Here is a 55645-nt window from a genome sequence, read left to right as displayed (position 1 = left end):
CATTAATTCGCGAACATTCCGCCGACCCTGAGCGTGACATTCAGCACCTTTGCCAAATGCTGGTCAAACTATCGCAAATGGCGTCTGATCTAAGCGATCTGCGCGGGCTAGAAGTCAATCCACTGCTGCTGAATCGTGACGGTATGGTCGCCGTCGATTTCGCCCTGGATCTTGGTTCGCCATCGCGCTTTGCGATCATGCCGTACCCTGAAGAGCTGCGTGAGTGGGTGACGCTGAAAAACGGCTGGCAGGTCGAGGTCAGGCCTATTCGTGCCGAAGATGCCCATTTGATTACCACCTTTCACCGTCAGCTCTCGGAAGAGAGTATTCGTTTCCGCTATTTCCACAATAAGTCCAACCTGACCCAGCGTGACTTGTCGATTCTGTCGCATATCAATTACGACCGTCAGATGGCGTTTATTGCCGAGTATTTAGGCGACGATGGCAGCAAAGAGATGCTTGGCGTGGTCCGGGTGTGGAACGACCCAGATAATATTCGTACCGAATTCTCGGTCATTATCCGCGATGATCTGCAGGGTCTGGGTATTGGCAGCCTGCTGATGAAGAAGATGATTGATTACTGCACTAACATTGGCACCCTGGAGATGATCGGCAAAATTATGGTCGATAATCATCCTATGCGCGCGCTAATGAAGCACTTAGGCTTTAAATGCCGTTATAACATGGAAGAGCAGGTAATTGATGCCGTGTTGCGCCTCAACGAGCCCGAAAGTGAGTGGCAGCGACACCGCCTTGAGAGTATGCCGGATTAAGCCATTTAACAACGTAAAACCGTACAAGGCCTGCGTACAACACGCAGGCCTTAATTGAATTGGAAAGCTTCTTTATAGACGTTACGGCGCCATGCGGAAACGGCTCCATTCACCGCCGTCGCGACGTTCAAAGCGTAGGCGGTCGTGTAGGCGGCTAGGCTGGCCCTGCCAAAACTCAATCATTTCCGGACTGACACGATAGCCACCCCAGTGAATCGGGCGGGGAATGTCCTGTCCATCGTAGGCTTGTTCAAAGCGCTTTTGGCGCTCTTCGATCCAGTTGCGGTCAGGGATCACCACACTTTGAGTCGCAATCCAAGCGCCCAACTGGCTGCCTCGGGGGCGACTGGCAAAGTACTCATCAGACTCGTCGGCGGAGACCTGCTCAACGGGGCCTTCAATACGCACCTGTCGGGAGAGCGAGGGCCACCAGAAGGTCATGGCCGCGTAAGGCACATTGCTCAGCTCGCTGCCCTTGTGACTGTGGTAGTTAGTAAAAAAAACCATGCCGCGTTCATCGAATCCCTTGAGCAGCACCACTCGGGCGTGGGGGCGGCCTTGGCTGTCAACGCTGGCTAGCGTCATGGCGTTGCCATCTTTACCTTCTTTTTCCAGCGCAAGGGTGAACCACTCATCAAATAACACGAATGGATCGTCGGGTGTCTGGGACTCTTCTAGCCTGCCGCCTTCATAATCACGCCTAATGTCGGCTATGTTACGTGTCATCGAATGCTTCTCCCTGTAGTTTCATCCATGTTCGCTGGTCTGCCTTTAAAGCTCAAGTGACCGACATCAATGGATGTTAAACGCGTTGACGCACTGCTTTTATTTACCCAATGTTCTGGCTAACGATGGCGGCTAACTGTCTCACATTCTATGAGACAGGCTCAATTAATGCGAAGCTATCTCATCATTCCGGGCTCACCCACTGTAAGCTCATCACTGCTAATGAGGATAGGTTATGCGAGAGAAGGTAGCGATTGAGGTATGGGATATTTGGGTTCGCCTATTTCACTGGGGGTTAGTGGCGGCGGTGTTGGTCTCCTTTTATACCACCAAGACCAGCGGTGCGCCCTTTCTATTTCCGGTTGAAGTGCACGCCCAAGCGGGCTACCTGGTAATAGGTTTACTCGTCTTTCGTGGGCTGTGGGGCCTACTGGGTAGCGTGTATGCGAGATTTAAAACGTTTTTATATCCACCCGTTGAAACGGTTGCTTATTCCCAATTGCTGCTAAAGCGTCGGCCCGGCGCTTATGCCAGCCATAATCCACTAGGCGGGGGGATGGTACTACTGATGCTGCTTTCGCTTAGTTTTCAAGCAGTGAGCGGCCTGTTTTTAAGTGACGATATCTTTTTTCAGGCGCCGCTCTATGGCGTATTTGGCGATGGGGCAGGTAGCCAGCTTAGAACCCTGCATCAACTCAATAGTGATCTACTCATCATTCTAATCGGGCTGCATCTAGCTGGCTTGATCGTACATCGGCTGCTGGGTGAACCGCTAGTAACAGCAATGCTGGTAGGTACCAAGCGCTTTCGCCAGCAGCCAGTCGATGCGCGTAACGAACCGTGTAATGTTGCCACGCTGCGTTTACGTGCCATCGGCAGTTTATTTATTGCTGCTGGCGTCGTCCTATGGCTGTGGTTTTAAAGCACTTATTTTTATTGCCCCGTTTTCTGTTGACGCAACTGTCGACTGCGAAAGCGCGCATAGCCCATGCAGCCAGCAAACAGCACCAGCGCGACAACCGCCTCTAGAATTCCGCGCAGACCTTGCCCAGGGAGGGTTATTAACATCACGCCTTGGGTGAAGTAGAGCAGGCTGACAAAAGCGAGCCATGCGTGCCCGCGTGCGCGTTTACCAATGATGGAGGGTAAAAACAGCACCAGGGGAAGCACGAACGCGACCACAGGGCGCCAATTAAATTCGTCGCCTTGGAGTACAAGGCCACGGTAAACAACCAGTAGCAGCAGTATGGCAAAGCTGGCTAATACCACCTGTCGGCTTCGAAGGGTCAGTTTATCAAGCCCATGGCGTGCTTCTACATCCTCCAGCCACTGCCTCATAATGCCTCCTGACGCATAGCGTGCAGTGCCAAGGCAAGACGCGCCAATCGTTTACCCTGGGCAACACACAGTGCGCGCTCGTGCTCGTCGACCGAGCGGTCACTCCGCGTCCCTGCCAAATGGCTCGCACCATAGGGGGTGCCGCCGGTGCGTGTCTCTAGCAAGGTGGTTTCGCTATAAGGCACTCCTGCATAGACCATACCGTGATGCAGTAGCGGCACCAGCATGGTGAGCAGGGTGCTCTCCTGCCCACCGTGCAGGCTTGAAGTAGAAGTAAAAGCGCTGGCAGGCTTGTCGATTAAAGCGCCGTTCATCCACAGGCTGCTGGTAGAATCGATAAAATACTTAAGCGGTGCGGCCATGTTGCCAAACCTAGTAGGGCTGCCCAGTGCTAACGCGCTGCAGTTGCGCAGGTCGTCCAGGTCAACGTAGACCGCGCCTTCAGCAGGAATTTCTGGGTCAACGGCTTCGCAGGTTGTTGATACCGGCGCTACCGTGCGCAAACGCGCCTGAATGCCGGGCACACTTTCCACGCCGGCCGCGATCTGCTGCGCCATGGTGGCGGTCGCGCCTGAACGCGAGTAGTAGAGAACCAAAACGTAAGGGGTCATCTCACTCATCACTATTCCTGAATGGGTTCATAAAAGCTGGCTGGGCAATAGGGCACCGCGCAGCTGCCTATGGTACCAGAGCTATCGGCAAGTCCGTGTACGGTACCCACGCTTTTTGTCGCGCTGGCAGGCGTTGGTAGACCCAGGCGCGAGTGCCATCGTCGAGGGTTATCGCCACCCGCTCGTAGCGAACTCCAAGTCGCTCGTAGCGGTCAAGGCGCGCCAGCTGTTTGGCGTCCACACGTAACAATAGGCCCTCCACGTTACTCCCCGGCTGCGGTGAAAGATCGAGACCGTTGCGCTGGTACCCCTCAAGCACGGCTTCCTCAGGGTCGCCGAAGCTACCCATAACGACCAAGCGCACAACCGCATAGCGAAGCGTGCCGTAAACAAACACCTGATGGGTGCGCTGTTCGATAGCGGGGAGGTCGTCAGGGCGGTCATAAAACCAAGGGCTGAGCATGGTTAGCCAGAGCCACCCGGCTAGGGCGAAGAACCCCACAGCGCTTAACATTAACAGGCGTTTTAGCCACACCATACGTTGCCTCACTATCTTTGACTCACTATGAACGATACAAAAATGGCTGGTTAGCTTGGCGCGCCCAACAGACAATGACAAGTTCTAGGGCCTGTTGACGTTTCAGCGCGAACCGCGTTGCCCCACAAAGCGCGTCAGACAAGGCGCAAAACGCTGGGAAGGGTGGGTTCCCTTTTCAAGTTTTGCAACGCCGTATGGCGCGCTTTGTGGGGCAACCCGAAGGGATGGGCCCGTTTTTATCCGCGGCGGCGTTAGTCGTCGCTCATTTGGAACCACCAAACCTCTCTCCTCCTGCCTTGCCGCGAATAAAAACGGGCTCCAGCGCGGCCGCGAGTGAAACGTCAACAGGCCCTAGGTTATCGACTTATTGAATCTTCTTAAGCAAAGTGCCTGGATTTGCTAGGATACCGAGTAGACCTTAACGGAGGAGCCTGCAATGAATCAGCCACTTCGTGAACATACGGATTTTCGTGCTCTTGTTGGCGATGTTAAGCCACTGCCACCGAGCAACCGTGCAGACCCAGGCGCTAACCGTACGAGCCCTTCTGAATCACAGTTGGCCCGGCGAGAATGGGCAGAAGAAGAGATGGGCGCGCGCAACTTTCTATCCGACGATTTTGTCGATCTGCTGCCCCCCTTTGATCCCATGGAGTATCGCCGTGAGGGCATTCAACAAGGCGTGGTCGATAAATTAAGGCACGGTGGCTATAGCGTTCAATCGCAGTTGCATCTATTAAGGCGGCCATTAAGTGAGTGTCGCCGCATGCTATTTCCGTTTATTCAAGAAGCCTACGCCCACGATTTACGCTCCGTTATGATCGTGCATGGCCGTGGCCGCGAGATTGATAGTCCAGCGAACGTGCTGCGTTCGTACCTAGCCAAGTGGCTCAGCCAGTTCGAGGAAGTGCAGGCGTACGTATCCGCACAGCCTTCGGAAGGGGGGCTGGGGGCTACCTGGGTGATGCTACGCAAAAGTGACCGCGCTAAGACCAATAACCGCGAGCGCCAGCAAAAGCGCCGAGGGTGACGGTTTTACAATAACGCTGTTCACAAATAAAAAGGGCAGCTGACGCTGCCCTTTAACATTACTTGATGGATGGAATGTGCGTTTAATCCCTAGTGGCTAAGCGGCGTTCAAACAGCGCCTGACGCTCTTCCACATCAGGCTGGTAGCGAACGCTGATAAAGCTGAGCGCACGTAGGGCATCATCTGGATGCTGGTCATCACGCAGCGCCATCGCACTGAAACCACAGCGGCGCATGTAATCCAACTGATCAACCAAGACGTCGCCTACGGCGCGCACTTCACCACGGTAGTCGTAACGCTCGCGAAGCAGGCGAGCGATGGAGTAGCCACGGCCATCAGTGAAGGCGGGGAAATCAATGGCGACCGCCGCAGAACTACTCAGCTGCTTGGCTAATTCTGCTGTCAGCTCGGTATCGCTGGTAAGTAGCGGTGCCAGCTCATCATCATCTTGATTCGCTTGCCATAGTGCCAAAGGCACAAACGCCGGGCGTTGCTCGGGTAGCGTGTCTTCATCATAGGAGACACACCAAGCGTTCTCCGCCGCCAGCTCGCCGTTGGCAATCAGGTGATCGACATGAACCGGTGTTTGCTCAACCGCTTCAGTTTGCGTCTCAGCTGTTTTATTAGGCCCGGTTTTATTAGGCATAGACACGCTCCTTAAAGGGTTTTAGGCCAATACGGCGGTAAGTATCCAAGAAGCGTTCGTCCTCATGGCGCTGTGACACATAGACTTCCAATACTTTTTCCACTACGTCCGGCACGTCTGAGCGGAAAAAGGACGGGCCTAAAATCTTACCCAGCGAGGCATCGTCGGTGGAGTTACCGCCAATCGATATTTGGTAGAACTCTTCACCTTTTTTATCCACGCCCAGGATGCCGATATGGCCAACGTGGTGGTGGCCACAGGCGTTCATGCAGCCGGAGATATTCAGATCCAGCGGGCCAAGATCATACAGGAAGTCTAGATCTTCAAAGCGCTCCTGCAGTGCTTGGGCGATGGGAATCGATACCGCATTGGCCAGGCTGCAGTAGTCGCCGCCAGGGCAGCAGATAATATCGTTGAGCGTGCCCACAGTGGGGTTCGCCATACCCAGCGCTTCAAGCTCTTGCCAAAGTGCTTCCAGCTCGTCGACCGGAACGTCAGAAAGCACCAGGTTCTGCTCGTGGGTGACGCGCACTTCACCAAAGCTGTAGCGATCGGCTAAATCAGCCACGGCTTCCATCTGATCGGCGGTGACATCACCAGGCGCGTGCTCGCGGCGCTTCAGCGATAGCGTCACGGCTTTATACCCAGGCACCTTATGATCGGTTACGTTGTTAGTGACAAATCGTGCAAAGCTGCGATTTTCTGCACGCAGGCGGTCAAATTCTTCGTTAGCGTTTGCTGCAACCGGGCGACGATCAGGCTCGGGGAAGTGAACTTTAGCCGCATCAACCGCTGCTTGGTTAAGCGTCTGCGGGCCATCTTTTAAATGCGCCCACTCTTCATCCACCCGACGACGGAACTCTTCAATACCCAGCGCTTTGACCAGAATTTTAATCCGCGCCTTGAACTTGTTATCCCGGCGACCAAACTGGTTGTAAACCCGTACGCAGGCTTCCAGGTAGGTCAACAAATGCTGCCAGGGCAGATCTTCACGAACCACGTCCGCAATCATCGGGGTACGGCCCAGGCCGCCACCGGCCAACACTTTTATACGCAGCTCGCCGTCGGCGTTGTACCAAAAACGCAGGCCAATATCGTGAACCTGGATTGCGGCACGGTCTTGGGCCGCACCGCTGACCGCGATTTTGAACTTGCGGGGCAGATAGGCGAATTCCGGATGCAAGGTTGACCACTGGCGGATTAACTCACACCAGGGACGTGGATCTTCCACTTCATCGTTGGCGATGCCGGCAAACTGGTCGCTGGTGGTGTTACGAATGCAGTTACCACTGGTTTGAATGGCATGCATCTGCACCTTGGCGAGATCGGCCAGAATATCCGGCACGTCTTCAAGGGCAGGCCAGTTCAACTGTAGGTTTTGCCGCGTAGTAAAGTGGCCATAGCCGCGGTCGTAACGGCGAGTGATCTCAGCCAAGGCACGTAGCTGGCTGCCTGCCAGCATGCCGTAAGGAATCGCAATGCGCAGCATGGGCGCATGGCGTTGAATATAGAGGCCGTTTTGCAACCGTAACGGACGGAACTCTTCTTCTCCCAAACGCCCGGCGCGGTAGCGTTCCATTTGGTCACGGAACTGAGCGACACGCTCATCAACCAGGGTTTGGTCGTGAATATCATAACGGTACATGGGGCACGATCCTGCTAAAAGCGAAATGGTCACGTTGAGACGGACGTTAATATAGTGTCACCTTAACGCGGGCGTCATATTCTACAAAAGAATATATAATTATCTTTTTATCTCTAAAAGCTATTTAGAACACGTATCATGGGCCACTCAACGAGTTAGAAAGCGGGGGCCAGCCAGCGGCGGCGCTGCCATACCCATAAAAATCCGGCTGAGTTTATCAATCGATAAAGCAGTTGCATAAGCCAAATACCTAATAAACCCTGTTCTAAGCCAATCCCCACCCACCAGGCCAGGGGTAAAAAAAGCAGCCACTGCATCCCCAGGGTGAGCATCATAACCGTGCGCTGGGCGCCTGCGCCCATTAACGCCTGGGCAAGCACCAGGGCCGCGGCATCCAGCACAATCATAACGCCGGTTAGCTGCAGCGGAAGTTTACCCAGCTCGACGAGCTCACTGTTGGTAAAAAAGAGTACGAGCACCTGCTCGGGCACGACCAACATCGGCAGCGCCAGAACAAGCAGGAGCAACCAGGCGACCCGCAGCGCATCCAGACCCCAGCGGTGGGCCTCCTGCTGAGCATCCCGGCCTAACGCCTCACCCACCAGGCTCATCGCCGCAACGCCAACCCCCACTCCGGGCAGAATCAGCAACAGCGACAGATTAATCAACACATGACCCACCGCAACGCTGGCCGTGCCCAGCTGGCTCAATAACCCAATGAGTACCGCGTAACCCGCTGCGAACAGCAGCTGCTGCAAAGAGTGGGGGGCGGCAAGAACCAGAGTAGTACGCAGGGTGGCTAAGCTGGGTAGGTGTGTCAAAAAATGCGCGCTAGAGGGGCTTTTTATGCTTACCCAGCACCACGCAATCAAGCCTATAAACAGCGACAGTGTCGTACCGGCACCCGCGCCGCTAGACCCCATTGCAGGCAGGCCTCCCAGGCCATAAATCAAAACAGCGCTGACCGCCACGTTGAGCACATGAACCGCCACAATGATTCGTAAGTAGAGGTGCGTCTGTTGACGGCCATTCCAGTAGCCACGAAAGCAGAGCGTTAGCGCAATGGCCATCAGTGACACCACCCGCCAACGAAAATAGCTAACCGCAACGGCTTGAACGTCATCGGCTTGGCTAATCAAGCTAATCAGCAGCGGCGCTTGCCACCAGGCCCAGAGAGTCAGCGGCAGGGCAACGGCAAGCCCAATCACCAGCCCCGACCTGAGCGGGTGGGCGATCTCTGTGTGGGCGGCACCGACGCGATGAGCAGTTTGTGACTGCACGCTGGAGGAGAGTCCAAACACGACAGCACTGAGCATAAACATGGCGTAACCGCCCACTCCCACTCCAGCAAGGGCTACCTCGCCTAAATGCCCTACCAGTGCGGCATCGATCAAGTTGAGCATGCTCTGGGAGAGCATGCCCAGCATGATCGGTAAGGCAAGGCGCATAACCTTGCCGTGACGGCCAACTGACAGCATTAATCAGCTCGGGTCGTAGGAGAGTACCGGCGAGAGCCAGCGCTCCATTTCCTCAAGGGGCATCTGCTTACGTGCGGCAATGGCCTCGACCTGATCTCGGGTGATCTTACCGGTAGAGAAGTATTTCGACTGCGGATGGGCAAAGTACCAGCCGGAAACCGCCGCTGCAGGCCACATGGCGAAGTTCTCGGTCAACGCCAAGCCGGTATTTTCAGTGGCATCAAGCAACCGGAATAGCGTGGCTTTCTCGGTGTGATCCGGGCAGGCGGGGTAGCCAGGGGCAGGGCGGATACCCTGGTATTTCTCGGCGATCAAGGCATCGTTGTCCAGCGTTTCTTCCGGCACATAGCCCCAAAACTCTTTACGCACCCGTTCGTGCATGCGCTCGGCGAAGGCTTCCGCAAGGCGATCCGTCAAGGCCTGCACCATAATCGCATTGTAGTCGTCGCCAGCGGCCTCATAAGCTTTGGAGAGCTTATCGACGCCGTGGCCGGTGGTGACCGCAAAGCCACCAATCCAATCGGCTTTGCCGCTCTCTTTGGGGGCAATAAAGTCGGCCAGACTGTAGCAGATACCGTCGCGGCCTTTGGTGGTTTGCTGACGAATATGATGCAAGCGCTCGACGACTTCGCTGCGCGACTCATCCGCATAGACCTCAATAACGTCGTCATCGACGCTATTGGCGGGCCATAGGCCGATAACACCGCGGGCCTGGACGCGCTTCTCCTCAACCAACTTGCGCAACATGACTTTGGCGTCTTCAAACAGGTTGCGGGCGGCTTCTCCGACGACCTTGTCGTCGAGAATCTTGGGGTACTTGCCCGCTAGCTGCCAGCTCATAAAGAAGGGCGTCCAGTCGATGCGTTCGATCAGTTCTTCCAGGTCGTAGTCATCGAAAGTTTTTAGCCCCAACATATTGGGCTCGGCGGGGGTATGGTTGTTCCAGTCGGTGCGGAAACGCCGCTTACGCGCCTGGGTGTAGTCCAGATCCGCCGCTTTGGGGCGGCGCTTGGCGTTACGCTCGCGCACCTTTTCGTACTCTTCACGGATCTCGGCGACGTAAGGTGTTTTCAAGGCAGGCGTCAATAATTTGCCCGCTACGCCCACGGCCCGGGAGGCGTCGGTCACGTAAATCACCGGGTGCTCATACTGGGGCTCGATTTTGACGGCGGTGTGCGCTTTTGAAGTGGTGGCTCCGCCAATTAGCAGCGGTAGATCCATGCCGCGGCGCTGCATTTCTTTGGCGACGTGCACCATTTCATCCAGCGACGGGGTGATCAATCCTGATAGGCCGATAATATCAGCATTGTGATCTTTGGCCGCCTGCAAGATCTTGTCTGCGGCGACCATAACGCCCAGGTCGATCACTTCGTAGTTATTACACTGCAGCACGACACCAACGATATTTTTGCCGATATCGTGAACATCGCCTTTCACCGTGGCCATAACGATTTTGCCTTTGGCCTTGGTCTCTTCGCTCTTCTCGGCTTCGATATAGGGGATCAAGTAGGCGACGGCCTGTTTCATCACTCGCGCGGACTTAACCACCTGCGGCAAGAACATCTTGCCATCGCCAAACAGGTCGCCGACCACATTCATGCCGTCCATCAAGGGGCCTTCGATAACCTCAATGGGGCGTTCGGCCTCAGCGCGGGCCTGTTCGGTATCATCTTCGATATAAACGGTGATGCCTTTTACCAGCGCGTGTTCAATACGCTTATTGACCGGCCAGCTACGCCACTCAAGATCCTCTTTTTTCGGAGCGCCGCTACCGTCGCCTTTATACTTATCGGCAATATCCAGCAAGCGCTCGGTGCCGTCGCTGCGCCGGTTAAGCACCACATCTTCAACCGCATCGCGCAGCTCAGCCGGTAGATCGTCATAAACAGCGAGCTGGCCCGCGTTGACGATACCCATGGAAAGGCCCGCGCGGATCGCATGATAAAGGAACGCCGAGTGAATCGCTTCGCGCACCGGGTTGTTGCCCCGGAACGAGAACGAGACGTTAGAGACACCGCCCGAGATCATCGCGTGGGGCAGGTTGTCACGAATCCACTGGGTCGCTTCGATAAAGTCGACTGCGTAGTTATTGTGCTCATCAATACCGGTGGCAATGGCAAAGATATTGGGATCAAAAATGATGTCTTCGGCGGGAAAGCCGATCTCATCGACCAGCAAGCGATAGGCGCGCTGACAAATTTCGGTTTTCCGGGCGAAGGTGTCTGCCTGGCCATCTTCATCAAAAGCCATCACCACGATGGCAGCACCAAAGCGGCGGCACTTGGTTGCCTGCTCGCGAAAGGCGGCTTCGCCTTCTTTAAGCGAAATGGAGTTCACCACCGCCTTGCCCTGAACGCACTTGAGGCCCGCTTCGATGATCTCCCACTTGGAGGAGTCGATCATAATCGGCACACGGGCGATATCCGGCTCGCCGGCAATCAGGTTTAGAAAGCGCTCCATGGCTTCCTTGGACTCGAGCATGCCCTCGTCCATATTGATATCGATGACCTGAGCACCGCTTTCGACTTGCTCTAGGGCAACTTCCAGCGCGGTGGTGAAGTCCTCTTCCACAATCAGGCGCTTAAAGCGCGCCGAACCTGTGACGTTGGTGCGCTCGCCGACGTTGACGAACAGCGAGTCAGCCTCAATGTTGAACGGCTCTAGACCGGATAAACGGCAGGCGCGGCTGCGCTCAGGAATGACCCGGGGCGCCATATCACGAACAGAATCAGCAATGGCGCGAATATGCTCAGGCGTGGAGCCGCAGCAGCCGCCGATAATATTGACTAGGCCACTGGCGGCAAACTCGCTGACGATCTCCGACATCTCTTCCGGTGTTTGGTCGTACTCACCAAACTCGTTGGGCAGCCCCGCGTTGGGGTGGGCGGAGACAAAGGTATCGGCTTTGGTAGAGAGCTCTTCTAGGTAAGGACGTAGCTCCTCGGCGCCCAGGGCGCAGTTCAAACCCACCGACAGCGGCTGAGCATGGCGTACCGAGTTCCAGAAGGCCTCTGTGGTTTGACCCGAAAGCGTGCGGCCAGAGGCATCGGTAATGGTGCCAGAGATCATTACCGGTAAGCGCTCACCGCGGTCATCGAATAGCTCTTCCAGGGCATAGATCGCTGCCTTGGCGTTAAGCGTATCGAAGATGGTTTCGATCATGATTAGATCGGCACCGCCCGCAATCAGCGCCTCGGCGGCTTCATAGTAGTTCTCGCGCAGCTCATCAAAGGTAACGTTACGCTTGGCGGGATCATTCACATCCGGCGATAGCGACGCGGTGCGCGAGGTGGGGCCTAACACACCCGCCACATAGCGGGGCACGCCGGTTTCGGCGGCCACCGCATCACACACCTCACGGGCTAGGCGTGCTGATTCGCGGTTAAGCTCAACCACCAGCGATTCCATGCCGTAATCAGACTGTGACAACTGGGTGCTGTTAAAGGTGTTGGTCTCGATAATGTCGGCACCGGCTTCCAGGTAGTCACGGTGAATCCGCGTGACCACTTCGGGGCAGGTAAGCGCGAGCAGATCATTATTGCCTTTGAGATCCGAGGGCCAGTCGCTAAACCGTTCGCCGCGAAAATCTTCCTCGCTCAACTGGGCATTCTGCAGCATGGTGCCCATGCCGCCGTCCAGAATCAGGATACGTTCGGCAAGGCGTTGGGTGAGGGTTGCGATCAAAGCACTATCAGCCATGGCAGGGGGAGTTCTCCAGCGTCACAGTCGTCAAAGGGGATGTTGTTATCGTCGGAAAAGCAGCATCTGTCGTTATAAGGCGCATAATGATAACAAAAGGGAGTGCAAAAGGCGCCCCTAGAGAGCGCTATACGTTGCATAAGTAAAGACAATCAATACGCGATCTTGCGAAGCAACACCTAAATAGCCTACTAAAACAGTCGGGATTGTGTCAGCGCGCTGTTTTGCTTACCATAGACACAAATGACATGTGAAGTGGCGCCGCCACTACCACGGGAGGAAGACAGCCCTCATGACCACGACTAGCGAAGCAGATACTAAAATCGATACCCAAGGTATTGATATCACAGACAGCGCGCAGGAATACTTGGCAGAACTGCTGGAAAAGCAGAACGTCGAAGGTATTGCGGTACGCATTTTTATTACTCAGCCGGGCACACCCTACGCGGAAACGTGTCTAGCTTACTGCCGCCCAGGTGAAGAAGAGCCGACCGATGTCACGCTGGAGCTTGAGAAAATCAACGTCTTTCTCGATAAAAACAGCTTAGCGTTTTTGGAAGAAGCGGTGGTGGACTTCAACGCGGATCGCATGGGCGGTCAGCTGACCATCAAAGCGCCGAACGCCAAGATGCCTAAGGTCAATGCCGATAGCCCGCTGGAAGACCGTATCAATTACGTGCTTTACAGCGAGATCAATCCTGGGCTGGCGGCTCATGGTGGTGAAATCAAGCTGGTTGAGCTCACCGAAGAGCAGTATGCCATCTTAGCCTTTGGCGGTGGCTGCCAGGGTTGTGCAGCGGTTGATTTAACCCTGAAAGATGGCGTTGAGAAAACCCTGATGGAGCGCATTCCCGAGCTTGCGGGTATTCGCGACGTGACGGATCATACCGATACCACTAACGCCTACTATCGCTAAATAAGCGATGGTCAGACTCAAAAGCCCAGCTTGAATCGCTGGGCTTTTTTACGTCTCTTTCCCAGGCAACTTGCCTAACGACCTAGCGCTGCAATGTGGCTTACGAGAGGTTGGGGGTATAGTATTCATAGGTAATACCTTTGAATATCGAGGTGGTAACATGGCGACATCTGTAAAACTAGACGATGAGCTGAAAAGTCGGATCCAGCACTTGGCTGAAGCGCGACATCGCTCATCGCACTGGATCATGCGCGAAGCAATTCGTGATTATGTTGAGCGTGAAGAGAAGAGAGAGTCTTTCAAACAAGATGCATTAGGTGCCTGGAAAGCGTACCAGGAGAACGGATTGCATCTTACGCTGGAAGAAGCTGACGCCTGGCTGGAGAAGCTTGAAGCGGGTGAAGACGTGGATCTGCCTAAGTGCCACATCTGATTTGGTCACCGCCAGCTCTCGCAGACGTACAGAGGCTCTATCGCTTTCTCGCCATAAAAGATGTCGATGCAGCCCGCCGTGCTATCAAAACACTACGGGCAGGCGTGAAAATACTCGCACATCAGCCGGAAGCAGGGCGTCCTGTTGAAGACATGGATCCCATGTTTCGGGAATGGCTGATTAATTTCGGAACTAGCGGATATATTGCGCTATATCGTTTCGATGGCGAAACAGCCACCATCCTTGCTGTGCGACATCAAAAAGAAGCCGGATACTAAAAAGCACACCCTTTCTCACTGTTCATTTTCATTGTTCCCGCCACTGTTCCTACTACTCTGTTTTGAAAGCGCATCCGGCAGCGCCGTCAGCTGTATTTGCAGCGCCTCCATGCGGCTCCAGAGCTTCTCTTGCCACGCTTGCTGCAGTGCGGTTTCGCGCTCGGCATGCTGCTGGGCTTGGCGATCTAATGCGGCCTTCGCCTCATCTAGCTGCTGAGTTAGTGTTTTTTGCTGCTTCTCCAGCGATGTAATTTGCTGCGCCTGCTCACCAAGCTGTTGTTCGCGCTCGCTGGCTTCCATCTGTAGCTCATGCAGCGCTTGCTGTTTAGTCTTTAGCTCCTGGCTCAATGTCTCAATGCGCTGCTCAGACTGCTGCAGACGTTTTTGGAAATTCTTCTCTTCCTGGGCGCGCGCCTGCTGAGCACTATCCAGCATCGCCATCAGCCTCCCTTCGGCTGCTTCATGGCGTTGCTCTTCCTGTGCTAACCGCTGCTCCCATGCGACCTGTTGCTCGTTGAGGGCTTGGCTATGCGCATCGCGCTGTACGCCAAACTGGTTCTCTAGCTGCTGTTGCGCCTGCTTCAGTTGAGCGACTTCTTTCAGCGCTGTTTCAGCTTGTTGATGCCAGTGATGTTCGCTGGTTTGACTGGCGGCTAATTCCCGGTTTAACGCCTCCATGCGCTGCTCAATATGGCGTAAATGCTCGGCGAGGGCGCTTTCACGCTGTTCGGCGTTGGCCGCCTGCTGTTTAGCCTCCTCAGCAAGCTGCTGGGCATCTGCCACTTGACGGTCTGCATCTTCGCGATAGTGGAGCAGCGTTTGATTCGCTACCTCTTGGGCTTCGCGCCATAGCTCGCTGGCCATAGTCACCACGACTTCCGGCACCCCTCTGGGTGGTGGCACGTCGCGATTTTGCTCCCGCTCGCTGCGCCACTGGCGAAAGTGATCACTAATCGTGGTGAAGCTACCGGTGCCCAGCACATCGCGGATGCGCTGCACGCTGGGCGTGTCGCCGCGAGCCTGCAGGGTATCTATCGCTTGTTGCACATCGCTGTACTGAATGCCGTTGCGGGCCATGAAGCGCTCCTTCCTTGCGGGCTTTTCTTACCGGATTTGTCGTCGCCATTGTCGGCATTAATGATTCAAAAGGCAATAATTACGTATTATGTAATACGTAAAATTATTTATGATACTGCGTATAAATTCAAGATTACCCGTATTATCTTGAATTTATTCAGCTACAGCGGCACACTTACGAACTATAGAGTGTCAATAAACCCTATAAACAAGGGCTTGGATAAGGGTGGAGAAAGGTATGGCGAATAATGTTATTACACCCACTGGCCTGCTATGGCCGCTAAACACCTTGCCCAATGACGGACGCATTAGCGCCCAAAATGATGCCCAGGCGGTGATGGCGTGGCTGGAGGAGTACGTGGATAGCCCCCAAACCTGGAAAGCTTACCGCCGTGAGTCGGAGCGCCTGCTGCTGTGGCTGGCTAGCCAAGGGCTTACACTGGCCGACATAAACCGCGAAACGCTGCGCCGATTCGAAGCCTTTCTCGCCGACCCACAGCCCTGCGAGCAATGGGTTGGGCCATCAAAACCCCGCTCGCATCCGGCGTGGAGGCCATTTCGCGGCGTGCTGTCGCCTGCCAGTCGACGCCAAAGTCTGGTGATACTGCAGGGTATGTTTGCTTGGCTGGTGGAAGCCGGTTGGGTTAACCACAACCCGTTTCGTTTGATGCGCGATAAATCGCGCCGACTGAATAACCAGACGCCGCGTATAGAGCGATACCTGGAAAGCGATCTATGGGTATGGCTATGGGCGTGGCTGAATACGCCGTTAGCGGCTGGAGAGGGGAGTCGCGCCCATTTTGAGCAAGCGCGGCGGCGCTTTATCTTTGGCTTTGCTTATCTGCTGGCACCGCGCCTTAGCGAGATGGCCGATGCGCGCATGGGCGATTTCCAGCGCAGTGAAGGGCGCTGGTGGTGGCATGTGGTGGGCAAGGGCAGCAAGATGGCGCGCATACCGCTGCCCGACGATATGCTGGAGTGCCTGTACCAATGGCGCCAAGCACTGGGACTGCCTGACACCCCCAGTCAGTTGGAAACCGCTATGCCGTTGCTTCGCGCCCTGGATGGTCAGCGTGGCCTGGGTCATAACCAGCTTTATCGACTTATTCGAGGGACGTTTCAGCAGGCGGCGCAAGCACTTGAGGCTAGCGGCGGTGCACCTGAACATATTGCCGCACTTCACCAGGCAACGCCGCACTGGTTACGGCACACTTCGATCACCCACCAGGCCCAGTCGGGTATTAGCCTGCGCCATTTGGCCGAGAGCGCACGCCATGCGCGACTGGATACCACTTCGCGCTATCTCCATAGCGAAGACGTTGAGTGGCACCGCGAGCAGCAGCGGCATCGATTAAGCAATTCACTCCCTGATAGCTCCCTCAAGCCGCCTTTGAGTCGTTATAATGAGGTAGATTCATACAACACGCAGATACCACCGAAAAAGGAAGCACCATGAGCACTTCCGGCGCCGAACAGGCCCAGCAAGAGCTGATCGAAGATTTCGAGATATTTGATAACTGGATGGACCGTTACCAGTACATTATCGATATGGGTAAACAGCTGCCTGACTTCCCCGATGAGTGGAAAATCGAGGAGTTTAAAATTCAGGGTTGTCAGTCCAATGTGTGGCTGCGCCATGAAGAGGAGGGCGATAAGCTGGTTTTTAAAGCGACGTCTGATGCAGCCATTGTGTCTGGCCTGATCGCCGTACTGCTGCGTATTTACAGCGAGCGAACAGCCGCTGAAATCCGTGCCACTGAACCGCATTTCTTGGCTGATTTAGGCCTGGACAAGCATCTCTCGCCAACGCGTAGCAACGGTTTGCACGCCATGCTAGAGAAGATCTACGCAGTAGCACAGCAGAAATAGCCAAAACAGAAGCAGGTAAACGCATTAGCGAGGATGGTGATCACAGCAGGAAGAGGGCGTCTGTTCATCATCCTCGCGGCACAGCTGCTCGCTACGGCCGCCGGGTACCGGATCCATACCGCCGGGATTGCCTGGGTGGCACTTGACGATGCGTTTAAGCGACATCCAACCGCCTTTTAAGGGCCCATGCACCTGAATGGCTTCAATGGCGTATGACGAGCAGCTGGGCCAGAAACGGCAGCGGGGGCCCAGCAACGGGCTAAGCGTATATTGATAGACCCTGACGCAGCCAATCATCATTTTCATCACTGCCCAGCGTGAAGCTGAGCACAGCGTTGAAATAAATCGAGTCAGGGCTAGGCATTTCATGTGTAGAGCTAGGTTTTCTTGCCGTAGAGCGTGTCAGGATCAATCAACGGATTACTGGTGATCGAAGCCTGCTCTTCGTTAACGGCAATATAGAAACAGCTGCGCCGCCCAGTGTGGCAGGCAGGCCCGGTTTGCTCGACGTGCAACAGTAGCGTATCGCCATCGCAGTCAAGCGCGGCGGAGATAAGCTGCTGCTGCTGACCCGACGTCTCTCCCTTCCGCCACAGCGTTCCCCGCGAGCGCGAATAGTAGCAAACACGTTGGGTGGCTAAGGTCTCTTCAAGTGCCTCGCGATTCATCCACGCCATCATCAACACTTCTTTTGAGTCGTGCTGCTGTGCAATTGCCGGAATTAAACCGTCGGCATTAAAGCGCACAGCCGACAGCAGCGTGGTAACTGCAGGCAGGCTATCTTCGGGGGTGGCACGCTCTAGTTGTTTAAACAACGCCTCCGGCGCGACTTGATCAAAACGGGACATGATTTACTCGCTGACTATACGAAAAAATTAGCTGTTCGCGATTAGCTGGCTCAGTTCGATCGACAATCCTGGCAGAGCCCTTGAAGCTCAATGGTTTGGCGCTCAACGTTAAAGCCTTGGCTTTTTGCCAGCGCTGCCAGTTGGTCGCTGATCTCGTCCAAATGCAGCTCTTCAACATAACCGCATTGGCGGCAAATAAGCAGCTGAAAACCGTGGGCATGCTCTGGGCAAGCACAGGCCACATAAGAGTTCTGCGACTCAATCCGATGCACCAGCCCTTGATCAATTAAGAACTCCAGCGCCCGGTATACGGTCGGGGGACGGGCGGCTGCGTGCTCAGTAGAGAGCTTATCGAGCAAATCGTAGGCTTTTAGCCCACCGCCATTTTCAGCAATCATCTCAAGCACGCGTCGGCGAATAGGAGTGAAACGCACGCCGCGGATATGGCACTGAGACTCCGCCTGCTGTAGTAGTGTACTCGCTTGGGTCATGGGCAACTCGGTTGAACGTTATTAGCCTACTCGATAGTAGTCTACGCGCCGGTGGAAGGGGTGTCAGGGCTTTCTACCCGATCGCTATCTACCAGTTCACTCTGCCGCGCGAAATGGTGCTGGGCAAAGGCCACACGCTGTTTAGCCGGCACGCCATCGGGTTGACGCTCAATAAGATCCAGGCGGCGGCGCAAGCCTTCGCCATTGGTCATTTGAATGGCCAAGCCAGGGCGCGCGTTTAACTCAAGCAGCATCGGGCCGTACTTGCGGTCCAGCACCATATCGGTACCCAGGTAGCCAAGCCCAGTCATCTCATAACAGCCCGCCGCCAAACTTAGCAGCGTTTCCCACTGGGGCACGACCAAACTTGCCAGGTCGTGACCGGTATCCGGATGGCTAAAGCAGGGCCGGTCAAACTGAACGGCACGCAGGGCCGCCCCGGTGGCTATGTTTAAACCCACGCCTACCGCACCCTGGTGCAGGTTAGCTTTGCCGTCAGATGCCGCGGTGGAGAGGCGCATCATGGCCATAACGGGGTAACCTTTAAAAACGATTACCCGTATATCGGGAACCCCTTCATAGGTGTAATCCATTAGGCTTTCATCGAAATTAATCAGCGTTTCAATCACCGCCACGTCGGGCGAGCCGCCTAACGAGTACAACCCCGACAAAATATTCGACACGTGCCGCTCAACATCGGTAAGAGAGAGCTTGGCGCCACTTGGCTTGATAAAGGCGTTATCTTCGACTTTTTCAACCACCAGAATGCCTTTACCGCCGCTCCCTTTGGCGGGCTTGATAACAAAGCCTGCATGGCCGGTGAGCATTTCGCCAATGTGCTTAACGCCAAACTGAGTGGTCACGGTACCAATCAGCTCGGGGCTGGTAATCCCATACTGCTGAGCCAGCAATTTGGTTTTAAGCTTATCATCGACCAGCGGGTAAAGGCGCCGCTTATTGTAACGACCAATATAGCGAATATTGCGTCGATTCATACCAATAATGCCTTTATCCCGCAACCGTGCGGGCCACGTCCAGTTCTTCAGCCAACTCATGAGGGTTTCTCATCATCAGTGATTGGCTTGAAGCGGCGCAGTTCCAGTAAACGGTAGCCTGTGTAATTACCCAGCAGCAAGATCAACGCCATCAATATCAACTGTACACCCAGGAAGTTGAAGGTGATGTGGCGCACCCAGGGGTTATTCATCGCCAGGTAGGCAAGAACCGCCGTGACCAAACTACCGCCACCCTGGATTAGCACCTGCTTGGGGCCTTCCTCTTCCCATAGAATCGACATCCGCTCGATCGTCCAGGCCAGGATAATCATTGGGAAGAAGGTAATCGTTAAGCCCGCACTAAGCCCCATGCGATAGGCCAGCACGGTGAAGATCGAGATAATCGCAATCACCGTAATAATCACCGCTGAGACCCTGGCCACCAGCAATAAATTCAAGTAGGAGAGATAGTTACGAATAATCAAACCCACAGCAACGATAAGCAGGAAGCCAATCAAACCGGTTGGCAGGGTGGTTTGAATGAAGGCGAGGGCAATCAACACCGGCATAAAGGTACCGGACGTTTTAATACCCACCAAGACACGCAAAAACACCACCATTAACGCGCCAATGGGAATCAGCAAGATAGTTTGGAACAGTGCTTGCTCTTCCAGTGGCAGGCTGTGAATAGAGAAATTCAGCAGCGTGTCTTCAGAGTAGTGGTTGCGCACCGCCGCCGAAGCCGGCTGGTCGTGGGTCATCATGGAGAACGTAACCCGTGAATTGGTACCGCCTTGAACCTCCAGTACCGCTCGACCACCGGTTTCCCACAACAGTAAATTGTCAGGCTTGCCTTGTTCGCCCGTCAGTGGGTGAAAAATGGCCCACTCTTCGCCCGATTGATCAAACACCTGAATCCAACTGCTGAGCGTTTGGCGACGACGGCCATCTTCCAACAGCAGACCGCTCACCTCACGGGCCTGAACGCCCGCCTGATTCAGTAACCGCACCACCAATGCCGCAGGATTTTCTTGCGTCAGCAACAGGCGTGCATTTTCCTCCTGACGCTCACCATTGATATCGCGAATTAGCTCGCGAGCGAAGGTGGCATTGTTGGCGCTGCGTGCCCAGGCCTGTTCAATCAGCTGGTTGGCCGCCGTGTCGTAGGGGCTTTCCCAGGGCGTGGTAATGGGTACTTCAGGGGCTGTTTGTACCGGTGAGCGAGCGTCTTCCGACACCAACATTTGCACCGAGTAGTAGAGCGTTTGGCTACCCACTGCTTGACGAATTGTCCAGCGGGCAGTGCGGCCTAATTCATCCGCTTGATAAGCAAGTCCATAGCCTGACGATGCGGTGTTTTCAGTCAGTACACGGTAGCCTGCCTGATGAGAGGGCAGTGCCAAGTCGACCTGAACAGGACCGTCTTGCGCATTGAAGTTAATGCCCGCCTCAATTTCCCACACCTGGCGTTGTTCGCCGGGCAGCCAAGGAATTTCAAACTGCACATGGCGATGCACGCTGGTCGCAATACCTGCGATCAGCAAAAAGCCGACAATAATATAAAACATTAACCGTGACATGGAGATTCCTTTCTACGTAAAACGCCAGGGGAGAGTAGTTACTCTTCAGTATCGTCTTCATCAACTGCTTCATCTTCAGCAGCTTGCTCGGCTGGCTCACCGCCAGGAAACTCGGGGCGGTCATGCAAATATGTATCGGCCACATCAATCACCGCAATATCCATCAAAAAGCGCCGCCCAAGCAGCACTGGATAATCTAAATGGGAGCGATCATTGAGCGTGAATTCGACATTTTCACGAATTGGCCCTAAGGTCATTAATAGCGAAATGACCGGCCGCGACTCTTCACCTGAGGCTTGAACAATACGCACTCGGCGAACAATGGGCGCTTCAATCCATTCATCACGCTGTGATTCAACGGCCACATCATCTTCGTTGAGTGCCAACTTGAAACGCACCCAGTTTTCACCATCACGTTCGAAACGGGTGATCTCTTCAGCAGAAAGTGACGACGTGTTGGCACCGGAATCGACACGCGCCTTGAGGTAGGTACCCAGACTCGGTAGCCCTACCCATTCACTGCGACCCAGCAGTGTTTTGGTGGTTAAACTCTCATCAATTTCACACTCTTCACGAATAATGACAGGCTCTTCACCGCGGGCTTCCAATTGCTGCACATCTTGGCGAAGGTAGCGCAGCAAACTGCCCACTTCACGCATGTCGGCAGTCAGTGCCTCTTGGTGGTCAAGCTGGCGTTCCTGCAGCGCCGACTGAGCATCGCATTGCTGGGTTAGCTGGCTCTCTAATTCCAGGATACGGGAGTTGAATGAGGCTTCGCTTAAAGGGGGTGGTTGATTCGTTTCCGGCTGGGTTGCTGCACAGCCTGTGATCGCGAGCGACAAGCCAGCTATAAGCCACAAAACACCTGGGCGCATAACGAGAGATATCCTTGGACAATAGGTTGGGGAATGATAAGGAGATGGGGGGCGAGTGTCCAACGCCATCATGGCTTTTCGAACATCTAGTTTTCGGACACCTATTAAAGACGACCAGAACATCCTATTTAACATAATATATATTAAGCGAACCCGATGGTCCACAGTGGTCACAACCACGTAGGTACTCTATGCTATAGAAATATTTTACCATAATTGTACCAACTTCCATTTTAATATAGGAAATATCCCCATGACCCGCTCCCTGCGCATTAGTTTTTTCACACTACTCTTCTTGCTGGCTGGTTGTGCTGGCGTAGATGTTGAGGACTACGCTGATTCTGAACCCCGCCTGGATATCGCCGAATACTTTGCGGGCACCACCCAAGCCTGGGGCATGGTGCAGGATTACTCCGGCGAGGTACAGCGACGCTTCACCGTGGATATCCAAGGCACCTACGAAAATGACACCCTCACACTGGATGAGTCTTTCGTCTTTTCAGACGGTGAAACCGATCGCCGCGTTTGGACATTTGAACGCGTTGATGAGCACCGCTGGATTGGCACCGCCAGCGATGTAGATGGGCAAGTTGAAGCACGCCAATACGGCCATGTCTTCCACATGCGCTACCCGCTAGATATCGAAATTGATGGCCGAATGATCTCATTTACCATGGATGACTGGATGTACCTTCAGCCGGATGGCCGTTTGATCAATCGAACCGCCATGCGCAAATTCGGCTTCACGCTGGGTGAAATTACCCTGGTGTTTGAGAAAATATAAACCCATAGTCAATTTCTCTGCATAAAAACCCAGGCTCAACAAAAAAGCAGCCCGCTTCATTTAGCAGGCTGCTTTTGTTATCTCATGCTAGCGTTATGCTTACTCTGGGGCTGCGTATGAGCCATCTTCCTGGTGTACTTCATTACCGGTGATCGGCGGTGTGAAAACACAGGCAACGGTCATGCCTTTCTCTTTACCGCGCAGCAGGTGTTCGTCATGTTGGTCTAGCAGATAGATATCACCTGCTTTGATCGGCCAAATTTTGCCGTCGGCCAGGGTTTCGACTTCACCTTCACCTTCATAGCAGAACACTGCTTCGTAGTGATTTTTGTAGTGAATATGCGTCTCAGTGCCAGGAAAAATACGGGTAATATGGAACGAAAAACCGGCATTGTCGTTGGCCAGAACAAGGCGCGTGCTGTCCCAGTTACCATTTTCAGCGGTCACTAGACGCTCTGTTTTACGCGCTTCTTCAAGATTACGAACGATCATAGGAGTACTCCATTGCAAACGACTGGCGACTGCCAGCCGCTATATCCTTAACTAAACAGCCTGTGAACTTACTGCTTCAGCGTAGCACTTAATTTGAGTGCCAGGTTACTCGCTAGCAACAGCTTTGACGCACATTTCGAGGATATCCAAACCTTCCAGCAGGTCTTCATCGCTAATGGTTAGCGGGCACAGGCACTTAACCACTTCACCGTCCTGACCACTGGTTTCAATCACCAAGCCATGCTCAAAGGCTTTGCTGGTAATCTTATCGGCAATGTCACCCGATACGACGTCAATCCCGCGCATCAGACCACGACCACGCTCAGTAGCTGGCATGCCGTGCTCGGTCAACAGCGCCGCTAACTTCTGGAAACGCTCTTCTACAATACGCCCTTTTCGCTGAACATCGCGTTCAAAGGTGTCATTAGACCAGTATTTTTTCAACGCTGCGGTGGCGGTCACCATTGCCAGGCTGAAACCACGGAAAGTGCCGTTATATTGGCCCGGTTTCCATTTATCCAGCTCTGGGCGCATCAGCACATGCGCAAATGGCAAGCCGAACCCAGAGAGTGATTTCGAGTTTGTGATAATGTCGGGCGTAATACCCGCATGCTCGAAACTAAAGAACTTACCGGTGCGGCCACAGCCTGCCTGGATATCATCAATAATCAGCAGAATGTCGTGAGCACGGCAGATACCTTCAAGACGCTTAAGCCACTCCAGGCCTGCCACGTTAATACCGCCCTCGCCTTGCACGGTTTCAATGATGACACCGGCGGGAATATCCAGACCGCCAGATTTATCGCCGAGCAGCTTTTCAAAGTAGTCCAGGGTGTCGGTATGCTCACCCATGTAGCCATCGAAAGGCAGGAAGCTAGCGCCCTGAGTGGGTATGCCACCCGTGGCTTCACGGAATTTACGATTACCCGTGGTCGCCAAAGCGCCCATAGTGACACCGTGGAAACCATTGGTGAAGGTGACAATATTATGCCGACCTTTAGCTACTCGGGCTAAGCGAATAGCGGCTTCAACGGCATTGGTACCGGTTGGGCCAGGTAGGTGTACTTTGTAGTCAAGCCCACGCGGCTTAAAAATAACTTCTTCAAGCGTTTCTAAATAATCACGCTTAGCATTGGTCCACATGTCCAAACCGTGAACAACACCGTCAGTCGACAGGTAATCGATCATCGCCTGCTTCATGTGCGGATTATTATGGCCGTAGTTAAGCGTGCCCGCGCCGGCGAGGAAATCAATGTACTCACGGCCGTTCTCATCGGTTAAACGCGCATTTTGCGCTTTGGTAAACACCACCGGAAATGAACGAGAATAAGTACGTACATTGGATTCCATGCGTTCAAGCGTCTGGGTCTGCATTGCGACCTCCTTGGTTGATCATTCTGCCTTTAGGCGTTAAGCGTTACTTGCCCGGAGCAACATAAGCGGGAAAACCGTCAATCCACAAAACCACGTATTAGATGCGGTCGGTTTGGAACGGGCCAATACGCACCAGGTTTTCCGGATCATGCTCCCCTCCGAGCTGTTCGGTAGAGAAGTATTCGCGGCTATTGAGCGGCGCATGCCAGCGCGCTGCCAAACGGCGAAACAAGCCCCAAGAGGCTAAATTGTCAGGCGTGATGGTGGTTTCAAGGTGATGCACATCGTCAAGCTCGGGGCGCGACATAATGGCCTCGACCAAGCGGCGCGCTAACCCAGTGCCACGAGCTTTTTCACCAACAGCCACTTGCCATAAAAAGTAGGTATCGGGAGCATTGTCCTTGACATAACCAGACACAAAACCCACGACTTCACCCTCTTCATTGGTAGCGACTGCACAGGTATCACGAAACTGGGTGGCGAGTAGCAGGTAGGCGTAGGCTGAATTCACGTCCAGCGGCGGGCAGGCTTTAATAAGCTCGTAAACTCCCCAGCCATCATCCGCATTGGGTTTGCGAATAAATAGTGGTGTCTCTGCATGACCGACAACGGCATCAGCGACTGTCGGCCGTGCTAGGTCGGCAGAGGGGGTAAACGGTGGTGTCGGCGTACTCATAGTTATGCTTCGCTGTAGCGAATTTGATGATCATTATAACAGCTGATTATGAGCAATTCAAAAGCCATATTATTCCCCACCTTACTTTCCATAATTTTTTGTTATGAGCGGATAATCCAAAATGCCCGCTCACGCCAACCACTTCGCCGCCCTCACTTATAGAATAGTGCAAGTAGCCGGGGAAAAAAACGTGCCTACGGGCACGTCTCACGGTCTTTAAACTATTTACCGGCGGGTGAGCGTACGTAGCGTGACAAACTCTTCAGCCCCGGTTGGGTGAATGCCTACGGTGCGATCAAAGTCCTGCTTGGTAAGGCCTGCTCTAACCGCAATGGCAATGCCCTGAATGATTTCCCCCGCATCGTCACCGACCATATGGGCTCCCACCACTACGTCAGTGGCATCATCCACGATCAGTTTCATTAGCGTACGCTCTTGGCTACCCGACAGCGTATGCTTCATGGCACGAAAATCGGTGCTATACACGCGAATATGGGTAAATTTATCCCGCGCTGCCTGTTCAGAAAGCCCTACGGTACCAATGTTGGGATGGCAAAAAACAGCGGTTGGAATCGTGGTGTAATCCAACGGCTGCGGGGTCGTATCGGCAAAGTGAACATCAACAAGCTGCATCGCCTCGGCCAAGGCTACCGGGGTTAGTTCAGGCCCAGCGATTAGATCGCCAAGCGCGAGAACAGAAGGCAGCGCTGTTTCAAATCGCTCATTAACAGGGACTTTTCCCGATTCATCCAAGCTCAACCCCAACGCTTCGAGCCCTAAATCACCAATATTGGCTTTCCGCCCAGTAGCTGCGAGCACCACATCGACTTCAATCACATCGCCGTTGGTAAAATGCACGTTGTAGGCATCTTGGCTGGGCTCAATGCGCTCAATGTTGGTGTTGAAGTGAATATTGACACCCTTCCTTTGCATTTCAGCGCAGGTAAACTCGCGAACCTGCTGATCAAAGCCTTTCAAAAACATTTCGCCGCGGTAAATGAGATGTGTCTCACTGCCCAGCCCATTAAAGATGCTGGAAAATTCCACCGCAATATAGCCACCGCCCAGCACTAGGAAACGCTTGGGGAAGGTATCCAGATCAAAAATCTGATTGGAATCCAAGGCGTGCTCACTGCCAGGAAAATCGGGTACCCAGGGCCATCCACCGGTAGCGAGGAGGATTTTTTGCGCCGTCACCGATATATCGCCTTGCTCGCCACTCAACGTTACCGTATGAGCGTCAGCCAAGCGTGCTCGTGCGTTGAATAGCGTGACCCCAGCACCTTCCAGCATGCGCTGATAAATGCCATTGAGGCGTTTAATTTCGCTGATCTTATTATCACGCAGCGTGGCCCAGTCAAAGCTGGCAGGGCCTGGTAGCTGCCAACCAAAACCTGCTGCATCGTCAAAGCTGTCATGAAAATGAGCAGCGTACGAGTAGAGCTTTTTGGGCACACAACCCACATTGACGCAGGTTCCACCCAGGTAGCGGTCTTCGGCGATTGCCACCTTGGCGCCGGTGGCGGCAGCCATGCGCGCCGCGCGAACACCCCCTGAGCCTGCGCCGATCACCAGAAGGTCATATTCGTATTCTGAAACGTCTGCCATGCTTTGCTCCTGGGGAGTTGAAATTCGTGTGAGTCAATCGTCGTATTGTCAAAGGGTCAAGTGCGCTGGTTGACCTGACTGCCAAGGGAGGTTAAAACCTTCTGCGGCCATTTTGAACTAGCTCATATTTTATACAGTCACTAATTTTATACTGAGTAGGGTTTGATATTCCGTTTACCTATCCGCAATTTGAAACCCCTCAACCTTACTGGAGACGCTATGTCTGACCCTATAGCCACACTACTCGATAATAATCGCGCCTGGGCTGAGCGCATGTGCGAAGAAGACCCCGACTACTTTAAACGCCTCTCGAACCAGCAAAATCCGGATTATTTATGGATTGGCTGCTCCGATAGCCGCGTGCCCGCGAACCAAATTATCGCTCTCCCGCCTGGAGAGGTTTTTGTCCATCGTAACGTCGCCAACCTGCTTCACCATACCGATATGAACGCCCTCTCGGTGGTTCAGTTCGCGGTGGATGTCCTTAAAGTCAGCCATATCATGGTTGTTGGTCACTATGGTTGCGGTGGCATTAAGGCCGCCATGATGGGCGGCGAATGCGGGGTAGTGGATTACTGGCTGCATTCGGTGCGCGAACAGTACAACCACCATCGGAGCTCGTTAGAGCATCTCCCGCTGGAAGATCAAATCGATCGCATGTGTGAGCTTAACGTTAAAGCCCAGGTAAATAGTTTATGCCGCACCAAGATTTTGCAGCGCGCTTGGCAGCGTGGCCAGCAAATCTCCGTGCATGGCTGGGTGTATGGGTTAAGCGATGGTCGCGTTAAAGACCTGAATTGCACCGTCAGTGGCCTAGAACAAGTGGAAACGCTTTACCGTATTGATCGCATCCAGCAGGGCGACTAAGCGCCCTCCCCAGCGTCTACTTTTCAAGTCGCTATTCGCCAATACCTACCGCTACGCTAGTCGTAGCGGTAGGCACGATGACAGCTCTTACAGCTTGCCCCTACCTCTGAAAGCGCGCGTGCAGTGTCACGTGGATTCTGTTGCTGGGCCACGTCTATCAAATTGGCGATTTTATCCTCAAGGTCGGTAAAACCGGCAGCGAACTGATCCCACTCCTCCCAAATAGAGGCCCGCGCCTCGGAACCACTACCATGTGTCCCGTTGATAAAGGCTGGCAGTAAATGCTCTGCACTGGCGCGCTCTTGAAGCTCCATTAGGCGTGGCGTGGCGGCCTCAACATCCTGGTTGTTAACTAGGTCAAAGCGCAGCTGACGCACCAGACTTTCAATATCTTTAAGCTCCTCGCGGCGCCAAACCACGGCTTCGCGTTCGCTTGCGAATGGCGTGTCGCTAACGGCCTGCGGCATAGCTAACGCATTTAGCTCCTCACCCGCCCAAGCCAGCGGCGTGCAAATTAGTAACGCCAAGGCGCTGCCCACCGCGGCGTGACGAGAAGCCCTTTTCAAGCGATGACGTTGCGGCATAGTGGCTTCCTGTCGATGATTCGCTGATAGACAATTTAAAAAGGCGTTGTTAACCGATGGGACACGTGACACCTGTGCCTTTTAAGCCACAGTAACCATGGGGATTTTTATCAAGGTACTGCTGATGATAAGCCTCTGCATAATAAAACGCTTCGAGTGGCTTAATCTCAGTGGTGATCGCCCCCCTACCCGCTTTGTCGAGCGCCTGCTGGTAGGTAGCCGCGCTCTGCTCGGCTGCCGCTTGCTGCGCTTCGCTGGTGGTGAAAATGGCGGAGCGGTACTGGGAGCCAACGTCATTACCCTGACGGTTGCCCTGGGTCGGGTCGTGCTGTTCCCAAAAAACCTGCAACAGCGTTTCCAGCTCTACTTGCTTAGGGTCATAAATTACCCGCACCACTTCGGTGTGGCCAGTACGCCCTGTGCATGTCTCGTCATAAGTGGGGTTAGGCGTTTCTCCGCCGGCATACCCCGCCGCTGTGACATAGACGCCCGGCAACTGCCAAAACAGGCGTTCAACGCCCCAGAAGCACCCCATGCCGAGTACAATCTCTTCGTGGCCTTCGGGAAACGGTGGATGTAGCGAGTGCCCATTAATGGTATGCACCTGACTTGTTTCTATGGGCGTATCACGCCCAGGCAGTACCCGGCCTGAACCTGGGCTAGCGTTTGAAAATAGTGACATATCACCCTCACTTATTGCTGCTGTATGATTTTAGGATTACCGGATCGGGTGAAGGTGTAGATTAAATCCACCGCTTGGTTGGTACCCGATACGGCCTGTACATAGAGGTTGCGCCACAGCGTGTAGCGTAGTGTTAGTTCGGCTATCGGCGAGAAAATTCCCACGCCGTAACTAATCCTCAGATCGTCGGTGAGCTGGCCGCTGACAGCGACTTGGCTGTCGTCACCGGCACCGGCGGTATCCAGGGTTAAGTCGTCGATACCGAAGGCCTCGCCAATGGAGCCCACCGCCCCCCCGGTGCGCCCTAATGACATACCAATCAACGCCGTGGTTAGCGCACTATCTATGCCGCCGCCTGAGGCATCCGGTGCGCGGCCTCTTAACAGGTAAGAGAGCGCACGGGATTCATCCATTGCCGGTTCAGAAAATATCCGGACGTTCGGTGTTTCGGCACTGCCTGTTACTCGCAAGCCCGCGATCACATCGTCTTCGGTGACGTCTGGGTTGCGAATAGCCTCGAAGTCGAGCGTAGGCAGTCCCGGCGGGCCGCTAAACAGCAGCTCGCCGCGGCGAATGACCAGATCTTGACCAAATGCCTGAAAACGACCGTTGACCAGATTAACATCGCCAAACAGCTGTAACGCCCCGCTGCTTTGACGAATTTCCAGCGCGCCTCCTAATCCCGATTCAAGGCCGTAGGCTGAAATTTGCATATCACGACCCAGGGTTAAGGTCACTAGCACATCAATGGCCATGCCGTTGGCGGCAAGCTCATCCGCAGCGCTGGGGCCATCTTCATTGGCAGCCGCGCGCTGGGCCTCTATTTCCGCCTGACGATCGTCGCGTTCGGTAATAATGACTTCGTCGCCACTCGGCGTGACGGCTGATGAGGGCATATCGCCAATTTCAAGCCGCGCCCAGGGTAAATTGACATCCCCTCTTACTTGTAGCCTTTCCGGCGTGACCCGGATACGGATATCCGGCGCTACCTCAAGACGGCCAAACTGGGGGAGTACCACCAAGATAGGCTCTTGAACGGCATTCAGGTCAACGCCTATCCGCCAATCATCGCCGCTTGGCCAATACGCATCACCGGTCATTTCCAGGCGGCCCCGCTCGGCGGCCAGGTAGCCCTCTATATCGCCCTGTTCACCGTCGAAAGAGACCACCATTTCGCCACCCTGAACATCGACCGGAATATCCGGGCCACTGACCCCGATACCGCGCAGCGCAAGCTGGCCCTGTAAATCCGGCTGAGCGGTCGAGCCGGAAATTTGCACGCTGCCACTAAGATCTCCCTCCAGTCGGTCCATGCCTACCAACATGGGCCGATAGGGCTGCAGCGACACATCATTGGCGCGTAGCTCACCTGACAATGCACCGGCCCCCAAGGGATCATTAATAGCTAGGTCTAAATTGAGATCGCCCGCCTCGGCAAGCGAAAGCGATACATTGGTGTCCGCCTGTGCTTGGGTGGCTTCAATCCGCGCGTCTAAACTGATCTCCGGCAGTGGAACAGGCTGGCCGTAATCATTAACGGCGGTAATCGCAAGTTCGCTAAGAATTTGCAGATCAGCCTGCCATTGGGCGCCCCCCTGACGCCAGTTAGCGGCGAGATCCGCCGTTGTATCGCCCTCTAACTGCCACTCTTCCGGCAAAAAAGGCTCCAGCATTTCCATCGGCACTTCACGTACCGAAAGCACAGCATTGCCCTGCTGCGCAGAGGCATTGATTTCCTCTTCAGAACAGACCAGCCCGCCCTGCTCACGGCGCAGGCAGAACGACGATAGACGTGCCGCGCCATTCGCTAGGTTGTAGCGCACGTCCAGGGGGGCTTCCAAGCGTATATCTCCCGCGTCAGAATCGATTTCCAGCGGTGTTACGCGAGCTTGATACACCTGGCCCGGCTGGTCAAAACGGCCATCCAAGGCAATCAGTGCACGGCTTAAAACATTATTGTCTGCCCCCAGGGCAGACAGCTCAAGCTGATGTTCAGAGAGGCGCCCGGAAAGGTTTGCCTCAATGTTTGCCAGCGACTGCCCACCGGCATTGACGTTTTGTAGCGCCAGTTGTACGTCAAGCGTGGGGTCATCGATGCCCTGTACATCGGCATCCAGCGTCAACCGTTCAACCCGGTTCTCGCCAAAACGCACGCCATCACCCTGTAAATTGGCAAGTAGCTGGGGCTGATTAAAACTGCCACTAGCCTCTAGCGTACCCACGACAGTGCCCGCCAAGTCTGGTGAGAGGGTTTGCAGCTGGCGTAGTGCAATATCCGCATTTAACGACATGGCCTGTTCGCTGACTTGCCCGGCTGCTTCTAGGCGATTATCCCCCTGGGTGAACAGCAGTTCATCAATATCCAGTTCCAGGTTGCTGTTAGCGTCAAAGGCCGCTTGCAGGGTTAACGGGTAGTCGCGCAGTTCACCGTCGATCACTAAGTTGGGCACGCTAATGGCCCACAGTTCCCCTTGCTGGCGCAGCCTAAGCTCAATGTCGCCGTTTAAATCGCCCTCTAGCTGATCGACGAAGTGGGCCGGATTAAACTGATCCAAACGAATGGTCGTGTTGACCTGTAGCGGTGCTGCCCAGCTGATATTGCCTTCGCTGCGCAGGGAGCTTTCGTCGACCACGAGGGTGAGAGGTTGCCAGCTAAACTGCTCAAGATCACCCTCTCCGTCGACGTTAATTTGCGTACGCGGCAGGCTGGGGCCCTCAACCGCCATAGCAAGTTGCGCGCTATAATCGCTAAGGCTTCCGGTTATTTGTAGATTCAGGTCATCAACTATATAGGGGGCGGGGGCAACATCGCCATCGGCTTGGGCAGTCTCTTCTTCGCTGCTGTCATCTATACGCTCATCGCTACTGTCAGTTTCGCTTGCGGGCAGCGGCCACTGAACTTGATCGCTTTGCAACTGTAGTTGAAACGGTAGCGTTGGTGCTAGTGCGTCGACTTGACCGCTTAGTGACGCATTGACCGCACCGGATGCCTCCAACTGCGCTTCAAGTGCATCCAGTGTGCCGGACAGCGTTAACGTTAATGTCTCGCCACTAAGTTGAGGATAAATCTCAGGCAAAAACAACGCTACGTTTAGGCGGGCATCAAGTGGATAGTTACCCCTTAAGGTTGCGTTAGCCGTTAACTCAGCCTCAGCATCCGGGGTAACCACGTAAAGCTCGGTTAACTCAACGTTATTTCCTTCGGTTAGCAACCCTAGCCGCAGCCGCTCAACGCGATACTCGGTGGCCCCTTCAAGACGAAAATCGTTGAGCGTGAATTCAGGTAGCTGAATATCGATCGGTAGCGTGATTTCGGGTAATTCCAGGCGCTCGCGTGCTTCGAGCTGCTCTTCTAACGATTCAACTGCCGCCACGGCCTCTTGTTGCGGCTGGTTGAGCAATATAGCAGCATCGATGGTTGCGGCATCAAGCGGCGTTTGTATGCCTTGCGTTAGCAGGGTACCCGCCGATGGGGGTAAATAGACGCGGGGCTGCTCCAGGTGCGTTGGCGAGAGGCGCACTTGGTTGCCTTCCGCAATGGCCGCCGAACTTAAAGATTGCCACGCTATCTCGGTACCATCGGCTAACCGCAGGCTGACATCGTCCAGTAGTAGCGAACGCAGTTCGATGGGAAAAGGAAAACGAATAGCCAGCGGCGCGCCTTCCTCTTCAGGAGGTGGTGTCTGCTCACTGGATGAACCTAAGCGGATGTCGGCGCCCACCACACGCAGGGTGTCGATACATAAGCGTCCTGACAGTACACAGTCATCCGCCCACTGGAGCTCAAACTCATCCACGCTGATGCGGGTTGCACCCAGCTGTAGTTGGAAATCTTCGAGCTGAAAATGGTCGAGCAACCCGCCTTCATGATGAGCGTAGGAAAAAAAATCACGCTGCTCACCCTGTGAAAGCAACACCCCGGTGCCCCAGGGAGATAACGCCACCCCAACAATCAGCGCCACAATGCCGAACAACCAAATGGGTAGTACGATCACCAAACGCACGAGGCTCCAAAGCAGCAGCCAAGCGCGATATTTGGGAGACAACATACGGCGTTTATCAGATGTAGCTGGTTCAACCTGAGACAAGTCTTTCTCCTAGAATTCAGGCCCAATGGAAAAGTGCAAACGCCAAGGGTCTTCATGGTCGAAGGGGTGGGCAATGTCCAAACGAATCGGCCCCACCGGAGAAACCCAGCGTACCCCCACACCAGCGCCTGTTTTCAAATCATTGGGCCCCCAGTTATCAAAGGCGTCGCCGTTGTCAACGAAAGTGGCACCCCACCAATTTCCCGTCACCCGGCGCTGATACTCAAGGGTTGAGGTGAGCATTTGTTGGCCGCCGCGCAGTCGGCCCTCGTCGTTGCGGGGGGATAAGCTCTCATAGGAGTAGCCGCGTACACTACGGTCGCCGCCCGCGAAAAAACGCAGCGAAGGCGGTATTTTAGCAAAGTCATCCGTTTCAATAGCGCCCAAACTAATTCTCGCCAAGAAGCGGTTATCGTTGCCGATCATACGAATCCACTCCGTATCCCCCGTGATGCGCGCAAACTTAGCATCCGAGCCCCAGACGGTGTCCGAGTACTCTAATGAGAGCTGCTGACGATCACCCCATAGCGGGAAACGCTGGGGGCGTGTTCTGGTGCGAGACCACTGGATACCTGGATAGAATAACCATACTTGATCCGCTTCACCGCCCTGCTCGAAGTCTTCGTAGGTAGTGCGGAAATAGAGGGTTTGTACCCAGTCATTCTCGAACTGCCATCGCCGAGCCAGCTCAACGGTGCCTTCTAGCGACTTGGTGTCGCTGTCGTCGACATTACGGATACCGTATTGAAGCCGGTAGCTATCGCGCAACGGGTCTTCCAGCGGTACGTTATACACGCCGGTAAAACGCTGCTCCGGGGCGGATAAATAGAGATCATGATCAAGGCTATGACCATAGCGGTTAATCCACGGCTGCTCCCAACCAAAGCGCAGTCGCGGCCCCACATCAGTGGCGTAGCCAATACCCACTTCAAACTGATGACGGTCAGCCGGTTCAACGCTGACATCAATAGGCAACCGGGTATCACTGGGTTTATTAAGGCTTAGCGCGCTAGCCAAAGCAGCGCTGGTAACGCGTGGTCGCTCTGGCTGAGAAGCCGTTGCCTCACTCCACCAGGGGGATCCGCCATCGGCAGGAGCAATCACCAGCTCTTGGGCTGTTTCAAGGCGTGGACGCACGGAAACAGAGCTAAACCAGCCGGTTTCCGCAAGCGATTGATTATAGTCGGCTAGGGTTTGCGCCAAATAGGGATCACCGCTTTCAAAGGGTTGCATGCGGAGCAATCGATCTAGTTCAATATGGCTGCCGGTGATCGAGGTTTCACCAAATTGATAGCGGGGGCCGCTATCAAAATCCATATAGAGGCGGGCACTTTGCAAATAGGGGCGTACTTCCATACGCCGATCGGTAAATCCCCAGTCAAAGTAACCTCGCTCGATAGCCAATCCGGAAAATTGGCTGCTGAGTCGATCCCAAGGGGCATGCCGCAGCACATCCCCCTCTTCCAGAGGAAAGTCTTCTACGGCCTGCTGAAAAGGCCGATCTTCACTGGCATCGCCTGCCACATTGATGGACAGAATTTCAATTTCAACCTGAGGGCCGGGCTCAATTTCAAGCTGCACACGCTCGTCAGTGGCGCTTTCAAGGGTTATCTCAGGTTCGTAATAGCCATAAACGCGCATGGCTTCCTGGGTGCGACGGCGAATTTCACCTTCTAAGCGCACCTCAGTATATTGCGTTGCATCGATATTCTGTAAATAGGCTTGGATGTTGCCTTCAACCTCATCGGAAACACCCGTAACCGTTGCCTCTAGTGCCCATGTTCCAGGTGATACGCACAACATCGGTAGCACTACAATAAACGAGCGTCCTGTGGCTGATGTCCATCGCCGTTGTCTTCCCATACATTTTTATCCCAACCTAAATCAGCGGCTTCATCGACTAAGCCCAACGCAATAGCATATTTAAAGATTAAGCAGTCACACTCATACTTACGACGCAGCTTATTAACGCAACATTTCTAGCTGAGCACTGAAAGCAAGCTGTGCTTGGCGTACTTGGCGCACATCGCTTTCTAACGAATTTAGGCGTTGAGCCCACTCTTGCTCCAATGCGTCCAAGGCCTCTTGGTCCGCCGGCGCTTCCACCTCCGCCAGTGACGCTGAGAAAGATGTTTCCAGCTCATCAACACGAGCCTCTATCGCGGCTCTTTGTGCTGATAGCTGCTCTTCCCAGTCACTGCTAACATCGTTGATCTGACTATTCAGTACCGAGAGACGCTGTTCGGTCAATTGCTCCAGGTGTGACACTTCCTCAACAAGGTTTTGACGACCAGATGTACCCGTTTGTTCCAAGGCATCGAGAGATTCCCGCATCGCCATGAGCTGTCCATCGCGGGACTCGGCCTGCTCTCTGAGCTGGGTCAACTGTTGCATCAGCGTATTGATCGAATCACTGGAAACCGTATCCTCGTTAGTGGTGAGCAAACTGTATAACTCTTCGCGGGTAGTAGCCAACGACATAGAGAGCTGCTCCTGCTCTTGGAAAAGCGTCGACATCTGAGCTTGTACAAAGGTTATCGTATCTTGTACGTCAGTGTCATCCGAATCCAGGCGAGCATGCACATTGGAAACCTCTCCACTCACTCGGTGCAGCTCAGCTAACAGTCGTTCACGCTCGTACCAAAGTCCTGCCGCCGAGGCGCCCAATAGCGCAATGATCAGTAGCAAACATAACCATAGTGGCCATAGGGTGGGCCCCTTTCGGTGGCGCAAGTGTTGCGCCGTCAAGCTTTGATCCACATCGGGCACGATACGAGAGGATCCGGTGGCGTCTGGCATGACATTTCCTCAAAGAGTCTTCGGGTCGGCACGACGGCCAATACCTCGGTACATTAATCCACAGCTGGCAACAAACTCGGGATCGTAAATATTGCGCCCATCTAATACGAGTTTAGCGTTTAATAGCGAACCGAGCCGGTGCCAGTCAGGGTTCCAATACGTTTTCCATTCGGTCACCAGCATCAGCACATCGGCCCCTTCACAGGCTTGATAGGGGTCATGCGTATAGGTGCGCAGGTCGTCGCGCTCGCCTACCAAGGCGCGCAGAGCAGGCACCGCCGCGGGGTCATGGAGTTGAACCTTAACCCCCTGCGCCCACAGCGCCTCGAGCAGCGTTAATACCGGCGCATGGTCAATACGCGCAGTGCCGGGCTTAAACGCAGCCCCCCAAATCGCCACGGTTTTACCCGCCATTTCGCCAGCAAAGTGAGCCCACAGTTTGCGAAACAGGGTCTCTTTTTTCTGCTCGTTAATATCCATCACCTGCTCAAGCAGCGCGGAGTAACGGCCACTTTGCAGTTGAACATCGGCCAGGCGCATCAAATCCCGGGAGAAATTCGGCCCGCCAAAGCCACACCCTGGGTAGAGGTACTCAAAACCGATGCGTGAATCGGCGCCCATTCCCTGTCGAACATGTTCAACATCTACCCCCAGGGTATCAGCCAAGCCAGCAATTTCATTCATATAACTGATGCGCGTAGCGAGCATGCCGTTAATGGCCAGCTTAGTGAGCTCTGCCGCGCGGCGTGGCATACACTGAAATACTTCGCTGCGGCGATTAAACGCGCGTAACAGCTCTCGGGTGACCTGCTCACCCGTTGCATCATCGCAACCCAGCAGACGCCTGGTGGGGCGAGTAAAAGAGTCCCACGCGCGCCCTTCTTCGAGCGTATCGGGGAGCGCCACACTGGTGTGCTGTGCGCCCATCAGGGCATGCAAGCGCTCGGTTTCGCCGACCGGAAACGTTGAGTTATTGATAAGCACAATGCCCTGCTGTTCAGCTAACAGCGGATCTTCAACCAGGGCGCTCGCCGAATTGCGCTGCGCGGGGGATAACGCCAGCCAAATCACTTCAGGTGTGGCAGCCTCCTGGAGTTGCTCTATGACCTGAAGCGTCCCCTCCGCCAAGCCCTGTTCCAGATGTGCCATCAGAAGGGGTTCGCTGCGTAGCCAATCCACCTGGGAAAGTGCGGACCAGGGGGCATCGGCGTGCGGCAACCACTGCACCTGATGCCCCACCCAGGCCAACGCCGCCGCCGCTGTCGCCGCGCTTAATTCGCTACCGTAAAGTAACACCCGCATGGGTTACTCTCCCTGGTGGTAACGTGATAGCAGGGCTTTGAAACCCTCGCCAAACTCGGGATGACGACGAGCATAAGCAAGCGTCGCTTCAAGGTAACCCAGCGGTTGGCCACAATCGTAGGTAGTGCCCTGCATACGGTAGGCCTGAACGCCCGACTGCTCGCGCAATGTTTCCAGTGCATCGGTAAGCTGTATTTCACCCCCGGCGCCCGGCGGCGTAGCTTCTAAAATGGAGAAAATATTGCCTGGCAGCGCGTAACGACCAATCACCGCCAGATTTGAGGGCGCGGCATCGCGCTTAGGCTTTTCCACCATACCCACTAAATCTGCCGACTGATTCGGTGCGGGCACGTCACCGGCTGGCGCCACGATGCCATATTTTTCAACTTGCTCCCAAGCCACCTCTTCCACCATCAACTGCGCCGTTTGCTGCTGATCATACGCCGCTAACATACCGGCTAAATCCGTTGCTGAATTGGCACTATTATCGACCAATACATCGGGAAGCAGCACCGCAAAAGGCTCGTCGTCGCCAATGATTGGGCGAGCACACAGCACCGCATGCCCCAGCCCTAGCGGTACACCCTGGCGAATGCTGATAATGCTAACGTTATCCGGCACCAGGTTGCGCAGCATCTCCAAAAGTTCGTGCTTACCTTTCGCTTCCAGGCTGGCTTCCAGCTCGGCGTGGGTATCAAAGTGGTTTTCAATCGCGCTTTTATTGCTACTGGTGACCAGTACAATCTCACGAATGCCTGCGGCAATCGCCTCTTCGACCACATATTGAATGACGGGCCGATCGACAATCGTAATCATCTCCTTGGGAATGGCCTTCGATGCAGGCAAGCAGCGAGTGCCAAACCCAGCGACAGGAAGTACGGCCTTGCGAATCATAGAGAGGTCCTTTTCATGCGTTCCGACACAGGAGTGGTTAGAATGTCCATAATACTGAAGGCGCGGATGGATGCCACCTCGCCAATGGACGATAACGAGTGTTAATGGTTAATAACCAGTGATTAGGCGTCAACTTTTTGCTTAATACTCAATGACAATGGGAGTCACAACATGCAAGCGACACCACAGGATAGCACTGCTGGTCACTATCAAGGCAACGTCGATGCAGCCGAAGTCGCTAAATTTGAAGCACTCGCTAGCCGCTGGTGGGATCCGCAGGGTGAATTTAAACCGCTCCATGAGATTAACCCTTTGCGCCTCGATTTCATCGATGCCCGGGCAGGTCTGGCGGGTAAAAAGGTGCTTGATGTGGGCTGTGGCGGCGGTATTTTAAGCGAATCGATGGCTAACCGTGGGGCTAACGTCACCGGTATTGATCTTGGTGAAGCACCGTTAGCAGTCGCCAGGCTACACGCGGAAGAGCGTGGCGTTGAGGTTGATTATCAGCACATCAGCGTAGAAGCCATGGCGGTTCAAAAGCCCGGTTTTTACGATGCGGTGACCTGCATGGAAATGCTTGAGCACGTGCCCGACCCGGCATCTGTCATTCGTGCCTGTAGCGCCCTGGTTCGCCCAGGTGGCTATGTGTTTTTCTCTACGCTAAATCGCACTGCCAAGTCTTACGCTTTCGCTATTTTAGGGGCCGAGTACGTGCTTAGACTGCTGCCCCGGGGTACGCATAACTATGCAAAATTTATTCGCCCTTCAGAAATGGCCGCCTGGTCTCGCGACAGTGGCTTGGAAGTACGTGAGCAGACAGGTCTTACCTATAACCCGTTAACCCGCCACTATCGCTTGGTTAGCCATGACGTTTCGGTCAACTACATGATGTACTGCCGCAAGGTGAGTGAATAAATGCCGATCCAAGCGCCTCAAGCGATACTCTTCGATCTAGACGGCACACTGGTCGACACCGCCCCCGACTTAGCGCAAGCAACCAATGCGCTGCGTGTTCATCATGGCTTAGCCCCGCTCCCCTTTGAAGTCATTCGTCGCCAGGTCTCTAACGGCGGTAGTGCCCTGGTCACCCTGGCACTGGGGTTAGAATCCACATCAGACGGGCATACTCAAGCGCGTCAGTTTTTGCTTGACGCCTATGAGCAGGCAGTTGCCGTTCACAGTCGGGTTTTCTCACCACTCGATGTATGGCTAAAGGAGTGGCATGGCGACCAGCGTCCCTGGGGAATTGTGACCAATAAACCGCGCCGCTATACCCTACCACTGCTAAGCGCATTGGCTCTTGAACCAGGCGCCCTGCTGTGTGCGGATGACCTAAGCGTGAAAAAACCAGCACCTGAGCCACTTTGGGAGGCCGCTCGCCGACTCGGTGTTGAGCCTGCACAGTGCTGGTATATCGGCGATCATGCGCGGGATATCGAAGCCGCCGTCGCTGCAGGCATGACCGCCGTAGCGGTGGGCTATGGTTATATCAGCGAAGAGGATGACTACCAGCAGTGGCCTGCCGATTTATGGTTTGCAGAGTGCGAGGCACTCGTCGATGCCCTCGGGGCGTTTAAACGCTAGCCGCCGAGCACATCGACATTGGAGTGTTTATACCCTGGGCGGCTGGGCATCAAGCTTTTGGCCGCTGGTACCTGCACTGTCGGGCCCCATCAGCCATAAGTAGGTAGGCATAATGTCTTCTGGGGTGCGTAGCGCTAAAGGATCTTCACCGGGAAACGCGGTACGCCGCATTTGGGTACGCGTTGCCCCTGGGTTAAGCGAATTAACCCGGATATTGGGTTGGTTATCCAGCTCATCGGCCAACACCTCAACAAACCCTTCGGTGGCGAACTTAGAAACTGAGTAAGCGCCCCAGTAGGCGCGACCTTTTCGGCCAACACTTGATGAGGTGAAAATCACCGAAGCATCCTCAGACGCTTGTAGCAGTGGCAACAGCGCCTGAGTCATCCAGATGGGCCCGTTAATATTCACCTGCATTACCTGCTGCCAAAGCTCAGGGTTATACTGCTCAAAGGGCGTGATACGACCTAACAGTCCGGCGTTATGCAGTAAGCCATCCAAGCGACCAAACTCTTTATCCAGGGTTTCCGCCATCTCATGAAAATCTTTGAGCGTGGCGCCTTCAAAGTTGAGCGGAAAAATCGCTGGCTGGGGGCCTCCGGCCGCTTCGATTTCATCGTAAACGCGCTCTAGCTTGGCAATGGTACGCCCCAATAGAATCACAGTGGCCCCGTGCTGGGCATAGCTTAATGCCGCGGCACGGCCAATGCCGTCCCCTGCGCCGGTTACCAACACGATGCGATTTTCCAACAGGTTGGGCGCTGGTTGATAGTCGATCTTGCAGCTCATGCTGATTCCCTGAAGCAAAAAAAAGAGCAAAAAATATTAACTTGCTGATTGACGTAAAAAGTCATTGGCAAGGCCCGCGGCACTGCTTTGCGGGTAGTCATCACGTACTTGCTCAAGCAGCTCTCTACTTCGCTCTGCTTCGCCTTTACGTGCTTTCACCAAGCCTAGCTTATAGATCGCATCCGGCACTTTACTGCTGCCGCTATACTCATCGATTACACGACTAAACGCTTGATCAGCAGCATCCAGCTCACCCTCTGCAGCGTATAGCTCACCCAGCCAGTAGTGGCCATTAGCCGTTAGGCTAGTATCAGGGTGGTCGCTAACAAAGGCTTCAAAGGCCGCAATCGCTTCGTCAAAACGGCGCGCCTGAACATGCGCAAAAGCCGCTTGATAGTCGGCCTGGGCATCCTCACTGACATTGCGGCTAGAGGGCGCATTGACCACTTCCTCGGCAGCTTCAGGCTCTACCGCTGGGGTGGACTGCTCAATCTGGGTTGGACCGCTGCTCATCAGACGATCTTCAATATCGAGATACTGCTGCTGCGACTGGCGACGCAACTGCTCCAACTGGTGGCGTAGCTCTTCAATCTGACCACGTAGCTGCTGGATCTCCTGCTGGTGCTCCTGTACTTGATTAAACAGTACAAGATTGCCGCTGGACGCTTCCTGACGCTGCGTCTGGTCGTAGAAACCGCTGCTGCTTGAAGAAGAGTTGAGGTCTTGAACGAGGGGCTGTTGAGCGATCGCCGCAAGAGGCAATACGGACAGCGGGAGCGCTAAGGCTCCCGCACCGCACAGCCTCTCAACGTAACGCTTGAGACTGGGATTCATTATGACTCCGGGGACGTAAACGGCGTGCGGTTAGCCGCACGCCGGATTCATCAGTAGTTAAACACGACGCGGCGGTTCTGAGCGTAAGCGCTCTCGTCTTGGCCATTGACGGCCGGACGCTCTTCGCCGTAGCTCACAACACTCATCTGTGAAGGAGAGACACCCTGAATATTCAGGAAGCGCTCTACTGCACCGGCACGACGCTCACCCAGCGCCATGTTGTATTCACGGGTACCGCGTTCATCCGTATGCCCATGGAGAACCACCTGGGCATTAGGGTTGGCACGTAAATAGCGCGCATGAGCCATGACCACAGACTCGTATTCGCTCTTAATCGTATCGCGATCATAATCGAAATAGATTGTGCGTACTTCTGGAATGCGTGAATCAGCTTGCTGACCAACGCCTGAGCCAGAAGTGGAACCATACTGACTGCCCGCGCCTGTACCCGAGGTGCTGGAACCGGTCGTGCTGCCATCCTGGCTACCGTACGAGTCACCGTCTTGGGTTCCGCCGGTGCTGGAACAGCCAGCGATTACCACGATAGATAGCGCTGCTGCTAATGAGCGAGCCAACGGTTTAAGTTGCATAATCAGACTCCTTGCCTGAAAACAAAAATTTCAATGTTAATCACTTGAGTGGATCAATTTAAGAAGGGTGACCAAGCTGGATCACGAACATCACCTTGTGCTGATGGCAGCCTGAATGATGAACGGCCATCAGCCGAAACGGCACTTAGCACCCCACTACTACCCTGTTGGGTAGCGAAGATTACCATGGTCCCGTTCGGCGCAACACTAGGAGATTCATCTCTTGTTGATTCACTCAAGACCACTAAGCGATCGCCGCTTAGATCTTGCCTTGCTACTTGATAGCCACGGCTAGAGCGGTGGATCAAGAATATCTGCTCGCCATCGGGTGAGTAGCGTCCGCGAGCGTTGTAGTTACCGGTATACGTCAACCGTTGGGCCTCGCCACCACCCAATGTATATTGATAGAGCTGGGGGCCGCCGCTACGATCCGAGGTAAACAGCAGGCTGCGTCCATCCGGTGCCCATGCGGGTTCCGTATCAATGCTGTTGTTATTAGTAATACGCTCTACGGACCGGCTACCAACATCCATAATATAAATTTCAGGCTGACCATCTTTAGACAATGACATGGCGATACGTCGTCCATCGGGTGACCACGCCGGAGCGCCGTTAATGCCATCGAACGAGGTCGCTTGTACGCGCTGACCAGTCGCTACATCTTGGATGTAGATAGCAGGACGCTCAGTTTCAAACGAGACATAGGCGAGCTTAGTGCCATCAGGCGACCACGCCGGTGACATAATCGGTTCATCCGAGGTCAACACCTGTTCGCTGCGACGACCATCGGCGTCGGCAACGTACAAGCCAAACTGCATATTGTCACCAATACCTTGGGCAGTGACGTAGGCAATCTTGGTCGAGAAGGCACCACGAATATCAGTAATCTCCTCAAAGATTTGGTCGCTGATATAGTGCGCTGCGCCACGGAGGTCATTGCCCCTAACGGTGACGGTTTCACCCATCATCCGGCGTTGGCCGCTAATATCCATTAGCTCAAACTGCAGTTCAAAACCGCCATCCGTCTGCTCTGCCGTACCGACCACCAAATAGCGCACGTCTAGCGAACGCCAAGTGCCGAACTCTACGTCGCCGGACTCGCTAGGCTGCTCAAACATATCGCCGCGCGCCAATGGGTCAAAGTAGCCACTCCGTTCAAGATCATCTTGAACAATCTGGGCAACATCTTCAGGCAGGCCGCCTGAGCCTGCGAAGGGCACAACACCTATCGGCAGTGCTTGATCGCTGCCTCGCGTGATTTCAATGGTTAAGTTAGCACTTGCCACACTGCTAAAAGTGATCAGCAAGCAAAATAACCACAATTTCTTTAACACTTGAGTTTGCATCAACGGACTCCCCCTGGGGAAAAGTTCAAAGTGATATTACGTCGGACTTCGCGCTGTTGATCTTCTGATAATTGTAGTAGCTCAGAAAACGGTGCCGCTTGCTCAACCGCCTGAACAATGGATTGATCAAAGGCACTATCGCCACTTGATGATGTTACGTTTACTAATAATACCTCCCCCGACGGCCCCAGGCGCACATTCACAGAAGCCCGCATACTATCACTTGATCCGCCGGGAATTATCCAGGCTTGTTCAATGGCTCGTTTCATTAAGTTGCTAAAATTATTCGCAGCCTGCTCCGCCTGCTGAGCATTGGCAGCTGCTTCGGCCTCCCCTTCAAGCTGGCGCTGCATGGCTGCCTCTGCGGCTGCTTCCGCTTGACGTTGACGCTCTGCCTCCGCTTCACGACGCTGCTGCTCTTCAGCTTCACGTTGTCGCTGTACTTCGGCCTCGCGCTCACGTTGTGCCTCCTCTTGCTCGCGAAGGCGCTGCTCTTCAGCTTCGCGCTGGCGCTCGGCTTCAGCTTCTTCGCGCTGCTGCTGTTCTGCCGCTTCACGCTGCCGTTCGGCTTCTTCCGCTTCCCGGCGCTGTTGTTCTTCCGCTTCGCGCTGGCGTTCGGCTTCGGCCTCTTCGCGTTGCTGTTGCTCTGTGGCTTCCTGCTGGCGCTGCGCCTCCTCCACCTCGCGTTGGCGCTGCGCGGCAGCTTCCGCTTCGGCTTCACGTTCAGCCGTTTCGGCTGCTTGTTGTTCAGCTTGCTCAGCCGCCTCTTCTGCTCTGCGCTGGGCTTCAGCCTCTGCAGCCGCACGCGCTTCTTCTAACGCTTGCGCCTCAGCTTCTGCCGCCTGCTGGGCTGCCTCTTCTGCTGCTTGCTGCTCGGCAGCAGCCTGCTGTTCACTGGCAGAAGCCTCCTCACTAGCTGAAGACTCTTGCGGCTCGGCAGGGGCTTCCGCGGGCGCATTCAACGCCGCCTGCTCTTCTGTGGCCTGCTGAGCCTGATCAGTAAACGTTTCAGTACTGACCAGTGTCGCCTGCACAATCGAGGAGCTATCAGGCTCTGTGTTTCGACTAGGCAGGCTGATCAAGCTAAACGCTACAATCGCGACGTGCACGCCTATTGCCAGAAAAGTCGGCCATTTATAGCCAACATCTTGAGGATCGCGCGGGGCTTCCGGTGCCATGTGCTGCTTACCCTTACCCATCTTGCGGCGGCTCAGAAAGCAGTCCCACATTAGCCACACCGGCGCCTTGCAGGGTGCTCATCAAGACGACAATCTGCCCGTAGGCCACGTTACGGTCACCGCGCACCATGACCGGTGTACCTGGACGGCGCTCAAGAATCGTCGTCACCCGCTGGGACATCTCGTCCAGGGTAACCGATGTGGAGTCTTCTCCCAGCGTGATGAAGTAGCCCCCGTCGCTGTCCACCGAGATAATGATGGGATCATTATCTTCCTGGGCATCAATAGGCTGGGAGGTGACTTGCGGCAACTCAACTTGTACGCCCTGGGTCAACATGGGCGCAGTAATCATAAAAACCACCAGTAGTACCAGCATGATGTCGATGAAAGGAACAACATTAATTTCCGCCATCGGCTTGCTTTTATTACTGCGATTGAACGGTCCTTGCATAGCTCTCTCCCTTAGCTGGCGCTCGATTTGCCGTCACGACCTTGCAAATTGCGGTGCAGGATAGCGTGGAACTCTTCGGCAAAGTCTTCGTATTTGCCCAGTAGGCGAGATGATGAATTGGACAGACGGTTATAGAAAATTACCGCCGGAATCGCCGCAAACAGCCCCATGGCTGTGGCAATCAGGGCTTCGGCAATCCAGGGAGCCACCGTGGCTAGAGTCGCTTGTTGGGTTAGGGATAGGGCCTGAAACGAGCCCATGATGCCCCACACGGTGCCGAACAGGCCGATATAGGGGCTCGCAGAGGCCACTGTGGCAAGAAAGACCAAGTGCTGGGTTAAGCGATCCTCTTCCCGCGACCACGCCACGCGCATACTGCGCTGCACACCTTCCAGCACGGTATCCGGGTCGCGGGTTTTAGGCATCAAACGGTTAAATTCGCGAAAACCAGCTTGAAAAATGTGTTCGGCGCCATGGCGCGGGTCATCGGCGGGGATCTCACGGTAAAGCTCGTTTAAGTCGACACCTGACCAAAAGGATTCCTCAAATTGGTTGTACTCTTTCTTGGCACGGCCCAGTGCAATACTGCGCTGAAAAATCACTACCCAAGAGAGGATCGACCCCACCAGCAGTAGTAGCATTACCAGTTGCACTACTGTACTGGCATTCATTATCAAATGGGGAATGGACATGGTGTTATCGTTCACAGGTGCCCTCATCAATCTATTAAGGTCGGTATTGCCGACGCAGTGAATGACCTCTTGGTTAAGAGGCCCGGGTCAAAACGTTAAGCGCTGCTGGCCATGCTTTGGGTCGCAAACGCTCGGTGCTCAAGCAGGCTATCTCGACTGTGGCAGAGCAAAGGAGTTCCTCATCACGCCAAACCCGCTGTTCAAATGTCATTCGACAACGCCCAACATCGCTAACGTAAGCGCTAATTTCCAGCGCATCGTCTAGGCAAGCCGGTTTCGCGTAGTGACAGGGCAAGCGGTATACCACTAGCTGTGTACCTTCGTCTAGCAGCGTTTGCTGATCAAGGCCCAACTGGCGAAGCCATTCGCTACGCGCACGCTCCATAAACTTCAAGTAGTTAACGTAGTAGACAATACCGCCTGCGTCAGTATCTTCCATATAAACACGCAGCGGCAGTCGGTAGCTTTCGCTTATGTAACCGCTCACGGACGGCGCTCCCCTTCCATATCGGTCGCGTGCTCATGGGGTACACGGTCAAAGTGCAGCCAGGCTTGACGGGTGACAACACGACCGCGAGATGTGCGCATTATTAACCCTTGCTGAATCAGATAGGGCTCAATCACATCTTCAATGGTGTCGCGCTCTTCGCTAATCGCGGCGGCAAGCGAATCAATACCCACGGGACCACCGTCAAACTTATCGATCATCGCCAGCAGCAACCGTCGATCCATATGATCTAAGCCGTGGTGATCCACATTAAGCATATTAAGTGCAGCGTCAGCAATGGCCACATCGACGATGCCATTACCCTTCATTTCTGCGTAATCACGTACCCGGCGTAATAACCGATTGGCAATCCGCGGCGTACCCCGCGAACGGCGAGCGACTTCAATCGCCCCTTCATGACTGGTCTCGACACCTAGCAAACGCGCCGAACGCGATACAATTTCAGTCAACTCTTCCAGGTTATAAAACTCAAGGCGCTGAACGATACCAAACCGGTCACGTAGTGGTGATGTTAATAATCCTGCCCGGGTAGTCGCGCCGACTAATGTAAAGCGCGGAAGGTCGAGCTTAATCGAACGCGCCGCGGGCCCTTCGCCAATCATGATATCGAGCTGAAAATCTTCCATGGCGGGATAGAGCACTTCTTCTACCACCGGTGAAAGGCGATGAATTTCGTCAATAAACAGTACGTCACCGGGCTCTAAATTAGTCAACATGGCGGCTAAATCGCCAGCCCGCTCGAGCACCGGGCCGGAAGTCGATTTCATACCGACCCCCATCTCGGTGGCAATAATATACGCGAGGGTCGTTTTACCTAACCCTGGGGGGCCAAATACCAGGGTGTGATCCAGGCTCTCTTCGCGCAGCCGAGCAGCACCAATAAAGATTTCCAACTGTTCACGCACACGCGGCTGGCCAATATAGTCATCCAGCCGCTTAGGGCGAATAGCGTAATCAATGCGCCCCTCACCCTGCTCAGGCTCAGCGGCGATCAGCCGATCGTGTTCTAGCATAGGTGCTCTTCTTAATATCTAGGCAAATTAACGAATTTGGACGGCAGCTTGGGCCTCACTTAGCCACTCATACGTTGGGTCAACGCCGCTTTGATGAGGGCTTCAGTGGACTGGTTGGGGTCAATATCCGCAAGCATCTTAGATGCCTCAGTAAGCTTATAACCCAGGCTGACCAGTGCTGCCTCAGCATCAGCCAAGCTATCGCGAGCAGCAGCACGGCCATTAGTGGCTTCCAGGGGCAGTAGCGCATCGCTGCCATCTTCCCACTCAGGGAAGCGGTCGCGCATTTCAATAATCAACCGCTCGGCGGTTTTTTTACCCACGCCTGGCAAAGTTGTCAGCGCTTTGCTGTCATCATCACGGACGCAGCGCATAAAGGCGTCTTCATCCATACCCGACAGGATGGCCAGTGCCAGCTTAGGCCCTACGCCGTTGACTTTAATCAATGCGCGAAAGAGCGCACGCTCATGCTCACGACCAAACCCATACAGTAGATGGGCGTCATCACGAATAGTCAAATGGGTAAATAATGAAACACTTTCGTTGACTGCAGGAAGTGCGACCAGTGTATTCATTGAGGTTTCCAGCTCGTATCCTACGCCGTGAACATCGATCACAATCCAGGGAGGCTGCTTCGCCACTAACTGTCCACTTAGACGTCCTATCATAAAGTCGCTCGCACCAGGCTGAAAATAGAGGGTTACTATAAAGCGACTCTGTACAGGTGACCAGTAGTAGCGCCATCGGTACGCGGGCGATTAAAGACGCCAGCGCCCCGTGGAGCGACGACGGCCCAGGGATGGCGAAGCAGACAAGCCCTGGCTGCTAAAAGCAGAACCGTTATAAGCATGCGTTAATGCAATGGCCAACGCATCTGCAGCATCCGCTTGAGGAGTAGCAGAGAGCTGCAGAATAGCGGTTACCATATGCTGCACCTGCTCTTTATCCGCACCGCCCTGACCGGTCACGGCCTGCTTGATCTGTCGCGCGGCGTACTCGGCAAGGCTCAAACCATGGTTGGCCATGCACACCAGCGCCGCCCCTCGGGCCTGGCCCAGCTTCAGCGCTGAATCAGGATTCTTGGCCATAAAGACCCGTTCAATGGCCACTTGGGATGGGCGATGTAAACCGACGACTTCGCTTAAACCAGCGTAAATTTGTGCCAAGCGCTGCTCTAACGCCCCTTCCGCTGTGCGAATACAACCACTGGCCACATAGCAGGGCTTGGCACCGACAACATCAATCACCCCGTAGCCAGTCACGCGTGACCCGGGATCAATGCCCAAGATGCGGATAGGTAAAGTGGGCTTTTGCTCTTCCATGGCCTCAGTACTCTTACAAAAACACCGACGCCGGAGCGTCGGTGTTGAGTGTCGTTAACCCGCCGGTTTATTCCGTCGCTGTTTCTGCTTTGGCTTTCTGGCGCAGGCGGATGTTTAAATCTTTTAACTGCTCGGGGCTAACTTCGCCCGGCGCGTTGGTCATCAAACAAGCAGCACTTTGGGTTTTCGGGAAGGCGATCACTTCACGAATAGTTTTGGCACCGACCATCAGCATGACCAACCGATCCAGACCAAAGGCTAAGCCACCATGGGGCGGCGCGCCATACTGCAACGCATCCAGCAAGAAGCCGAATTTCTCTTGGGCTTCTTCTTCGCCAATACCCAGAATCTCAAATACGGTGCTTTGCATGGCTTGGTCGTGGATACGAATAGAGCCGCCGCCCAACTCGGTTCCGTTGAGCACCATGTCGTAAGCGCGGGAAAGTGAATTGGCAGGGTCTGCCTTCAGTTCTTCCGGTGTGCAGGAAGGCGCCGTGAAGGGGTGGTGGAGCGGACTCAGGCGACCGTTGTCGTCGGCTTCAAACATCGGGAAGTCGACTACCCATAGCGGTGCCCACTCCTGGGTGTAGAGCTCAAGGTCAGCACCTAGCTTGACGCGTAGCGCGCCAATCGCCTCGTTAACGATGCGAGCTTTATCGGCGCCAAAGAAGATAATGTCACCATCTTCTGCGCCCACGCGGTCGAGCAGCTCTTCAACGATGTTTTCCATAAACTTGACGATCGGTGACTGCAGACCTTCAAGCCCTTTGGCGCGCTCGTTGACCTTGATCCACGCCAAGCCTTTGGCACCGTAGATGCCAACAAACTTGGTATATTCATCAATCTCTTTACGCGACAGCTTGGCACCGCCGGGGACTTTCAATGCCGCGACGCGACCATCATCTGCGCTAGCGGGGCCAGAGAAGACTTTGAAGTCAACCTGCTGCATAAGGTCGTCAACATCGGTCAGCTCAAGCGGAATACGTAGATCCGGCTTATCAGAACCGAAACGATCCATCGCTTCCTGCCAGGTCATGCGCGGAAACTCAGGCAGTTCAGCTTTTAGTACGTCCTGGAAAAGCTGACGAATCATGGCTTCAGTAATGCCCATGATGTCGCTCTCTTCCACAAACGACGCCTCGATATCAATCTGGGTAAACTCAGGCTGACGGTCGGCGCGCAGGTCTTCATCGCGAAAGCACTTGGCAATTTGGTAGTAACGGTCAAACCCCGCCACCATCAATAGCTGCTTAAACAGCTGCGGTGACTGGGGCAGCGCAAAGAAACTACCCGCGTGGGTACGGCTGGGCACCAGGTAATCACGGGCGCCTTCTGGCGTGGCACGGGTGAGTACCGGCGTTTCGATATCCAGGAAGCCCTGGTTTTCGAGATACGCCCGCACGTTGTGAGAAATACGCGAGCGCAGCCGCAGCTTCTCAATCATATCCGGGCGACGCAGGTCGATGTAGCGATGCTTTAAGCGCACCTCTTCACCCACTTTGTTGTGCTCGTCCAACTGGAATGGCGGGGTAATGGCGGTATTGAGGACTTCGACATCTTTTGCCAATACCTCAATCATCCCCGTTGGCATGTTGGGGTTTTGGGTGCCCTCTGGACGCAGCCGAACGCGACCGGTGATGCGCAGGACAAACTCACTGCGGGCACGGTCAGCATTAGCGAACGCCTCGGCGGTATCAGGGTCAACCACGAATTGAGCGATACCATCGCGGTCGCGCATATCGAGGAAAATTACCCCACCGTGGTCACGGCGGCGATGAACCCATCCGCATACCGTAACCGTTTGATCCACCATAGTTTCGTTCAGCTGGCCGCAATAATGGCTGCGCATGTCAAATCCTGTTCTGTTGCGTGGCAATGTAAGTGTTGCGGGTCGTTTCGACCCTGATTGCCGCGGCTATGCCGCGGCGCCCTTGTCTTTGGGAGTAACGCTCTTGGCGGTAGCACTGGAATCGCTGGATTTTCCAGCATCTGCAGAGGCAGTTTTGCCATCAGCAGCGAGATTCTTTTTGCTGCCCGTTTTGAAATCGGTTTCGTACCAACCGCCGCCAGCCAAACGGAATCCCGCTGCCGAGACAAGCCGTTCCAAGCCATCGCTTTGGCATGCAGGGCAATCCTTGAGAGGATCGGCGCTAATTTTTTGCAATTTTTCCATGCGATGGCCGCAGGCCTTGCACTCATATTCGTAGATGGGCATCTTGATGACTCCTAATAAGCTCAACCCTGACAAGCTTGGTTCTTTTAGAGGACAGTGGCGAACACAAACGCTGCCAGGCTGCAATATGTGGCCAGTCGGGGTAAATTCCAAGGCTGCGGTTGATAAAGCGCTACCATTATACCCTTTTGTGCCCCCTGGCGAGCAAGGTTATACAGCCCTCGGCAGTTAATGGAGAGAAGAAAATGCCCCATGCGGTGATACTGGATGCAGAAAGCCTCGGCCCGGAGATCAATTTAGACGCTATCCGAGAGTCGGTCTCACACCTGGAGGTGTTTGAGCAAAGCACGACCCAGCAAGCGCGGGAGCGCCTGGCCGGTGCAGACATAGCGATTGTGAACAAGGTGGTGCTGGATGCCGAGACCTTGCAACTGCTGCCCAACCTGCGGCTGATATGCGTATTGGCGACAGGCCTCAATAACATTGATCTTGAAACCGCAAAACAGCAGAACATTACAGTGAAAAACGTTGCGGCTTACGGCACCGCCAGCGTTTCCCAGCACACCTTGATGCTAATGCTGACATTAGCCAATCGCCTTCCCCTCTACCAACGCGATGTCGCCGCAGGCGAGTGGCAGCGCAGTGCTTTCTTCTGTCTGCAGGATTACCCAACACTGCAGCTGTCAGGCAAACAGTTAGTGATGGTCGGGCAAGGCGAGCTTGGCACTGAAGTAGCACGCTTGGCAGAGGCTTTTGGCATGCAGGTCACCTTTGCCGCCCGTCCTGGTAATGAAGCGAATGATAAGCGCCCTGCCCTGGATGATCTGTTACCCGATGCAGATGTGATTAGTTTGCACTGCCCGCTAAGCGAGGCTACCAAGCATTTGATCAATCGCGAGCGCTTAGCGCGCGCCAAGCCGTCGCTGATACTGGTCAACTGCGCCCGCGGCGGGGTGATCGATGAAGTCGCTGCGCTGGCAGCGCTACGCAGTGGCAAACTAGGTGGGTTAGGGGTTGATGTTCTGCCCGCCGAGCCGCCCAGAGATGGCCACCCGCTGCTGGATGCGCTCAGCGAGCCACTCAACTTAATTGTCACGCCTCACAATGCCTGGATCACCCCAGAGGCACGCCAGACTATTGTCAGCCTAACGGCGAACAATATTGCCCATTGGAAAGCCTCTTAACATCACTGGGTCGCAAAGTGGTCCGGGGCGTGGCAACCATCCAGCACGTCGAGTGCGACGTGGGTAACCCGCGCCCCCTCTGAGCCCTGCCATAGCCACTCACTCAGCAGCTTGACCGCGTCAGAGTGGCCGCACATCAAGACTTCAACCCGGCCATCGGGCAAGTTCTTGGCGTAGCCGGTAATGCTATGTTGAAGGGCTTTCTCTTGAGTAGCACGACGATACCAAACACCCTGCACCTTACCGGTCACTAGAGCACGTACACAGCAATCGCTCATACTCTTCTCCTTAGCTTGTGAATGGTACTATATTTTAGTATCATTTTAGCATGAATCGAAAACATGCCAAAACACTGGCCGCTATTTTCAGCCGCCCTACTCCTGGCAGCATTGCTTGGGGTGATATTGAATCGTTATTCAAGGCAATGGGCGCAGACATCCAGGAGCGAGAAGGTTCACGTATTGCAGTAGTGCTGTTTGGCGAAGTGCGTGTCTTTCACCGCCCCCACCCCTCGCCAGATACCGACAAGGGCGCAGTTGCAAGCATACGCAAATGGTTGGAAAAGAACGGAGAAGCACCGTGAATAACATTATGATCATTGACGGCTACCGCGCCGTTATTCAATACGACCCCGACATTGAACTATTTCGCGGCGAATTTACCGGCCTAAGCGGCGGAGCAGATTTCTATGCCGACAGCGTTGCCAAACTTCGCGATGAAGGCAAGACTTCGCTGCGTGTCTTTCTGGATGAGTGCCGAGAGCGCGGTATTGAACCTACCAAGTCCTACTCTGGTAAGTTTCAAGTACGCTTACCGGAAGACCTGCACAAACATGCCGTCGATGCCGCCACCGCCAAGGGGCAAAGCCTTAATCAGTTTGTAGCCACTGCCATTAAGCACGAACTTTCCACCTAACCCCCCGGGCCGCCACAGCGGCCCTTGATCTTAGTGCCTAACGCTTACCCATCAAAGCCAAAATAGCACTTAATCAATCATCTCTCTTCGCACCAAAACCGCTGAATTCCTTGGCTTTATCACCCTACCCCTAGCCAATAAAAGGCTTCGGGTAAACGCTGCTCCAAATAAAAGAATAAGCGAACTGTAGTAGACCCAGAGTAGAATCATTACCACCGACCCGGCGGCGCCATAAGTGGATGCTGTTGCCGTATAGGCTAGATAAATCGCGATCACACTGCGGCCTAGGGTAAACAACACGGCGGTTACCACAGCGCCAATCAGCACATCCTGCCAGCGTAGCACTACGTCAGGCAGAACTTTAAAAATAGTGGCAAACAGCAAGGTGACAACGCCCAGCGAGATCAGCGACTCTACGGATGTCGTTAACAAGCTGGCATAGGGGACTAAATTATCGGCTGCTTGCAACATGCCTCGCAGCACGACGCCCATCACCAGTGAGACCAGTAATATAAACCCAATAGAGAGCACCACCGTTAGTGATAGCAAGCGACTTTTAATAAACCGTAAAGCACTATTAGAGGTAGGCTTTGCCGTTACCCCCCAAATGGTATTAAGCGAGAACTGCATCTGGGCAAATACCGTTGTCGCACCGATCACAAGCGCCCCCACGCCTAATAGTGTTGGCAAAATACCGGACTCTTCAATTCTCGACTGAGCGACGGCTTCTTGGATGGCGACCGCTGCGTCGACCCCTAATGTTCCTTGCAGCTGAGCAACAATTTGCCCTTGAGCTGCCTCTTCACCCATTACAACCCCAATCACTGTGACGGCAATAATGATCGTAGGCGCCAGGGAGAAAAGCGTATAGAACGCTAGTGAGCCCGCGTAGCTAAAGGCATTGCGCTCCAACCATAGCGACGTGGCGTCTTGGACTACTTTCCACCAAAAGATAGCGGTGCGCTTTATCATATTCGCTCCCTGTGTACTGGTACTGATGCTAGTGAGGCTTTTTACAAGCGTTATCAATCGCCTATTTCTTCTAGCATACCTAACCACAGCGTTTAGCGCAGTTTTCTGGTACGTTGCATCTCTGAGATTACCAAACGAAAAAGGAAGCTTGGATGGCCACTGACACTTCGCACTCCGCCACCGCCTGCGACTTCGACTGTTTGGTGTTTATTGGTCGTTTTCAGCCGCCGCACCTGGGGCATCTGGCCATTATTCGTGAGGCGCTTAAACGCGCGCGGCAGGTCATTGTGTTAGTAGGCTCCTCTTGGCAGGCCCGCTCACTGCGTAACCCCTGGCGATTCGATGAGCGTCAAGCCATGCTGCGCGCGGGCTTTGACGACACGGAGAATCAACGCTTAGAAATCACCCCGCTACTCGATGCCCTCTATAACGACGACGTTTGGGTGCGCGACGTGCAGCGCAAAGTGCGCGATTTAGCTGCGCCTGCCAATGCCCGCCTACCGCGCATTGGCTTGATTGGAGCCAGTCGAGGCCAATCAAGCTACTACCTGTCACTGTTTCCACAGTGGGAGTCGGTCAGCGTACCGTCGGTGGAGGGTATTTCCGCCAGTCAAATACGCGAGCGCCTGTTTCGCTCCCCCAGTTCTACGGATGACTACCTGAGTACCGGGGCGTATCACGATTTACCGCCGGGCGTAGTGGCGAGCGTCAAATACTTTTGCAATGAACGCGCCTATCAACGACTGCTGGAAGAGCAGCAATTATTGGATCAGTACCGTCAGGCATGGGCTCACGCGCCTTATCCACCTATTTTTGTCACGGTCAATGCGGTGGTAGTACAGTCTGGCCATGTGCTGCTGGTGCGGCGCACCGCGGCACCGGGAAAAGGCCTTTATGCCCTGCCAGGGGGATTTATTAACCCTCATGAGCGACTACTGGACGCCTGTTTGCGCGAGCTTCGCGAGCGCATCCGCTTGAAGGTTCCGGAACCGGTACTCAAGGGCTCACTGCGAGGCCAACGCCTGTTTGATGAGCCCCACCGCAGTTGGCGCGGACGCACCTTGGCAGAAGCCTTCTACTTTGCGCTACGCCCTGATCAGCAGTTGCCGCGCCTAAAACCTGTCAAAGGCGGCGATCATGCACGATGGGTAGCGCTTGCCGACCTTGAACCCGACAGCCTGTTTGAAGATCACTTCTTTATCATTCAGAACTTTTTAGGACTACCTGCCGATTTTGGCAGTGGCTAGACTTCTACCCTTCACCCTTCACCCTTCACCCTTCACCAAGTTAGGCCTGAAGAAAGTCTCGCGGCAGCTTCATCATCTGCCGCCACAAACGCTCCACACCAGGTTTATGCACCATCGAGCAGCGATATAAACGAATTTCCAGAGGAATATCCCAACTCGGCGCGCCCGCCCTTACCAAACGGCCGCTTTTTAACTCCTCGCGAATACAAAAATCGGGTATCCACGCCACCCCAACGCCTTGTAGCACCATCCCTTTCAAACCTTCGGCCATGGCGGTTTCGTAAACGGTGCGTAGCTTCATGCGCAACGGATCATTCTTGAGCAGCATGCGCACACTGCGTCCTAAAAAAGCCCCTTGAGTGTAAGAAAGATAGGGGATAGAAGTGTCGTGCTGGAGTGAAAATTTAGCTTTGCCATGCTCGTCGGGCAACGAAACGGGCAGCATATTGACCTTACCAATCGAGAACGAAGGAAAGACCTCGGCATCTAGCTGCATCGTGGCAAAGGGGTCGTAATAAGCGAGCATCAGATCGCAGTTACCCTCCCGCAGCACATGAATCGCTTCGCCCACATTCATGGCGACCAAGCGAGTCGGCAGCTCGCCCAAGCCCTGCTGCAGGCGGGAGATCCAAGGCGGATAAAAACTCAGCGCCAAAGAGTGCGCGGCGACAATATCCAGCGCCTCGTTGGCAATTGACAGGCCGCGTAAATGGCTCAGCGATTCGTTTAATTGCTCAACCAGGTTGCGCGCAGTGACCAGAAACAGCTGCCCTTCTGGCGTTAACCCAACGGGGGTCGTCGAACGGTCCACCAAAGTGACATCAACGGCCTGCTCCAGCGCTCGAATACGGCGA

The 55645-nt window shown here is 54.5% G+C and carries 58 protein-coding genes (2 of these 58 only partly in view); 16 read left to right on the top strand and 42 right to left on the bottom strand.

Features of this window, described 5'->3' with window-relative positions; translation table 11 throughout:
• Positions 1-773, top strand: partial view of a bifunctional acetate--CoA ligase family protein/GNAT family N-acetyltransferase gene (locus tag ACT3UM_RS11965; protein WP_498899029.1) — the end only. Its footprint begins 1975 nt before the window's first position; 773 of the gene's 2748 nt are visible here — the last part of the coding sequence; its start codon lies beyond the left edge, outside the window; the stop codon is at positions 771-773.
• Positions 774-854: 81 nt separating this feature from the next.
• On the opposite strand, the gene pdxH is transcribed toward ACT3UM_RS11965, so the two are convergent.
• On the bottom strand, positions 855-1499 hold the full coding sequence (gene pdxH / locus ACT3UM_RS11960) for a pyridoxamine 5'-phosphate oxidase (RefSeq protein ID WP_035579332.1): 645 nt from the start codon (positions 1497-1499) through the stop codon (positions 855-857).
• A 235-nt stretch (positions 1500-1734) separates the two neighbouring features.
• On the opposite strand from pdxH, the gene ACT3UM_RS11955 reads away from it, so the two are divergent.
• Positions 1735-2421, top strand: coding sequence for a cytochrome b/b6 domain-containing protein (locus ACT3UM_RS11955; RefSeq protein ID WP_498899027.1), 687 nt, complete (start codon positions 1735-1737; stop codon positions 2419-2421).
• Positions 2422-2432: 11 nt separating this feature from the next.
• Here the strand turns inward: ACT3UM_RS11955 and ACT3UM_RS11950 are convergent, their stop codons facing one another.
• From ACT3UM_RS11950 to ACT3UM_RS11940, 3 genes are read right to left on the bottom strand one after another with little or no spacing between them, the layout of a single operon-like run.
• On the bottom strand, positions 2433-2837 hold the full coding sequence (locus tag ACT3UM_RS11950; RefSeq protein ID WP_035579327.1) for a DUF2069 domain-containing protein: 405 nt from the start codon (positions 2835-2837) through the stop codon (positions 2433-2435).
• A complete protein-coding gene (gene wrbA, locus ACT3UM_RS11945) occupies positions 2834-3457 on the bottom strand; it encodes an NAD(P)H:quinone oxidoreductase (protein WP_035579325.1) in 624 nt (207 codons plus the stop codon). Before wrbA ends, ACT3UM_RS11950 begins: the two co-directional genes overlap by 4 nt.
• A 58-nt stretch (positions 3458-3515) precedes the next feature.
• On the bottom strand, positions 3516-3986 hold the full coding sequence (locus ACT3UM_RS11940) for a gamma-glutamylcyclotransferase family protein (protein WP_498899024.1): 471 nt from the start codon (positions 3984-3986) through the stop codon (positions 3516-3518).
• A gap of 436 nt (positions 3987-4422) precedes the next feature.
• On the opposite strand from ACT3UM_RS11940, the gene smrA reads away from it, so the two are divergent.
• Positions 4423-5013, top strand: coding sequence for a DNA endonuclease SmrA (smrA, locus tag ACT3UM_RS11935; RefSeq protein ID WP_035579320.1), 591 nt, complete (start codon positions 4423-4425; stop codon positions 5011-5013).
• A gap of 82 nt (positions 5014-5095) precedes the next feature.
• On the opposite strand, the gene ACT3UM_RS11930 is transcribed toward smrA, so the two are convergent.
• From ACT3UM_RS11930 to metH, 4 genes are all read right to left on the bottom strand, one after another.
• Entirely contained in the window at positions 5096-5659 is a 564-nt protein-coding gene (locus tag ACT3UM_RS11930) for a DUF934 domain-containing protein (protein WP_498899022.1), read from the bottom strand.
• The gene (locus ACT3UM_RS11925; RefSeq protein WP_498899020.1) at positions 5652-7304 is read right to left on the bottom strand and encodes a nitrite/sulfite reductase; all 1653 of its coding nucleotides are present in this window, start codon (positions 7302-7304) and stop codon (positions 5652-5654) included. The genes ACT3UM_RS11930 and ACT3UM_RS11925 overlap by 8 nt, the downstream gene beginning before the upstream one ends.
• Positions 7305-7459: 155 nt before the next feature.
• Complete coding sequence (locus tag ACT3UM_RS11920; RefSeq protein ID WP_498899019.1) at positions 7460-8782, bottom strand: MATE family efflux transporter; 1323 nt, start codon at positions 8780-8782, stop codon at positions 7460-7462.
• Positions 8783-8785: 3 nt separating this feature from the next.
• Positions 8786-12481, bottom strand: a complete 3696-nt coding sequence (gene metH / locus ACT3UM_RS11915) for a methionine synthase (RefSeq protein WP_498899017.1) — start codon at positions 12479-12481, stop codon at positions 8786-8788.
• A 292-nt stretch (positions 12482-12773) separates the two neighbouring features.
• On the opposite strand from metH, the gene nfuA reads away from it, so the two are divergent.
• From nfuA to ACT3UM_RS11900, 3 genes are all read left to right on the top strand, one after another.
• A complete protein-coding gene (gene nfuA, locus ACT3UM_RS11910; RefSeq protein WP_498899015.1) occupies positions 12774-13397 on the top strand; it encodes a Fe-S biogenesis protein NfuA in 624 nt (207 codons plus the stop codon).
• A 160-nt stretch (positions 13398-13557) separates the two neighbouring features.
• Positions 13558-13830: a CopG family ribbon-helix-helix protein gene (locus ACT3UM_RS11905; protein ID WP_498899013.1), complete on the top strand. Its 273-nt coding sequence runs from the start codon at positions 13558-13560 to the stop codon at positions 13828-13830.
• Positions 13818-14108 (top strand): type II toxin-antitoxin system RelE/ParE family toxin, encoded by a 291-nt coding sequence (locus ACT3UM_RS11900; protein ID WP_498899011.1) that lies wholly within the window; start codon positions 13818-13820, stop codon positions 14106-14108. Before ACT3UM_RS11905 ends, ACT3UM_RS11900 begins: the two co-directional genes overlap by 13 nt.
• Before the next feature lie 15 nt (positions 14109-14123).
• Here ACT3UM_RS11900 and ACT3UM_RS11895 read toward each other — a convergent pair whose 3' ends face one another.
• Positions 14124-15185, bottom strand: coding sequence for a DNA-binding protein (locus ACT3UM_RS11895; protein WP_498899010.1), 1062 nt, complete (start codon positions 15183-15185; stop codon positions 14124-14126).
• 238 nt (positions 15186-15423) lie between these two features.
• On the opposite strand from ACT3UM_RS11895, the gene ACT3UM_RS11890 reads away from it, so the two are divergent.
• Positions 15424-16641, top strand: a complete 1218-nt coding sequence (locus ACT3UM_RS11890; RefSeq protein ID WP_498899008.1) for a tyrosine-type recombinase/integrase — start codon at positions 15424-15426, stop codon at positions 16639-16641.
• Positions 16638-17054, top strand: a complete 417-nt coding sequence (locus tag ACT3UM_RS11885; protein WP_035579304.1) for a SufE family protein — start codon at positions 16638-16640, stop codon at positions 17052-17054. Before ACT3UM_RS11890 ends, ACT3UM_RS11885 begins: the two co-directional genes overlap by 4 nt.
• A 24-nt stretch (positions 17055-17078) precedes the next feature.
• Here ACT3UM_RS11885 and yidD read toward each other — a convergent pair whose 3' ends face one another.
• The 6 genes from yidD to ACT3UM_RS11855 form a co-directional block, all read right to left on the bottom strand.
• Positions 17079-17360: a membrane protein insertion efficiency factor YidD gene (gene yidD, locus ACT3UM_RS11880; RefSeq protein WP_498899006.1), complete on the bottom strand. Its 282-nt coding sequence runs from the start codon at positions 17358-17360 to the stop codon at positions 17079-17081.
• A gap of 71 nt (positions 17361-17431) precedes the next feature.
• Positions 17432-17902 carry a phosphoribosyl-AMP cyclohydrolase gene (hisI, locus tag ACT3UM_RS11875; RefSeq protein WP_498899005.1) on the bottom strand — a complete coding sequence of 157 codons (471 nt, stop codon included), beginning with the start codon at positions 17900-17902 and terminating at the stop codon, positions 17432-17434.
• A 50-nt stretch (positions 17903-17952) separates the two neighbouring features.
• Complete coding sequence (locus tag ACT3UM_RS11870; protein ID WP_035579298.1) at positions 17953-18393, bottom strand: transcriptional repressor; 441 nt, start codon at positions 18391-18393, stop codon at positions 17953-17955.
• Between the two features lie 41 nt (positions 18394-18434).
• Positions 18435-19448, bottom strand: a complete 1014-nt coding sequence (locus tag ACT3UM_RS11865; protein WP_498899003.1) for an alpha-L-glutamate ligase-like protein — start codon at positions 19446-19448, stop codon at positions 18435-18437.
• Positions 19445-20968, bottom strand: coding sequence for an inactive transglutaminase family protein (locus tag ACT3UM_RS11860; RefSeq protein WP_498899001.1), 1524 nt, complete (start codon positions 20966-20968; stop codon positions 19445-19447). The genes ACT3UM_RS11865 and ACT3UM_RS11860 overlap by 4 nt, the downstream gene beginning before the upstream one ends.
• 38 nt (positions 20969-21006) lie before the next feature.
• A complete protein-coding gene (locus ACT3UM_RS11855; RefSeq protein WP_498898999.1) occupies positions 21007-21843 on the bottom strand; it encodes an ATP-dependent zinc protease family protein in 837 nt (278 codons plus the stop codon).
• 253 nt (positions 21844-22096) lie between these two features.
• On the opposite strand from ACT3UM_RS11855, the gene ACT3UM_RS11850 reads away from it, so the two are divergent.
• Positions 22097-22627: a DUF3833 domain-containing protein gene (locus ACT3UM_RS11850; RefSeq protein ID WP_498898997.1), complete on the top strand. Its 531-nt coding sequence runs from the start codon at positions 22097-22099 to the stop codon at positions 22625-22627.
• A 99-nt stretch (positions 22628-22726) separates the two neighbouring features.
• Here ACT3UM_RS11850 and ACT3UM_RS11845 read toward each other — a convergent pair whose 3' ends face one another.
• The 4 genes from ACT3UM_RS11845 to gorA all read right to left on the bottom strand — a co-directional run bounded on the left by ACT3UM_RS11845 (position 22727) and on the right by gorA (position 26777).
• Positions 22727-23119 (bottom strand): ectoine synthase, encoded by a 393-nt coding sequence (locus ACT3UM_RS11845; RefSeq protein WP_035558199.1) that lies wholly within the window; start codon positions 23117-23119, stop codon positions 22727-22729.
• Positions 23120-23224: 105 nt separating this feature from the next.
• A complete protein-coding gene (ectB, locus tag ACT3UM_RS11840) occupies positions 23225-24493 on the bottom strand; it encodes a diaminobutyrate--2-oxoglutarate transaminase (RefSeq protein WP_498898994.1) in 1269 nt (422 codons plus the stop codon).
• Between the two features lie 97 nt (positions 24494-24590).
• The gene (ectA, locus tag ACT3UM_RS11835; protein WP_064232805.1) at positions 24591-25169 is read right to left on the bottom strand and encodes a diaminobutyrate acetyltransferase; all 579 of its coding nucleotides are present in this window, start codon (positions 25167-25169) and stop codon (positions 24591-24593) included.
• Between the two features lie 225 nt (positions 25170-25394).
• A complete protein-coding gene (gene gorA, locus ACT3UM_RS11830; protein WP_498898992.1) occupies positions 25395-26777 on the bottom strand; it encodes a glutathione-disulfide reductase in 1383 nt (460 codons plus the stop codon).
• A 219-nt stretch (positions 26778-26996) separates the two neighbouring features.
• Between gorA and can the strand changes: the two genes are divergently transcribed.
• Positions 26997-27644 (top strand): carbonate dehydratase, encoded by a 648-nt coding sequence (gene can, locus ACT3UM_RS11825; RefSeq protein WP_498898990.1) that lies wholly within the window; start codon positions 26997-26999, stop codon positions 27642-27644.
• Positions 27645-27700: 56 nt separating this feature from the next.
• Here can and ACT3UM_RS11820 read toward each other — a convergent pair whose 3' ends face one another.
• The 7 genes from ACT3UM_RS11820 to galU form a co-directional block, all read right to left on the bottom strand.
• Positions 27701-28228: a c-type cytochrome gene (locus ACT3UM_RS11820; protein WP_498898988.1), complete on the bottom strand. Its 528-nt coding sequence runs from the start codon at positions 28226-28228 to the stop codon at positions 27701-27703.
• 49 nt (positions 28229-28277) lie between these two features.
• The gene (msrA, locus tag ACT3UM_RS11815; RefSeq protein ID WP_498898986.1) at positions 28278-28910 is read right to left on the bottom strand and encodes a peptide-methionine (S)-S-oxide reductase MsrA; all 633 of its coding nucleotides are present in this window, start codon (positions 28908-28910) and stop codon (positions 28278-28280) included.
• A gap of 11 nt (positions 28911-28921) precedes the next feature.
• Positions 28922-32959 carry an autotransporter assembly complex protein TamB gene (tamB, locus tag ACT3UM_RS11810; RefSeq protein ID WP_498899107.1) on the bottom strand — a complete coding sequence of 1346 codons (4038 nt, stop codon included), beginning with the start codon at positions 32957-32959 and terminating at the stop codon, positions 28922-28924.
• A 48-nt stretch (positions 32960-33007) separates the two neighbouring features.
• Entirely contained in the window at positions 33008-34861 is a 1854-nt protein-coding gene (gene tamA / locus ACT3UM_RS11805) for an autotransporter assembly complex protein TamA (protein ID WP_498898984.1), read from the bottom strand.
• Between the two features lie 102 nt (positions 34862-34963).
• Complete coding sequence (locus ACT3UM_RS11800) at positions 34964-35797, bottom strand: hypothetical protein (protein WP_498898982.1); 834 nt, start codon at positions 35795-35797, stop codon at positions 34964-34966.
• A gap of 9 nt (positions 35798-35806) precedes the next feature.
• On the bottom strand, positions 35807-37099 hold the full coding sequence (locus tag ACT3UM_RS11795) for a nucleotide sugar dehydrogenase (protein ID WP_498898980.1): 1293 nt from the start codon (positions 37097-37099) through the stop codon (positions 35807-35809).
• 3 nt (positions 37100-37102) lie between these two features.
• The gene (gene galU, locus ACT3UM_RS11790; protein ID WP_035579268.1) at positions 37103-37993 is read right to left on the bottom strand and encodes a UTP--glucose-1-phosphate uridylyltransferase GalU; all 891 of its coding nucleotides are present in this window, start codon (positions 37991-37993) and stop codon (positions 37103-37105) included.
• Between the two features lie 171 nt (positions 37994-38164).
• Between galU and ubiG the strand changes: the two genes are divergently transcribed.
• Positions 38165-38908 carry a bifunctional 2-polyprenyl-6-hydroxyphenol methylase/3-demethylubiquinol 3-O-methyltransferase UbiG gene (gene ubiG / locus ACT3UM_RS11785; protein WP_498898978.1) on the top strand — a complete coding sequence of 248 codons (744 nt, stop codon included), beginning with the start codon at positions 38165-38167 and terminating at the stop codon, positions 38906-38908.
• Positions 38909-39577, top strand: a complete 669-nt coding sequence (locus tag ACT3UM_RS11780) for an HAD-IA family hydrolase (RefSeq protein ID WP_498898976.1) — start codon at positions 38909-38911, stop codon at positions 39575-39577. It abuts the gene before it with no gap.
• A 27-nt stretch (positions 39578-39604) separates the two neighbouring features.
• Here ACT3UM_RS11780 and ACT3UM_RS11775 read toward each other — a convergent pair whose 3' ends face one another.
• From ACT3UM_RS11775 to ACT3UM_RS11715, 13 genes are all read right to left on the bottom strand, one after another.
• Positions 39605-40366 carry a YciK family oxidoreductase gene (locus tag ACT3UM_RS11775; protein ID WP_498898974.1) on the bottom strand — a complete coding sequence of 254 codons (762 nt, stop codon included), beginning with the start codon at positions 40364-40366 and terminating at the stop codon, positions 39605-39607.
• Between the two features lie 36 nt (positions 40367-40402).
• On the bottom strand, positions 40403-41200 hold the full coding sequence (ybgF, locus tag ACT3UM_RS11770) for a tol-pal system protein YbgF (RefSeq protein WP_498898972.1): 798 nt from the start codon (positions 41198-41200) through the stop codon (positions 40403-40405).
• 50 nt (positions 41201-41250) lie between these two features.
• Positions 41251-41790, bottom strand: a complete 540-nt coding sequence (pal, locus tag ACT3UM_RS11765; RefSeq protein ID WP_498898970.1) for a peptidoglycan-associated lipoprotein Pal — start codon at positions 41788-41790, stop codon at positions 41251-41253.
• Positions 41791-41843: 53 nt separating this feature from the next.
• Positions 41844-43136, bottom strand: coding sequence for a Tol-Pal system beta propeller repeat protein TolB (gene tolB / locus ACT3UM_RS11760; protein WP_498898968.1), 1293 nt, complete (start codon positions 43134-43136; stop codon positions 41844-41846).
• On the bottom strand, positions 43136-44335 hold the full coding sequence (gene tolA, locus ACT3UM_RS11755; protein WP_498899105.1) for a cell envelope integrity protein TolA: 1200 nt from the start codon (positions 44333-44335) through the stop codon (positions 43136-43138). The genes tolB and tolA overlap by 1 nt, the downstream gene beginning before the upstream one ends.
• Positions 44328-44765, bottom strand: coding sequence for a protein TolR (gene tolR / locus ACT3UM_RS11750; RefSeq protein ID WP_498898966.1), 438 nt, complete (start codon positions 44763-44765; stop codon positions 44328-44330). The genes tolA and tolR overlap by 8 nt, the downstream gene beginning before the upstream one ends.
• Positions 44766-44776: 11 nt before the next feature.
• Positions 44777-45472: a protein TolQ gene (gene tolQ, locus ACT3UM_RS11745; RefSeq protein WP_498898964.1), complete on the bottom strand. Its 696-nt coding sequence runs from the start codon at positions 45470-45472 to the stop codon at positions 44777-44779.
• Between the two features lie 58 nt (positions 45473-45530).
• Entirely contained in the window at positions 45531-45944 is a 414-nt protein-coding gene (gene ybgC / locus ACT3UM_RS11740; protein ID WP_498898962.1) for a tol-pal system-associated acyl-CoA thioesterase, read from the bottom strand.
• Entirely contained in the window at positions 45941-46978 is a 1038-nt protein-coding gene (gene ruvB, locus ACT3UM_RS11735) for a Holliday junction branch migration DNA helicase RuvB (protein WP_498898960.1), read from the bottom strand. Before ruvB ends, ybgC begins: the two co-directional genes overlap by 4 nt.
• Positions 46979-47037: 59 nt before the next feature.
• Entirely contained in the window at positions 47038-47646 is a 609-nt protein-coding gene (ruvA, locus tag ACT3UM_RS11730; RefSeq protein WP_498898958.1) for a Holliday junction branch migration protein RuvA, read from the bottom strand.
• 90 nt (positions 47647-47736) lie between these two features.
• Positions 47737-48300 carry a crossover junction endodeoxyribonuclease RuvC gene (gene ruvC / locus ACT3UM_RS11725; protein ID WP_498898956.1) on the bottom strand — a complete coding sequence of 188 codons (564 nt, stop codon included), beginning with the start codon at positions 48298-48300 and terminating at the stop codon, positions 47737-47739.
• Between the two features lie 67 nt (positions 48301-48367).
• Positions 48368-50149 carry an aspartate--tRNA ligase gene (aspS, locus tag ACT3UM_RS11720; RefSeq protein ID WP_498898954.1) on the bottom strand — a complete coding sequence of 594 codons (1782 nt, stop codon included), beginning with the start codon at positions 50147-50149 and terminating at the stop codon, positions 48368-48370.
• A gap of 66 nt (positions 50150-50215) precedes the next feature.
• Complete coding sequence (locus ACT3UM_RS11715; protein WP_027959416.1) at positions 50216-50515, bottom strand: FmdB family zinc ribbon protein; 300 nt, start codon at positions 50513-50515, stop codon at positions 50216-50218.
• 203 nt (positions 50516-50718) lie between these two features.
• On the opposite strand from ACT3UM_RS11715, the gene ACT3UM_RS11710 reads away from it, so the two are divergent.
• Positions 50719-51657, top strand: a complete 939-nt coding sequence (locus ACT3UM_RS11710; protein ID WP_498898951.1) for a D-2-hydroxyacid dehydrogenase — start codon at positions 50719-50721, stop codon at positions 51655-51657.
• Between the two features lie 2 nt (positions 51658-51659).
• Here the strand turns inward: ACT3UM_RS11710 and ACT3UM_RS11705 are convergent, their stop codons facing one another.
• Positions 51660-51935, bottom strand: a complete 276-nt coding sequence (locus ACT3UM_RS11705) for an acylphosphatase (RefSeq protein ID WP_498898949.1) — start codon at positions 51933-51935, stop codon at positions 51660-51662.
• 50 nt (positions 51936-51985) lie between these two features.
• Between ACT3UM_RS11705 and ACT3UM_RS11700 the strand changes: the two genes are divergently transcribed.
• Positions 51986-52240 carry a type II toxin-antitoxin system HicA family toxin gene (locus ACT3UM_RS11700; RefSeq protein ID WP_498898947.1) on the top strand — a complete coding sequence of 85 codons (255 nt, stop codon included), beginning with the start codon at positions 51986-51988 and terminating at the stop codon, positions 52238-52240.
• Positions 52237-52572, top strand: coding sequence for a type II toxin-antitoxin system HicB family antitoxin (locus tag ACT3UM_RS11695; protein ID WP_498898945.1), 336 nt, complete (start codon positions 52237-52239; stop codon positions 52570-52572). The genes ACT3UM_RS11700 and ACT3UM_RS11695 overlap by 4 nt, the downstream gene beginning before the upstream one ends.
• A 69-nt stretch (positions 52573-52641) precedes the next feature.
• Here ACT3UM_RS11695 and ACT3UM_RS11690 read toward each other — a convergent pair whose 3' ends face one another.
• Entirely contained in the window at positions 52642-53544 is a 903-nt protein-coding gene (locus tag ACT3UM_RS11690) for a YihY/virulence factor BrkB family protein (RefSeq protein ID WP_498898943.1), read from the bottom strand.
• Positions 53545-53696: 152 nt separating this feature from the next.
• Here ACT3UM_RS11690 and ACT3UM_RS11685 point away from each other — a divergent pair, with 152 nt between their 5' ends.
• On the top strand, positions 53697-54791 hold the full coding sequence (locus tag ACT3UM_RS11685; protein WP_498898941.1) for a bifunctional nicotinamide-nucleotide adenylyltransferase/Nudix hydroxylase: 1095 nt from the start codon (positions 53697-53699) through the stop codon (positions 54789-54791).
• A gap of 40 nt (positions 54792-54831) precedes the next feature.
• Here ACT3UM_RS11685 and ACT3UM_RS11680 read toward each other — a convergent pair whose 3' ends face one another.
• Positions 54832-55645, bottom strand: partial view of a LysR substrate-binding domain-containing protein gene (locus ACT3UM_RS11680; protein WP_035579232.1) — the 3' portion only. 104 nt of this gene lie beyond the right edge of the window; the window shows 814 of its 918 coding nt (coding positions 105-918); its start codon lies off the right edge, out of view — the gene reads right to left on this strand; the stop codon is at positions 54832-54834.

Source organism: Halomonas sp. AOP13-D3-9 (assembly GCF_052379125.1).
Lineage (GTDB): Bacteria > Pseudomonadota > Gammaproteobacteria > Pseudomonadales > Halomonadaceae > Vreelandella.
Note: the sequence above shows the minus strand (reverse complement) of the source record. Positions and strands in the feature narration are given on the sequence as shown.

What these genes read in the sequence shown, in the direction of transcription:
- pdxH (WP_035579332.1), bottom strand. Translation starts at nt 1,499, where the DNA reads ATGACACGTAACATAGCCGACATTAGGCGTGATTATGAAGGCGGCAGG.
- ACT3UM_RS11955 (WP_498899027.1), top strand. Translation starts at nt 1,735, where the DNA reads ATGCGAGAGAAGGTAGCGATTGAGGTATGGGATATTTGGGTTCGCCTA.
- ACT3UM_RS11950 (WP_035579327.1), bottom strand. Translation starts at nt 2,837, where the DNA reads ATGAGGCAGTGGCTGGAGGATGTAGAAGCACGCCATGGGCTTGATAAA.
- wrbA (WP_035579325.1), bottom strand. Translation starts at nt 3,457, where the DNA reads ATGAGTGAGATGACCCCTTACGTTTTGGTTCTCTACTACTCGCGTTCA.
- ACT3UM_RS11940 (WP_498899024.1), bottom strand. Translation starts at nt 3,986, where the DNA reads ATGGTGTGGCTAAAACGCCTGTTAATGTTAAGCGCTGTGGGGTTCTTC.
- smrA (WP_035579320.1), top strand. Translation starts at nt 4,423, where the DNA reads ATGAATCAGCCACTTCGTGAACATACGGATTTTCGTGCTCTTGTTGGC.
- ACT3UM_RS11930 (WP_498899022.1), bottom strand. Translation starts at nt 5,659, where the DNA reads ATGCCTAATAAAACCGGGCCTAATAAAACAGCTGAGACGCAAACTGAA.
- ACT3UM_RS11925 (WP_498899020.1), bottom strand. Translation starts at nt 7,304, where the DNA reads ATGTACCGTTATGATATTCACGACCAAACCCTGGTTGATGAGCGTGTC.
- ACT3UM_RS11920 (WP_498899019.1), bottom strand. Translation starts at nt 8,782, where the DNA reads ATGCTGTCAGTTGGCCGTCACGGCAAGGTTATGCGCCTTGCCTTACCG.
- metH (WP_498899017.1), bottom strand. Translation starts at nt 12,481, where the DNA reads ATGGCTGATAGTGCTTTGATCGCAACCCTCACCCAACGCCTTGCCGAA.
- nfuA (WP_498899015.1), top strand. Translation starts at nt 12,774, where the DNA reads ATGACCACGACTAGCGAAGCAGATACTAAAATCGATACCCAAGGTATT.
- ACT3UM_RS11905 (WP_498899013.1), top strand. Translation starts at nt 13,558, where the DNA reads ATGGCGACATCTGTAAAACTAGACGATGAGCTGAAAAGTCGGATCCAG.
- ACT3UM_RS11895 (WP_498899010.1), bottom strand. Translation starts at nt 15,185, where the DNA reads ATGGCCCGCAACGGCATTCAGTACAGCGATGTGCAACAAGCGATAGAT.
- ACT3UM_RS11890 (WP_498899008.1), top strand. Translation starts at nt 15,424, where the DNA reads ATGGCGAATAATGTTATTACACCCACTGGCCTGCTATGGCCGCTAAAC.
- ACT3UM_RS11885 (WP_035579304.1), top strand. Translation starts at nt 16,638, where the DNA reads ATGAGCACTTCCGGCGCCGAACAGGCCCAGCAAGAGCTGATCGAAGAT.
- yidD (WP_498899006.1), bottom strand. Translation starts at nt 17,360, where the DNA reads ATGAAAATGATGATTGGCTGCGTCAGGGTCTATCAATATACGCTTAGC.
- hisI (WP_498899005.1), bottom strand. Translation starts at nt 17,902, where the DNA reads ATGTCCCGTTTTGATCAAGTCGCGCCGGAGGCGTTGTTTAAACAACTA.
- ACT3UM_RS11870 (WP_035579298.1), bottom strand. Translation starts at nt 18,393, where the DNA reads ATGACCCAAGCGAGTACACTACTACAGCAGGCGGAGTCTCAGTGCCAT.
- ACT3UM_RS11865 (WP_498899003.1), bottom strand. Translation starts at nt 19,448, where the DNA reads ATGAGTTGGCTGAAGAACTGGACGTGGCCCGCACGGTTGCGGGATAAA.
- ACT3UM_RS11860 (WP_498899001.1), bottom strand. Translation starts at nt 20,968, where the DNA reads ATGTCACGGTTAATGTTTTATATTATTGTCGGCTTTTTGCTGATCGCA.
- ACT3UM_RS11855 (WP_498898999.1), bottom strand. Translation starts at nt 21,843, where the DNA reads ATGCGCCCAGGTGTTTTGTGGCTTATAGCTGGCTTGTCGCTCGCGATC.
- ACT3UM_RS11850 (WP_498898997.1), top strand. Translation starts at nt 22,097, where the DNA reads ATGACCCGCTCCCTGCGCATTAGTTTTTTCACACTACTCTTCTTGCTG.
- ACT3UM_RS11845 (WP_035558199.1), bottom strand. Translation starts at nt 23,119, where the DNA reads ATGATCGTTCGTAATCTTGAAGAAGCGCGTAAAACAGAGCGTCTAGTG.
- ectB (WP_498898994.1), bottom strand. Translation starts at nt 24,493, where the DNA reads ATGCAGACCCAGACGCTTGAACGCATGGAATCCAATGTACGTACTTAT.
- ectA (WP_064232805.1), bottom strand. Translation starts at nt 25,169, where the DNA reads ATGAGTACGCCGACACCACCGTTTACCCCCTCTGCCGACCTAGCACGG.
- gorA (WP_498898992.1), bottom strand. Translation starts at nt 26,777, where the DNA reads ATGGCAGACGTTTCAGAATACGAATATGACCTTCTGGTGATCGGCGCA.
- can (WP_498898990.1), top strand. Translation starts at nt 26,997, where the DNA reads ATGTCTGACCCTATAGCCACACTACTCGATAATAATCGCGCCTGGGCT.
- ACT3UM_RS11820 (WP_498898988.1), bottom strand. Translation starts at nt 28,228, where the DNA reads ATGCCGCAACGTCATCGCTTGAAAAGGGCTTCTCGTCACGCCGCGGTG.
- msrA (WP_498898986.1), bottom strand. Translation starts at nt 28,910, where the DNA reads ATGTCACTATTTTCAAACGCTAGCCCAGGTTCAGGCCGGGTACTGCCT.
- tamB (WP_498899107.1), bottom strand. Translation starts at nt 32,959, where the DNA reads ATGTTGTCTCCCAAATATCGCGCTTGGCTGCTGCTTTGGAGCCTCGTG.
- tamA (WP_498898984.1), bottom strand. Translation starts at nt 34,861, where the DNA reads ATGGGAAGACAACGGCGATGGACATCAGCCACAGGACGCTCGTTTATT.
- ACT3UM_RS11800 (WP_498898982.1), bottom strand. Translation starts at nt 35,797, where the DNA reads ATGCCAGACGCCACCGGATCCTCTCGTATCGTGCCCGATGTGGATCAA.
- ACT3UM_RS11795 (WP_498898980.1), bottom strand. Translation starts at nt 37,099, where the DNA reads ATGCGGGTGTTACTTTACGGTAGCGAATTAAGCGCGGCGACAGCGGCG.
- galU (WP_035579268.1), bottom strand. Translation starts at nt 37,993, where the DNA reads ATGATTCGCAAGGCCGTACTTCCTGTCGCTGGGTTTGGCACTCGCTGC.
- ubiG (WP_498898978.1), top strand. Translation starts at nt 38,165, where the DNA reads ATGCAAGCGACACCACAGGATAGCACTGCTGGTCACTATCAAGGCAAC.
- ACT3UM_RS11780 (WP_498898976.1), top strand. Translation starts at nt 38,909, where the DNA reads ATGCCGATCCAAGCGCCTCAAGCGATACTCTTCGATCTAGACGGCACA.
- ACT3UM_RS11775 (WP_498898974.1), bottom strand. Translation starts at nt 40,366, where the DNA reads ATGAGCTGCAAGATCGACTATCAACCAGCGCCCAACCTGTTGGAAAAT.
- ybgF (WP_498898972.1), bottom strand. Translation starts at nt 41,200, where the DNA reads ATGAATCCCAGTCTCAAGCGTTACGTTGAGAGGCTGTGCGGTGCGGGA.
- pal (WP_498898970.1), bottom strand. Translation starts at nt 41,790, where the DNA reads ATGCAACTTAAACCGTTGGCTCGCTCATTAGCAGCAGCGCTATCTATC.
- tolB (WP_498898968.1), bottom strand. Translation starts at nt 43,136, where the DNA reads ATGCAAACTCAAGTGTTAAAGAAATTGTGGTTATTTTGCTTGCTGATC.
- tolA (WP_498899105.1), bottom strand. Translation starts at nt 44,335, where the DNA reads ATGGGTAAGGGTAAGCAGCACATGGCACCGGAAGCCCCGCGCGATCCT.
- tolR (WP_498898966.1), bottom strand. Translation starts at nt 44,765, where the DNA reads ATGCAAGGACCGTTCAATCGCAGTAATAAAAGCAAGCCGATGGCGGAA.
- ruvB (WP_498898960.1), bottom strand. Translation starts at nt 46,978, where the DNA reads ATGCTAGAACACGATCGGCTGATCGCCGCTGAGCCTGAGCAGGGTGAG.
- ruvA (WP_498898958.1), bottom strand. Translation starts at nt 47,646, where the DNA reads ATGATAGGACGTCTAAGTGGACAGTTAGTGGCGAAGCAGCCTCCCTGG.
- ruvC (WP_498898956.1), bottom strand. Translation starts at nt 48,300, where the DNA reads ATGGAAGAGCAAAAGCCCACTTTACCTATCCGCATCTTGGGCATTGAT.
- aspS (WP_498898954.1), bottom strand. Translation starts at nt 50,149, where the DNA reads ATGCGCAGCCATTATTGCGGCCAGCTGAACGAAACTATGGTGGATCAA.
- ACT3UM_RS11715 (WP_027959416.1), bottom strand. Translation starts at nt 50,515, where the DNA reads ATGCCCATCTACGAATATGAGTGCAAGGCCTGCGGCCATCGCATGGAA.
- ACT3UM_RS11710 (WP_498898951.1), top strand. Translation starts at nt 50,719, where the DNA reads ATGCCCCATGCGGTGATACTGGATGCAGAAAGCCTCGGCCCGGAGATC.
- ACT3UM_RS11705 (WP_498898949.1), bottom strand. Translation starts at nt 51,935, where the DNA reads ATGAGCGATTGCTGTGTACGTGCTCTAGTGACCGGTAAGGTGCAGGGT.
- ACT3UM_RS11700 (WP_498898947.1), top strand. Translation starts at nt 51,986, where the DNA reads ATGAATCGAAAACATGCCAAAACACTGGCCGCTATTTTCAGCCGCCCT.
- ACT3UM_RS11690 (WP_498898943.1), bottom strand. Translation starts at nt 53,544, where the DNA reads ATGATAAAGCGCACCGCTATCTTTTGGTGGAAAGTAGTCCAAGACGCC.
- ACT3UM_RS11685 (WP_498898941.1), top strand. Translation starts at nt 53,697, where the DNA reads ATGGCCACTGACACTTCGCACTCCGCCACCGCCTGCGACTTCGACTGT.